This is a genomic window from uncultured Tenacibaculum sp. (genome assembly GCF_947499065.1).
Classification (GTDB): Bacteria; Bacteroidota; Bacteroidia; order Flavobacteriales; family Flavobacteriaceae; genus Polaribacter.
Genome location: NZ_CANMMT010000001.1, coordinates 461370 through 519040 on the forward strand (window position 1 = coordinate 461370; position 57671 = coordinate 519040).

The 57671-nt window shown below is 29.0% G+C and carries 53 protein-coding genes (2 of these 53 cut by a window edge); 31 read left to right on the forward strand and 22 right to left on the reverse strand.

Features of this window, described 5'->3' with window-relative positions; all coding sequences use genetic code 11:
* Positions 1-1224 carry the 5' portion of a ferrous iron transport protein B gene (gene feoB / locus Q0958_RS02085; protein ID WP_299118994.1) on the reverse strand. 882 nt of this gene lie to the left of the window's left edge, so only the first 1224 of its 2106 coding nucleotides appear in the window; it begins with the start codon at positions 1222-1224; the stop codon falls past the left edge of the window.
* Positions 1225-1227: 3 nt separating this feature from the next.
* Positions 1228-1452, reverse strand: a complete 225-nt coding sequence (locus Q0958_RS02090) for a FeoA family protein (protein ID WP_235274382.1) — start codon at positions 1450-1452, stop codon at positions 1228-1230.
* Positions 1453-1579: 127 nt separating this feature from the next.
* On the opposite strand from Q0958_RS02090, the gene Q0958_RS02095 reads away from it, so the two are divergent.
* The 6 genes from Q0958_RS02095 (at position 1580) to Q0958_RS02120 (ending at position 7795) form a co-directional block, all read left to right on the forward strand.
* Positions 1580-2731: a DNA polymerase III subunit delta' gene (locus tag Q0958_RS02095; RefSeq protein WP_299119973.1), complete on the forward strand. Its 1152-nt coding sequence runs from the start codon at positions 1580-1582 to the stop codon at positions 2729-2731.
* A 3-nt stretch (positions 2732-2734) separates the two neighbouring features.
* The gene (locus tag Q0958_RS02100) at positions 2735-3202 is read left to right on the forward strand and encodes a hypothetical protein (protein ID WP_299118998.1); all 468 of its coding nucleotides are present in this window, start codon (positions 2735-2737) and stop codon (positions 3200-3202) included.
* Positions 3203-3252: 50 nt separating this feature from the next.
* Positions 3253-4665 (forward strand): ATP-binding protein, encoded by a 1413-nt coding sequence (locus Q0958_RS02105; RefSeq protein WP_299118999.1) that lies wholly within the window; start codon positions 3253-3255, stop codon positions 4663-4665.
* A 4-nt stretch (positions 4666-4669) separates the two neighbouring features.
* Entirely contained in the window at positions 4670-5452 is a 783-nt protein-coding gene (locus tag Q0958_RS02110; protein WP_299119001.1) for an enoyl-CoA hydratase-related protein, read from the forward strand.
* A gap of 3 nt (positions 5453-5455) precedes the next feature.
* Complete coding sequence (locus Q0958_RS02115; RefSeq protein ID WP_299119003.1) at positions 5456-7177, forward strand: helix-turn-helix domain-containing protein; 1722 nt, start codon at positions 5456-5458, stop codon at positions 7175-7177.
* Between the two features lie 228 nt (positions 7178-7405).
* Positions 7406-7795: a hypothetical protein gene (locus Q0958_RS02120; protein WP_299119006.1), complete on the forward strand. Its 390-nt coding sequence runs from the start codon at positions 7406-7408 to the stop codon at positions 7793-7795.
* 120 nt (positions 7796-7915) lie between these two features.
* Here the strand turns inward: Q0958_RS02120 and Q0958_RS02125 are convergent, their stop codons facing one another.
* The 3 genes from Q0958_RS02125 to Q0958_RS02135 form a co-directional block, all read right to left on the reverse strand.
* Positions 7916-8569: an HD domain-containing protein gene (locus Q0958_RS02125; protein WP_299119008.1), complete on the reverse strand. Its 654-nt coding sequence runs from the start codon at positions 8567-8569 to the stop codon at positions 7916-7918.
* A gap of 67 nt (positions 8570-8636) precedes the next feature.
* Positions 8637-9644, reverse strand: a complete 1008-nt coding sequence (locus tag Q0958_RS02130; protein ID WP_299119011.1) for an aspartate-semialdehyde dehydrogenase — start codon at positions 9642-9644, stop codon at positions 8637-8639.
* Positions 9645-10139: a GNAT family N-acetyltransferase gene (locus Q0958_RS02135; protein WP_299119013.1), complete on the reverse strand. Its 495-nt coding sequence runs from the start codon at positions 10137-10139 to the stop codon at positions 9645-9647. It abuts the gene before it with no gap.
* 200 nt (positions 10140-10339) lie between these two features.
* On the opposite strand from Q0958_RS02135, the gene Q0958_RS02140 reads away from it, so the two are divergent.
* The 5 genes from Q0958_RS02140 (at position 10340) to dinB (ending at position 14430) form a co-directional block, all read left to right on the forward strand.
* Positions 10340-11371, forward strand: coding sequence for a rhodanese-related sulfurtransferase (locus Q0958_RS02140; RefSeq protein WP_299119015.1), 1032 nt, complete (start codon positions 10340-10342; stop codon positions 11369-11371).
* A 10-nt stretch (positions 11372-11381) separates the two neighbouring features.
* Entirely contained in the window at positions 11382-12629 is a 1248-nt protein-coding gene (locus tag Q0958_RS02145; RefSeq protein ID WP_150898209.1) for a peptidase U32 family protein, read from the forward strand.
* Positions 12629-12859, forward strand: a complete 231-nt coding sequence (locus Q0958_RS02150; protein WP_150898208.1) for a ferredoxin — start codon at positions 12629-12631, stop codon at positions 12857-12859. Before Q0958_RS02145 ends, Q0958_RS02150 begins: the two co-directional genes overlap by 1 nt.
* An 80-nt stretch (positions 12860-12939) precedes the next feature.
* The gene (locus Q0958_RS02155; protein ID WP_299119021.1) at positions 12940-13338 is read left to right on the forward strand and encodes an ACT domain-containing protein; all 399 of its coding nucleotides are present in this window, start codon (positions 12940-12942) and stop codon (positions 13336-13338) included.
* A 9-nt stretch (positions 13339-13347) separates the two neighbouring features.
* Positions 13348-14430: a DNA polymerase IV gene (gene dinB, locus Q0958_RS02160; RefSeq protein ID WP_299119023.1), complete on the forward strand. Its 1083-nt coding sequence runs from the start codon at positions 13348-13350 to the stop codon at positions 14428-14430.
* Here dinB and Q0958_RS02165 read toward each other — a convergent pair.
* The 4 genes from Q0958_RS02165 to rplU form a co-directional block, all read right to left on the reverse strand.
* Entirely contained in the window at positions 14427-16340 is a 1914-nt protein-coding gene (locus Q0958_RS02165) for a tetratricopeptide repeat protein (RefSeq protein WP_299119025.1), read from the reverse strand. The two genes, dinB and Q0958_RS02165, sit on opposite strands and share 4 nt — an antisense overlap.
* Before the next feature lies 1 nt (position 16341).
* Positions 16342-17079: a LytTR family DNA-binding domain-containing protein gene (locus Q0958_RS02170; protein ID WP_235274396.1), complete on the reverse strand. Its 738-nt coding sequence runs from the start codon at positions 17077-17079 to the stop codon at positions 16342-16344.
* A 363-nt stretch (positions 17080-17442) separates the two neighbouring features.
* A complete protein-coding gene (gene rpmA / locus Q0958_RS02175; protein ID WP_150898203.1) occupies positions 17443-17703 on the reverse strand; it encodes a 50S ribosomal protein L27 in 261 nt (86 codons plus the stop codon).
* 22 nt (positions 17704-17725) lie between these two features.
* Positions 17726-18211, reverse strand: coding sequence for a 50S ribosomal protein L21 (gene rplU, locus Q0958_RS02180; protein WP_150898202.1), 486 nt, complete (start codon positions 18209-18211; stop codon positions 17726-17728).
* Positions 18212-18420: 209 nt separating this feature from the next.
* Here rplU and Q0958_RS02185 point away from each other — a divergent pair, with 209 nt between their 5' ends.
* Both Q0958_RS02185 and Q0958_RS02190 read left to right on the forward strand, forming a co-directional pair.
* Positions 18421-19737 carry a pitrilysin family protein gene (locus Q0958_RS02185; RefSeq protein WP_299119030.1) on the forward strand — a complete coding sequence of 439 codons (1317 nt, stop codon included), beginning with the start codon at positions 18421-18423 and terminating at the stop codon, positions 19735-19737.
* Positions 19738-19762: 25 nt separating this feature from the next.
* A complete protein-coding gene (locus tag Q0958_RS02190) occupies positions 19763-21811 on the forward strand; it encodes a pitrilysin family protein (RefSeq protein ID WP_299119033.1) in 2049 nt (682 codons plus the stop codon).
* A 73-nt stretch (positions 21812-21884) separates the two neighbouring features.
* Here Q0958_RS02190 and Q0958_RS02195 read toward each other — a convergent pair whose 3' ends face one another.
* Entirely contained in the window at positions 21885-22757 is an 873-nt protein-coding gene (locus Q0958_RS02195) for an EamA family transporter (protein WP_299119035.1), read from the reverse strand.
* Between the two features lie 89 nt (positions 22758-22846).
* Between Q0958_RS02195 and Q0958_RS02200 the strand changes: the two genes are divergently transcribed.
* The 3 genes from Q0958_RS02200 to Q0958_RS02210 all read left to right on the forward strand — a co-directional run bounded on the left by Q0958_RS02200 (position 22847) and on the right by Q0958_RS02210 (position 24675).
* The gene (locus Q0958_RS02200) at positions 22847-23302 is read left to right on the forward strand and encodes a heavy metal-associated domain-containing protein (protein WP_299119038.1); all 456 of its coding nucleotides are present in this window, start codon (positions 22847-22849) and stop codon (positions 23300-23302) included.
* Between the two features lie 86 nt (positions 23303-23388).
* Positions 23389-24405 carry a COX15/CtaA family protein gene (locus Q0958_RS02205; RefSeq protein ID WP_299119041.1) on the forward strand — a complete coding sequence of 339 codons (1017 nt, stop codon included), beginning with the start codon at positions 23389-23391 and terminating at the stop codon, positions 24403-24405.
* A 3-nt stretch (positions 24406-24408) separates the two neighbouring features.
* Positions 24409-24675 carry a hypothetical protein gene (locus Q0958_RS02210; protein ID WP_299119044.1) on the forward strand — a complete coding sequence of 89 codons (267 nt, stop codon included), beginning with the start codon at positions 24409-24411 and terminating at the stop codon, positions 24673-24675.
* Here the strand turns inward: Q0958_RS02210 and gldD are convergent.
* Genes gldD through mutY form a run of 4 tightly spaced genes read right to left on the reverse strand, consistent with a single transcriptional unit; the run spans position 24672 to position 28063 of the window.
* Positions 24672-25226 (reverse strand): gliding motility lipoprotein GldD, encoded by a 555-nt coding sequence (gene gldD / locus Q0958_RS02215; RefSeq protein ID WP_299119046.1) that lies wholly within the window; start codon positions 25224-25226, stop codon positions 24672-24674. The two genes, Q0958_RS02210 and gldD, sit on opposite strands and share 4 nt — an antisense overlap.
* Entirely contained in the window at positions 25219-26520 is a 1302-nt protein-coding gene (gldE, locus tag Q0958_RS02220; protein ID WP_299119049.1) for a gliding motility-associated protein GldE, read from the reverse strand. Before gldE ends, gldD begins: the two co-directional genes overlap by 8 nt.
* Positions 26521-26539: 19 nt before the next feature.
* Positions 26540-26980, reverse strand: a complete 441-nt coding sequence (ssb, locus tag Q0958_RS02225) for a single-stranded DNA-binding protein (RefSeq protein WP_150898195.1) — start codon at positions 26978-26980, stop codon at positions 26540-26542.
* A gap of 36 nt (positions 26981-27016) precedes the next feature.
* Complete coding sequence (mutY, locus tag Q0958_RS02230) at positions 27017-28063, reverse strand: A/G-specific adenine glycosylase (RefSeq protein ID WP_299119052.1); 1047 nt, start codon at positions 28061-28063, stop codon at positions 27017-27019.
* Positions 28064-28192: 129 nt separating this feature from the next.
* Here mutY and Q0958_RS02235 point away from each other — a divergent pair, with 129 nt between their 5' ends.
* Both Q0958_RS02235 and Q0958_RS02240 read left to right on the forward strand, forming a co-directional pair.
* Positions 28193-28483: an HU family DNA-binding protein gene (locus Q0958_RS02235; RefSeq protein ID WP_068702156.1), complete on the forward strand. Its 291-nt coding sequence runs from the start codon at positions 28193-28195 to the stop codon at positions 28481-28483.
* A 285-nt stretch (positions 28484-28768) separates the two neighbouring features.
* Positions 28769-30313, forward strand: coding sequence for a ribonuclease E/G (locus Q0958_RS02240; protein ID WP_150898193.1), 1545 nt, complete (start codon positions 28769-28771; stop codon positions 30311-30313).
* Positions 30314-30373: 60 nt separating this feature from the next.
* On the opposite strand, the gene Q0958_RS02245 is transcribed toward Q0958_RS02240, so the two are convergent.
* Both Q0958_RS02245 and uvrC read right to left on the reverse strand, forming a co-directional pair.
* Entirely contained in the window at positions 30374-32569 is a 2196-nt protein-coding gene (locus Q0958_RS02245; protein WP_299119057.1) for a patatin-like phospholipase family protein, read from the reverse strand.
* Positions 32566-34368, reverse strand: coding sequence for an excinuclease ABC subunit UvrC (gene uvrC, locus Q0958_RS02250; RefSeq protein ID WP_299119060.1), 1803 nt, complete (start codon positions 34366-34368; stop codon positions 32566-32568). The genes Q0958_RS02245 and uvrC overlap by 4 nt, the downstream gene beginning before the upstream one ends.
* 75 nt (positions 34369-34443) lie before the next feature.
* Between uvrC and Q0958_RS02255 the strand changes: the two genes are divergently transcribed.
* From Q0958_RS02255 to Q0958_RS02290, 8 genes are all read left to right on the forward strand, one after another.
* Positions 34444-36213, forward strand: coding sequence for a DNA mismatch repair protein MutS (locus Q0958_RS02255; RefSeq protein WP_299119063.1), 1770 nt, complete (start codon positions 34444-34446; stop codon positions 36211-36213).
* Positions 36214-36296: 83 nt separating this feature from the next.
* Positions 36297-37289 (forward strand): GTP 3',8-cyclase MoaA, encoded by a 993-nt coding sequence (moaA, locus tag Q0958_RS02260; protein WP_299119066.1) that lies wholly within the window; start codon positions 36297-36299, stop codon positions 37287-37289.
* An 11-nt stretch (positions 37290-37300) separates the two neighbouring features.
* The gene (locus tag Q0958_RS02265) at positions 37301-37765 is read left to right on the forward strand and encodes a hypothetical protein (RefSeq protein WP_299119070.1); all 465 of its coding nucleotides are present in this window, start codon (positions 37301-37303) and stop codon (positions 37763-37765) included.
* Between the two features lie 7 nt (positions 37766-37772).
* Complete coding sequence (locus tag Q0958_RS02270) at positions 37773-39020, forward strand: molybdopterin molybdotransferase MoeA (RefSeq protein WP_299119074.1); 1248 nt, start codon at positions 37773-37775, stop codon at positions 39018-39020.
* Positions 39021-39055: 35 nt separating this feature from the next.
* Positions 39056-39412 carry a four helix bundle protein gene (locus Q0958_RS02275; protein ID WP_299119077.1) on the forward strand — a complete coding sequence of 119 codons (357 nt, stop codon included), beginning with the start codon at positions 39056-39058 and terminating at the stop codon, positions 39410-39412.
* Between the two features lie 32 nt (positions 39413-39444).
* Positions 39445-39921, forward strand: coding sequence for a cyclic pyranopterin monophosphate synthase MoaC (gene moaC, locus Q0958_RS02280; RefSeq protein WP_299119080.1), 477 nt, complete (start codon positions 39445-39447; stop codon positions 39919-39921).
* Positions 39914-41023, forward strand: a complete 1110-nt coding sequence (locus Q0958_RS02285) for an NTP transferase domain-containing protein (RefSeq protein WP_299119083.1) — start codon at positions 39914-39916, stop codon at positions 41021-41023. The genes moaC and Q0958_RS02285 overlap by 8 nt, the downstream gene beginning before the upstream one ends.
* Entirely contained in the window at positions 41016-41594 is a 579-nt protein-coding gene (locus Q0958_RS02290; RefSeq protein WP_299119086.1) for a DUF1835 domain-containing protein, read from the forward strand. Before Q0958_RS02285 ends, Q0958_RS02290 begins: the two co-directional genes overlap by 8 nt.
* Before the next feature lie 4 nt (positions 41595-41598).
* Here Q0958_RS02290 and Q0958_RS02295 read toward each other — a convergent pair whose 3' ends face one another.
* Positions 41599-42669: a helix-turn-helix domain-containing protein gene (locus Q0958_RS02295; RefSeq protein WP_299119089.1), complete on the reverse strand. Its 1071-nt coding sequence runs from the start codon at positions 42667-42669 to the stop codon at positions 41599-41601.
* Between the two features lie 338 nt (positions 42670-43007).
* Here Q0958_RS02295 and Q0958_RS02300 point away from each other — a divergent pair, with 338 nt between their 5' ends.
* The 4 genes from Q0958_RS02300 to Q0958_RS02315 are packed head-to-tail and all read left to right on the forward strand — an operon-like array spanning position 43008 to position 50312.
* Positions 43008-45341, forward strand: a complete 2334-nt coding sequence (locus Q0958_RS02300; RefSeq protein WP_299119091.1) for a TolC family protein — start codon at positions 43008-43010, stop codon at positions 45339-45341.
* A gap of 27 nt (positions 45342-45368) precedes the next feature.
* Complete coding sequence (locus Q0958_RS02305) at positions 45369-46457, forward strand: efflux RND transporter periplasmic adaptor subunit (RefSeq protein ID WP_299119093.1); 1089 nt, start codon at positions 45369-45371, stop codon at positions 46455-46457.
* A 56-nt stretch (positions 46458-46513) separates the two neighbouring features.
* Complete coding sequence (locus Q0958_RS02310; RefSeq protein WP_299119095.1) at positions 46514-49627, forward strand: efflux RND transporter permease subunit; 3114 nt, start codon at positions 46514-46516, stop codon at positions 49625-49627.
* Between the two features lie 7 nt (positions 49628-49634).
* Entirely contained in the window at positions 49635-50312 is a 678-nt protein-coding gene (locus Q0958_RS02315) for an ion channel (RefSeq protein ID WP_299119096.1), read from the forward strand.
* 259 nt (positions 50313-50571) lie between these two features.
* On the opposite strand, the gene Q0958_RS02320 is transcribed toward Q0958_RS02315, so the two are convergent.
* The 5 genes from Q0958_RS02320 to Q0958_RS02340 all read right to left on the reverse strand — a co-directional run bounded on the left by Q0958_RS02320 (position 50572) and on the right by Q0958_RS02340 (position 57107).
* Positions 50572-52224, reverse strand: a complete 1653-nt coding sequence (locus Q0958_RS02320; protein WP_299119098.1) for a S8 family serine peptidase — start codon at positions 52222-52224, stop codon at positions 50572-50574.
* 40 nt (positions 52225-52264) lie between these two features.
* Positions 52265-52456, reverse strand: a complete 192-nt coding sequence (locus tag Q0958_RS02325; RefSeq protein WP_299119100.1) for a class I lanthipeptide — start codon at positions 52454-52456, stop codon at positions 52265-52267.
* 95 nt (positions 52457-52551) lie between these two features.
* Positions 52552-54234, reverse strand: a complete 1683-nt coding sequence (locus tag Q0958_RS02330; protein WP_299119102.1) for a helix-turn-helix domain-containing protein — start codon at positions 54232-54234, stop codon at positions 52552-52554.
* Positions 54218-55042, reverse strand: a complete 825-nt coding sequence (locus tag Q0958_RS02335) for a thiopeptide-type bacteriocin biosynthesis protein (protein WP_299119104.1) — start codon at positions 55040-55042, stop codon at positions 54218-54220. Before Q0958_RS02335 ends, Q0958_RS02330 begins: the two co-directional genes overlap by 17 nt.
* Positions 55032-57107 (reverse strand): lantibiotic dehydratase family protein, encoded by a 2076-nt coding sequence (locus tag Q0958_RS02340; protein ID WP_299119106.1) that lies wholly within the window; start codon positions 57105-57107, stop codon positions 55032-55034. Before Q0958_RS02340 ends, Q0958_RS02335 begins: the two co-directional genes overlap by 11 nt.
* Positions 57108-57520: 413 nt before the next feature.
* Between Q0958_RS02340 and Q0958_RS02345 the strand changes: the two genes are divergently transcribed.
* Positions 57521-57671, forward strand: the beginning of a protein-coding gene (locus Q0958_RS02345; protein ID WP_299119108.1) for an HlyD family efflux transporter periplasmic adaptor subunit. The gene runs 1010 nt beyond the window's last position; 151 of the gene's 1161 nt are visible here — the first part of the coding sequence; the start codon lies at positions 57521-57523; the stop codon falls past the right edge of the window.

The following is a 57671-nucleotide window of genomic DNA, read 5'->3' on the forward strand; positions in this document are numbered from 1 at the left end:
ACTAGAAATAGTACGTGTTGCCATTACTGCTGGTATTGCACATGCAGTTCCTGAAATTAAAGGAATTACACTTTTACCACTCATACCAAATCGTCTCATAATTTTATCCATTAAAAAGACAACTCTACTCATATATCCCGTTTCCTCTAAAAGAGCAATGAATAAAAACAAAATGGCTATTTGTGGAATAAAAATTACAACGCCTCCTATACCTGGAATAATTCCATCAGTTAGTAAATCAGTAAACATACCTTCTGGTAGTTTAGATTTAGTAAACTCTGCAATGTTAGCAAACAAGCCGTCTATAAAATCCATTGGAGCTGATGCCCATTCAAAAATCGATTGAAAAATCAATAACAGCAGTCCAAAGAAAATAACATATCCAAATATTTTATGAGTAAAAACACTATCTAATTTAGACCTTATATCAGTTCCTTTAGAACTATCTACCTCATAAGTTTTCTTTAAAATCGAATTGATTTTTTGGTATCTATAAATCGTTTCTTTATGCTGATACTTTTTCTGTTTAGACACATCATGACCAAACTGTTCTATTTCCTCTTCCTCTTTACTTGAAAGCAACGATGTATATTGCTTGGTATACATTAACCATAATTCGTAAATAGAAAATCTTTGACTTTTTTCTGATAACTCTTTAAAATAATCAGCATCAATTCTAGATGAAATTTCTTCAAAGTTTGAATATGGTGTTATCCCTTTATAATTTGCAATTTCTTCTTTTAAATCGTCAATTCCTTGATTGTTTCTTGCTGAAATTAAAACCACTCTTGTGTGTAATTCCTTTTCTAAACTATCAATATCAATTGAAATTCCTTTTCGTTCTAATTGATCAGCCATATTCAAAGCCAAAATTACTGGAATCTCTAAATCTTGAATTTGAGTAAACAATAGTAGGTTCCTTTTCAAATTCTCTACATCAGCAACCACTACAATTACTTCTGGCTTATCATCTTCATTAGAAGTTAATAAGTTTTTTAAAACAATACTTTCATCAATCGAAGTTGGATTAATACTATAAGTACCAGGCAAATCGGTAATTATAGCCGATTGTTTATTTGGTAATTTACATACACCTTGTTTTTTATCAACAGTAACTCCTGGATAATTCCCAACTTTTTGGTTTAAACCGGTTAACTGATTAAATAATGATGTTTTTCCTGTATTAGGATTACCTATTAATGCTACTTTAATACGTTTACTCATCAGTTAAATTTTAGTAACTATAATTTTACTAGCTGTTTCTTTTCTTATTGCTAAATGACTACCATTTACACAAATGTAAATTGGGTCTTTTAAAGGGGCTATTTGTAATAGTTCCACTTCCGTACCTGGTAAACATCCCATTTCTAATAATTTTAACGGTATAACATCTAGGCTTTCTTCAGATATAATTCCTCTTTCTCCGATTTGTAAAGTTGCAATTGAATTCAAACGACATGTATAAATTAACCTACAAATATATTAAAATAGAACAATTCTAAACAACAAGCTTTGTTAATTATAAGCTCAAGCTTCATTTATTAATTGTCCTATGTATATGAAACCTTATATTTGTGCTATGACTTTCGACCAAATCATCGGACAAGAACATATTAAAAAGCATTTACAACAATCTGTTAAAAACAACAGAATACCTCATGCTCAACTTTTTGTTGGTAAAGAAGGTTCTGGTACTTTAGCTACTGCCATTGCATATGCTCAATATTTATTATGTAGTTCCTCTGCAAATGCCGAGGCTTGTAATTTAAAATGTAGTAAACTACAGCACCCTGATTTACATTTTGCTTTTCCAGTAACTACAAATGATTCTGTAAAGAAACATCCAGTAAGTAATTTATTTTTAAACGATTGGAGAGACTTTATTGAAAAACAACCTTATGGAAGTTTATTTAATTGGTTGCAACATATTGGGGTTGAAAATAAGCAAGGACAAATTGGAGTAGATGAAGCTGAAGATATTGTAAAAAAATTACAACTAAAATCATACGAAGGAGGTTTTAAAGTAATGATAATTTGGATGGCTGAAAAAATGAATGTAGCTGCCTCCAATAAATTATTAAAACTTATTGAAGAACCACCTAGTCAAACTATCTTTTTATTAGTTACTGAAGATGAAGGACAAATTATCAATACTATCAAATCTAGATGTCAAGCATTGCATTTCCCTTCATTAAGTAGTGCTGATATAGCAAATACTTTAATTCAACAGGAAAACGTTTCTGAAAATGAAGCAACAAAAATAGCTTATCAAGCAGAAGGTAATTACAACAAAGCACTTCAGTTATTAAACAATAATTCTAACGATTTAATTTTTGAAGAATGGTTTATAACTTGGATTCGAGCAGCTTTTAAAGCTAAAGGTAATGCGGCTGTAATTCAAGACTTAATAGGCTGGTCGGAAACCATTGCAAAATCGGGAAGAGAAACACAAAAACAATTCTTACAATATTGTTTACAATTCTTTAGACAAGCCTTATTATTAAATTATGGCACCCCTGATTTAGTTTTTTTAGAAACAAAAACGAATAACTTCAAATTAGAAAAATTTGCTCCTTTTATAAATAGTGCAAATATCTTAACTATAGAGAAAGAAGTTAGCGATGCTTTATATCATATTGAACGAAATGGAAATGCAAAAATTATTTTATTAGATTTATCAATCAAATTAACTCGTCTTTTGCATACCAAAGAAGAAAAAATTAATGCTTAAAACATGAGAACATCTTATATAATTACGGTTATTATTTTCGGAATACTTTTTGCTGCATGTAAACAGGAAAAAAAAGCTGCTTTAAACGATTATATGGTTGGAAGTTGGCAAACTGAATATCTCAAAATTGAAATGCCAACAATTAATAAAACTGACAGCACCTCTGTTTTTGAAGATAATTTTATCAACCCTAATACCGGTAGAGCTCAATCTACTTATAAAAAAGACGGGACTTTTAAAGCTTGGTTTCAACAACCTAACGGTGAAAAAAAAGGAGAAACTAATGGTAAATGGAAAACAAAAAATGATAGTTTGTATGTAGACTATCCTTATTTAGGAAAACAAGTTCAAGCTTGGTATAAAATAACTAAAACAAAAGAAGGTTTTGAAGGTAAAGCAGTGTACGATTGGGATAATGATGGTGAATTTGACGATACTTTAATTATGAAAACTAAAAGAATAAAAGAATAAAATTGCTAAACGTTAACAACATATCCTTACGTATCCGAATATTTTTGTCAATGATACTTCTTGTATTATTGGCTTCTGTTTTAATTGTATTAGTAACTGTTTATCAATATGGTGAGCAAACCAAAGATTATAACACTCATCGTTTCGGAAGAAAAGAAACCACTATAAAACAAGCTATTGAAATTGAATTAAAACGTAGAACAACATATCCAGTTACTACGGAGAATTTATCTAAAATTTTTCAGGATAGAATTTATGAAATGGCTGCTGTTCATAAACTTACAATTACAATGTATGGTATGGATGGGAGGTTTTTAAAATCGTCAAAACCTTATAATTTTGAAAAAGTAGAAGATAAGCCTCTTTCTAGTGAAATAACTATGGAATTAGCTAATAATTCTGATCATAAAATTTTAAAAAGCCGAAGTAAAAACGGAATTACATACCAATCTTCCTATACGTATATAAACGATTTACGCTTTAAACGTATTGGAATACTTGAAATACAAATAGCGCAAAATAACGAAGAACAAAAAAAGGAGTTACAAGAATTTATTTCTCGTTTATCACTTGTATACATCCTTATGTTCTTAGTAGCAATTGCATTAGCATACTTTTTATCAAGTTATATTACGCGATCAATTCAAACAATTTCAGAAAAAATTAAAGAGACTCGTTTAAACAAACGAAACGAAAAAATCACTTTAAACTCTGCTAGTTCGGAAATCAATTCTTTGGTTGATTCTTATAATAACATGATTGACCAACTAGAAGAAAGTGCTGTAAAATTAGCTATGAGCGAGCGTGAACAAGCATGGAGAGAAATGGCAAAACAGGTTGCTCATGAAATTAAAAATCCATTGACTCCTATGCGACTTTCTGTTCAAAGTTTTGAAAGAAAGTTCAATCCAGACGACCCTAAAATTAAAGAAAAAATGTCTGAATATAGTGAAACACTTATTCAGCAAATAGATGTAATGAGTTCTATTGCCTCTGCATTCTCTGATTTTGCTAAAATGCCTACACAACGACGTGAAAAATTGGATGTAGTAGATGTTGTAAAACACTCGTTAGACATATTTACAGAAGGATATATACATTACATTCCACAAGAAACAGAGTTATTTGCCAATCTAGATAAAACACAATTGATTAGAATAGTAACCAACCTAGTAAAAAATGCAACACAGGCAATAAAAGAAAACGAACAAAATCCTAGAGTTGAAGTAAAAGTCACCTCAGAAGGTAATAACGTTAAAATTTCTGTTTCTGATAATGGAAAAGGTATTACTGAAAAAAATAAAGAATTAATTTTTGAACCTAAGTTTACTACTAAAACTAGTGGAATGGGATTAGGTTTACCAATGATAAAAAATATAATTGAAGCATATGACGGTTCTATTACTTTTACCTCAACTGAGGGTATAGGAACTGTTTTTAATGTAATTTTACCCAAAACATAATCAAATGAATTTCGAAAACATCTTAGTTGATACTTCTAACGGATTAGCTACAATAACTATTAATCGTCCAAAAAAATTAAATGCTTTAAACAAAGCAACTATTGAGGAATTACATACAGCTTTTGACAGCTTAAATAATGATTCTTCAATAAAAGCAATCATTATTACAGGTAGTGGAGAAAAAGCTTTTGTTGCCGGTGCAGACATTTCTGAATTTGCTGATTTCTCAGTAGCAGAAGGTGCTGAATTAGCCAGAAAAGGACAAGAAACTTTATTTGATTTTGTAGAAAATTTATCTACTCCAGTAATCGCTGCTGTTAATGGATTTGCATTAGGTGGTGGATTAGAACTAGCAATGTCGTGTCATTTCAGAGTTGCTTCTGACAATGCTAAAATGGGATTACCAGAAGTATCATTAGGTGTAATACCAGGCTATGGAGGTACACAGCGTTTACCACAGCTTGTAGGTAAAGGAAAAGCTATGGAAATGGTAATGACAGCTGGAATGATTTCTGCCGAGGAAGCTAAAAATTCTGGATTAGTAAATCACGTTACAACACAAGAAGAATTAATTCCATTAGCTGAGAAATTAGCTAGCAAAATAATGAGAAATTCATCTGTTGCGATTAGTGCTGCTATTAAAGCTGTAAACGATAATTTTAAAGACGGTATTAATGGTTTCGAAACAGAAATTACTGAATTTGGAAAATGTTTTGGTACAGAAGATTTTAAAGAAGGGACTACTGCCTTTTTAGAAAAAAGAAAACCTAATTTTCCTGGAGCATAACATATGACAGTAAAGAAAACTCTTTTTCTAATTCTTTTTCTCTTTAGCTATAGTTTTTTTGCACAAAAAACTATTGATAGTCTCTATGTAAAAAGTCTAAAAACACTTTCTGATTCTTTAAGAGTAGAGGAAGGGAGTAGAGAAAGAGTTCTTTTAATGAACAAAATGTTAGTTCTTGCCGAAGAACAAAAAGATACCTTTAGAACAATTCTTCTATTACACAGAATTGCTAGACAAAGTCAATTCATTAATGAACATTACACATCTATTAAATCTTATAAAAAAGAATTAGATTTATACAACAGGTATCAATTTAGCAAGAAAGAAAAAAAAGCCATACTCTTAGCTAAAATAACTCCTATAGAAATACAAGTACAACTTGGAAACAGCTATGCTGCCATAGGAGAAACTAAAATAGGGTTGAATTATTATTCTATTGGTGAAGCCATTGCTGAAAAAGAAGACTTAGGTTTTTATAAAGCTGTAATACCAGTTTTAATTGGCGGAATGAATAATACTGCAGGAGAATATGAAGAAGCCATAAAACAATATAAAAAAGGCTTACAACTTTTAGAATCTGCAAAAGATATAGATGAAATAAATAGAAAGTTCAATAGCTCACTCACTATTGCAAGCATCAGTGACTCTTATCTTAAACTAAAAAAATTAGATTCAGCTAACTTTTATTTAAATAAAGGAATTGAAAAACACTTAGATACCATTAATGATGTTATTCGATTAAACTACTTGTCTCAAAAAAGTAAAATCTTAATTGCTGAAAATAAAAACGAAGAAGCTTTAATTGTATTAGAAAAATTAAAAGATTTAAGTCATAAATACGATACAAATTCAGGGGAAACGTACTACTATAAAGAATTAGCAGAAGCCAATAGTAATTTAAAAAACTATGATAAAGCAATAGCTATAATGCTTAAAGGTATTGACAAAATAAAAAACAAAACCAAAGAATTCAATTTAGTAGAAGACTATAAAAAGCTTGCTAAAATTTATAAAAAAGCTGGAAACATTGAAAAATCAAATGAGTATTTTGAAAAATATGTTTTAAATCAAACTGCATTAGAAAAAAACAGAAAACATATTGTAGACTCTTTTCATAAAAAGAAAATTTCTGATTTAGAAACAGCTAAACAAAAGCAACAAAATAAAACTTCTCTTTTACTTATAGGAGGCTCTTTTGTCATTGCACTTTTGCTACTTTTCTTGTTTATTACATCAAAAAGAAGAGCAAAAACTACCAAGAGGTTTAATGAATTATTGACTAAAATAGAATCTTTAGAAAAACAACAAACTCTTGTAGACACTAAAGACATTTCATTAGAAGAAAAGAATACTACTTCAGATATTAATCAAGAAACTTTTAATGAGATTTTAGCTGGCTTACTAAAAATAGAAGAACAGCATTATTATTTAAAACAAGAATGTAATTCATATAACGTAGCAAAGAAAATAAAAACAAATACTTCGTATTTATCGAAAGTAATCAATGCGCATTATCAGAAAAACTTTAATACATACATAAACGATTTAAGAATTAATTACATCATTTTAAAATTAAAAGAAAGTAGCAAATTTAGATCCTATTCTATTCAATCAATTTCAGAAGAAATAGGTTATAAAAGTCCAGATTCTTTTACCAAATACTTTAAAAAAAGAACTGGTTTATTACCTTCTGTTTATATCAAAAAATTGAATTCTATTTCTTAAATCAACATTAAAAAGACGTTACAAAAGCCCTAAATTTATAAATTTGGGGCTTTTTCATTTTTGATATCTTTCTTTCACAAAAAACAAGCCAATCAACTGTAAAACAACAGTTTAAACCACAAAAACACAACCCTATTTTCCTAAAACTGGGTATACTTTACTTGGAATGGCTCTTTTAAAGTAGAATCTTTGTATCAGCAATTAAGCTTATATAAAATTTATTGAGAAATGAAAAAATCAACAAAAACTTTAATTATTATCATCTTATTCTTTTTACTTGGAGGACTATTTGGTTACACAGTAGTTTCTTCTATAAAAAGTTCTAATAAGTCTGATAAAATTTTCCATACGTTAAAAGAAAATTGCGATTGTAAAGAGGTTAACCAAATCATTTATGCAAAAGGAATTCAATTTGGGGAAAATGGTCTTTCAACCGAAAAAGGAGAATACCAATTAGTTGACTGCAATTTTGAGTCAATAGAAGCTGAAGCTAAAAGAATTCAATCTTTATTAGAATCTGAAATAAAAGATTTTAAAGAAATAGACTTATTAGAGTTAGAATTTATTAACCAAAACGAAAGTAAAGTAGTCTTAATAAAAAAAGGAATCATTAAATAAAACCAAACATCATGATAATTATAATAACAACCATCATTTTAGAAATAGCACAATTACTATTAAATTTAGTATTAGCGATATTTTAAATACAGGATTATTCGATACTATCTTAAAAGTTAATTAAACAGTTCCGTCCCATTCATTATAGAACTGTTGTAAAAATTGCTCCATAAACTCATGTCTTTTTGCTGCAATACTTTTACCTGTAGCTGTATTCATTTTATCTTTTAACAACAATAGTTTTTCATAAAAGTGATTTATCGTTGGTGCTGTAGACTTTTTATATTCTTCTTTGGTCATGTTTAGATTTGGAAGAATACTCGGATTATATAACTCTCTATTTTTATAACCTCCATAGTTAAAACAACGAGCTATTCCTATGGCGCCTATCGCATCTAATCTATCAGCATCTTGAATAACTTCTAATTCTGGTGATGTGAACTTTTGTTCGAAATTACCTCCTTTAAAAGATATATTTTGAATAATCTTTTCAACATGAACAATTATTTCTTCACTTACATTTTGAGACTCTAAAAATACTCGTGCCTTTTTAGGGCCAACAGTTTCATCCCCATTATAAAACTTACTATCGGCAATATCATGTAATAAAGCACCTAAAGCCACTATGAATTCATCTACTTTTTCTGTCTTTGCAATTAATAATGCATTTTTATATACTCGTTCTACATGAAAATAATCATGTCCTCCCTCTGCTCCTTTCAAAGTTTCTTTTACAAACTCAATAGTATCCTGTATAACTTGCGTTCTATTCATAGGTTCAAAAATAAAAAACCTGCATTTAAATAAATACAGGTTTTGAAAAATTATGTTCAAATTACTTTTAAGCTGTAACTTCTTTTCCTATTAAGTTATTAGCTACTAAATATTCAGCTATTTGAATTGTATTTGTAGCTGCCCCTTTTCGTAAGTTATCAGAAACAATCCACATATTTAAACTATTTGGTTGCGATAAATCTCTTCTAATTCTACCTACAAAAACTTCATCTTTTCCTTCAGAATAGAATGGCATAGGATATACATTATTCTCAATATCATCTTGTACAACAACTCCATCTGTTTCCGATAAAATTTTGCGAATATCCTCTACCTCAAAATGATTATCAAATTCAATATTTACAGCCTCACTATGGCCACCTACAACAGGTATTCTTACTGATGTAGCTGTAATACCAATACTAGGGTCGTTTAAAATCTTATGAGTTTCTCTTACCAATTTCAATTCCTCTTTAGTATAACCTGCTTCCTCAAAAACATCACAATGAGGCAAAGCATTTTTATGAATTTGATATGGATATGCTGTTTCTCCCTCTATTCCTTTAGATTCATTTTCTAATTGTTGTACAGCTTTAACTCCTGTTCCTGTAATTGATTGATATGTAGAAATTACCAAACGTTTGATACCATATTTTTTATGTAATGGAGCCAAAGCTAAAACCATTTGAATTGTAGAACAATTTGGATTTGCTATAATTTTATCATTCTCCGTTAATTCAGAAGCATTAATTTCTGGTACTACTAGTTTTTTGGTAGTATCCATTCTCCATGCCGAAGAATTATCAATTACAGTTGTTCCAGCCTCTGCAAATTTAGGAGCCCATTCTAAAGATGTACTTCCTCCTGCAGAAAACAACGCTACATCTGGTTTCATAGAAACAGCGGTTTCTAATCCAACAATGGTATAATTTGTTCCTTTAAATTCAATTTGTTTTCCAACTGAACGTTCTGATGCTACAGGAATTAATTCTGTTACAGGAAAGTTACGTTCTGCTAACACTTGTAACATTACATTACCTACCATTCCGGTAGCTCCTACTACTGCTACTCTCATTTATTTATTATTATTTACGGTAAGTTGCCAATAACCAACATCTACCCATTTATTAAACTTATATCCAACTTCTTTAAAGTGTGCTACTTTGGTAAAACCAAACTTTTCATGCAAAGCAACACTTGCTTTATTAGGCAATGATATTCCGCCTATTAACACATGAAATCCTTTTTCAATTAACACTCTAATTAAACTATTGTACAACTGAGAACCTATTCCTTTACCTCCAACATTAACATCTAAATAAATAGAAACTTCAGCTGTTTTACCATATGCACTTCTTGTATTCCAAAAATTTCCATGTGCATAGCCTACAATTCTATTATCTTCTTCAAAAACAAACCAAGGAAAGTCCTTTGTTATTTTTTCTATTTTATTTTTAAAGTAAGTTACAGAAACAGGCTCCTCTACAAACGTAGCAATATGACTTACAACATAGTAATTGTAAATGTTAGTTATAGCTTCAGCATCATTTATAGTTACGCTTCGTATCATTTCTTTGAAATACTAGTACAAAGGTTCAAAAAAATGAGATTAGTTGTATCTGTTTTACCACTAAATTTTCCGAAAAATTTGAATTCCTATCAATTTGATACTAAATGTATTATTTTAAACATAAAAAATAAAAATTATGTACTTTTGCAGCGATTTTGTATAAAATCATAACATATTTTGTTTAACTAAAAAAGTATAGCATGCAACTGTACAACAAGTTAAGCGCAAGTGAACGCGCTGCATTAATAGACGAAGCGGGAAAAGACCGTTTAACAATTTCATTCTATCAATATTTTAAGATAGAAAATCCAACCTTATTTAGAAACAAATTATTCCTAGAATGGAACGAGTTAGATGTATTAGGAAGAACCTATGTTGCTAATGAAGGAATTAACGCACAAATTTCTGTTCCTGCAGAAAACTTTTTAGCATTAAAAGAGCAATTAGATGCTATTTCGTTTTTAAAGGATATTCGTTTAAATGTTGCCGTTGAACAAGACAATAAATCATTTTTAAAACTAAAAGTAAAAGTTCGTAATAAAATTGTTGCTGATGGATTAAATGATGACTCTTTTGATGTAACTGATAAAGGAGTTCACTTATCAGCAAAGGATTTTAATGAAATGTTAGCAGATCCAAACACTGTTTGTGTAGATATGCGTAATCATTATGAAAGTGAAATAGGACATTTCGAAGGAGCTGTAACTCCAGATGTAGATACATTCAGAGACTCTTTAGATATTATTGAAGAAGATTTAAAAGATAACAAAGAAGATAAAAACCTACTAATGTATTGTACTGGTGGAATCCGTTGCGAGAAAGCATCAGCTTACTACAAGCATAAAGGTTTTAAAAATGTATTCCAATTAGAAGGTGGAATTATAGAATATACACGTCAAGTAAAAGCTGAAGGAATTGAAAATAAATTCTTAGGAAAGAATTTCGTTTTCGATCATAGACGTGCTGAACGTATTTCAGATGATGTAATTTCTAATTGTCATCAATGTGGCGAACCATGTGACGAGCATGTAAACTGTGAAAATCAAGCTTGTCATTTATTATTCATCCAATGCGCTTCTTGTAGAGAAAAAATGAACACATGTTGTTCAGATGAATGTAAAGAAGTAGCTGCATTACCTTACGAAGAACAAAAAGAACTACGAAGAGGTAAAGGCAACAGCAACAAGATTTTTAAAAAGGGCCGATCTGAAGCATTAAAGTTTAAAAAATAGATAAATACAAATGCAAAAGATAGAATTGATGGCGCCTGCTGGTAACTTTGAATCGTTACAAGCAGCGTTAGACAATGGATGTGACTCTGTGTATTTTGGTGTTGAACAATTAAATATGCGTGCTAGAGCGTCTATTAATTTTACTCTTGACGATTTAGAAGAAATCTCACAAAGATGTAAAGAGAAAAATGTTCGTACTTATCTAACCTTAAACACCATTGTTTACGATCATGATTTATCAATTGTAAAAACATTGATAAAAAGAGCAAAAGAGGCAGATATTACTGCGGTAATCGCTATGGACCAAGCGGTAATTGCTATGGCAAGAGCTGAAGGAATGGAAGTTCATATTTCTACACAAATAAATATTACAAATATTGAAACTGTAAAGTTTTATGCAATGTTTGCTGATACAGTTGTATTGAGTAGAGAACTTAGTTTACGTCAGGTAAAAAAGATTACCGAACAAATAGAAAAAGAAGAAATTAAAGGGCCATCAGGTCGTTTACTTGAAATAGAAATTTTTGGACATGGTGCATTATGCATGGCTGTTTCAGGTAAATGCTATATGAGTTTACACTCTCACAATTCTTCAGCAAACAGAGGTGCTTGCAAGCAAAACTGCCGTAAAAAATATACGGTAATTGATCAAGAATCAGGATTTGAAATGGAACTAGATAACGAGTATATCATGTCTCCAAAAGATTTATGTACAATTGATTTCTTAGATCAGGTTGCCGATGCTGGTATTAAAGTATTAAAAATTGAAGGTAGAGGAAGAGCTCCTGAATATGTTGCTAAAGTAATTAAATGTTATCGTGATGCTATTGATAGCTTATCCAATGGTACTTATGATAAAGAGAAAGTGATTAGCTGGATGCAAGAACTAGAAAAAGTATATAATCGCGGTTTTTGGAATGGATATTATTTAGGACAAAAATTAGGAGAGTGGAGTAAAGAACCAGGTTCTCATGCTACTCAAAAGAAAGTATACTTAGGTAAAGGAGTTCATTATTTCCAAAAAGCTCAAGTTGGTGAATTTAAAATTGAAGCTTATGATGTAAATGTAGGTGATACAATTTTAATTACAGGTCCAACTACAGGAGCTAAGGAAATGGAGCTAAAACAAATGTTTGTAAATGATGCTCCTGCTGAAAAAGCTACCAAAGGTGATGAAGTAACAATGAAATTAGATTTTAAAATTCGCTCTTCAGATAAGTTATATAAAATTGTAAAAACCGAATTTGCACAAGCCTAATGGTAGTAGTTACTTTACAAAGAAAGAAATGTATTGGTTGTAATTATTGTGTAGAGGTAGCTCCAGCACAATTTCAGATGTCGAAAAAAGACGGAAAATCAGTTCTTTTACATTCTTCTGAAAAAAAAGGTTTTTTCACAATAAAAACTCACGATGATTCTATTTACGAAGCATCATATGAAGCCAAAAAGGCTTGTCCAGTTAAAATTATAGAAGTAAAACAACTCTAAATACTTATTACTATATATCAAAGCTCTCTTCTGAGAGCTTTTTTATTTTAAATAATGTAATTTTATACTAAATAATTTAAATGTCTGGAGAAAATAATTTAACTACCTTAATTAAAGAAATGAAACCTTTTGTTAATAAAGGAGAATTTGTTTTTACTTCTGTTTCAAACATTTCTAATATTAACAAAGAAGAAATTATTAGTCTTTTTAAAGAGCAAGAAGGTATAACACTTGTTTTAAAAAAGTCTGTTGCCGACAATTTAAATCTACCATATAGCTTTATAGCTTCTTGGATTACTTTAAAAATACATTCTGCATTAGATGCTGTAGGACTCACAGCTGCTTTTTCAACAGAACTTGCAAAAAACAACATTAGCTGCAATGTTGTTGCCGGCTATTATCACGATCATATTTTTGTGGCAAAAAAAGATGAAGCTAAAACCATCGAAGTATTAACAAATCTTTCTAATAGTTTTTAGTTTTGTAAAATGGAATTACAACCACCATATCGTAAAATTATTCATGTAGATATGGATGCTTTTTATGCATCGGTAGAGCAACTAGATAATCCTGATTTAAGGAATAAACCTGTTGCTGTTGGTGGAAGTGAAATTAGAGGAGTGGTTTCTGCTGCTAGCTACGAAGCCAGAAAATACGGTGTCCGTTCTGCTATGAGTGGAGTACTTGCTAAAAGAAAATGCCCACACATAATCTTTGTGCATCCTAGGTTTGACAGATACAAAGAAATTTCTTCTAAGATTAGAAAAATATTTTATGATTATACTGATTTAGTAGAGCCTCTTTCTCTTGACGAAGCTTACTTAGATGTTACTGAAAATAAAAAAGGAATTTTATCTGCCAGTTTAATTGCAGAAGAAATAAGAAAACGCATTTGGGATGAACTAGAATTAAGAGCTTCTGCTGGCATCTCTATAAATAAATTTATAGCAAAAGTCGCTTCAGACATTAACAAGCCAAATGGTCAAAAAACCATAAATCCGGAAGAAGTAATTAGTTTTTTAGAAGAATTACCTATCAATAAATTTTACGGCGTTGGAAGAGTAACTGCTGCTAAAATGCATAATCTAGGAATTTTCACAGGTTTAGATTTAAAGAAAAAATCAATAGAAGAGCTTTCTAAATTATTTGGAAAGTCTGGCTTACATTATTATAATATCGTTAGAGGGATTCACAATAGCCAAGTAAAACCTAATAGAATAAGAAAATCAATAGCAGCCGAACGTACTTTTAATGAAAATTTATCTTCTGAAGTGTTTATGCTAGAACGTTTAGATAAAATTGCTGATGAATTAGAACGCAGAATGAAAAAGTCGAACACTAAAGGTAAAACCATTACTTTAAAAATAAAATATAGCGACTTTACTCAACAAACTCGAAGCAAAACCACCAACCATTATATTTATCAAAAAAGAGACTTTTACCCTATAATTAAGGAATTATTATTTCAGGAAGCTTTAAAAAACTCTGTTCGCTTATTAGGAATTTCTTTTAGTAATTTAAATACCGAAAAGAAAGAGCCAATTTGGGTACAACTAAAATTTAATTTTTAGATTATTGGAAGCCTTAAAGTAACTCTTGTTCCAATAGATTTGCCTTTTTCATCAACCAAATCTATGTAAACTAAGGAAAAATCATTTTGATACTGATTAGCGAAGTTTTTCAACCTTTCCGTAGTTAATTCTATCCCTATAGAATCTCTATTCAAGGATTTATTCTTTTTAATTTTTAAAGCAGCATCTCTTCCTATTCCATTATCTGATATATCAATTTGAATAAACTCATCCGAAATTTTTTCTACAGATAACTCTACTTTTTTACTTCCTTTTTTTGAAGACAATCCATGCCAAATAGAATTCTCTAAAAACGGCTGTAATATTAATGGTGGTATTTTTATTCTCTCTAATTCTAAATTCGAACTAATATTTTCCTCATATTCTATTTCATTTGAAAACCTAATATTTTCAATACTCATATACAAATTCATGGTTTTCAACTCTTCTCCCAATGTTACCTCTTTCACTCTAGAAGAATCTAAAATGCTACGAATTAACTTTGAAAACTTATTTAAATAATAAACCGCATTCTTTTGCTCATTATTTATAATATAAAGCTTAATAGAATTCAAGGCATTGAATACAAAATGTGGATTCATTTGAATTCTTAATGCCTCTTGCTCTAAAAGTAAAATTTGTTTATCGTTTTTTAACAAACGTTGTCTATATATTGAATACAATAAAACACCAAATAAAGCTATAGAAACCAAAGCTATAATTAGAATATTACGATTTCTAGTAAGTTTTAACTTACCTATTTCATTTTGCTTTGCAAGATCTTTGATTTTATTACTCTTAACTTCATTATCGTATTTGCTAATTAAGCTATTTACATAACGAATATTTTTAGCATTGAATGTCTTTTTTTCTAATTCAATTGCCATTTTGTAATACTCTAAAGACTTCTTGTATTTCTTTTGTTTTTGATATAGTTCAGATAAATGATCATAAGACACCGTTAAACTCGAAGGAATATTATTCTTCAAAGATATTCTTAGTGCTTTATTGATGTAAATTTTAGCCTCATTTAGTCTATTCAATTTTAAAAGAGCACACCCTAAAGTATTGTACACTTCAGATAAATAATACCTGTTTCCTATAGATTCAGCAAGTTCAACAACTTCTTTTATATACTTATGAGCTTCCTCATATTTAGATTGTTTAATTAAAATACCACTTATACTATTATGACAAATTACTTTTCCTAACTGATCTTTATTTAGGTTATTATATTTTAATGATTTTTGATAGTTGTCTAAAGCTTGATTTAGGTCTCCGATGTTTTTATAAGCATAACCAATATTTTGATGATTAATAGCCAAACCTCTTTTATCATCTAAATCTTTTTGAATAGCAATAGACTTACTAAATTTCTCTAGTGCTTTTTCATATTGCTTTAAGGCTAAATAGATATTTCCTAAGCTATTAATTGAAATACTATGACTAATTTTAATATCCTTATTAGGCTTATCTATTTTTGAAATAATTTCTAAAGCAGATTGATGGTAATTCAGAGCCATCCTTATTTTATCTTGCCTTCTATAAACAACACCTAGTTGGTTTAATGTTACAACTTCTGCCTCAACACTTTTAATCTCTTTGGCTAACTCTAAAGCTTCTTTATATTTTTTTATTGCTTTATTATATTCTGTAACATTTCTATGAGATCGTCCTTGAACATTTTTGGCAAAAATCTGGCCTAAGACATAATCGTTTTTTTTACTTTCATTTAAAAGCAAATTTAATTCTTCACTAGTAAATCGAATTCTTTTGAAATGCTTTTGAAGTTCAAAATAATTAGTTTCTTTTATTTCAATAGCTTTAACTATTAAACTATCAACATTTTTTTGAGATAAACATATAATGCTGAACAAAAAGAACAATACTAATGTGAAGATTTTTTTCATCCTAAAACTTTTCTAACAGATCCGATTTTCGTTGTCTTGACACAGGGATTTTATGATTATTTTCAATAATTACATATCCATCTGACTTTAAAAACTCTTTAATTTTATTTAAGTTTATGATGTAGGAATTATGAATTCTAAAAAAATGTTCTTCAGGTAACAATAGGTTAATTTCTTTCAATTTTTTAGTAACTACTATTTTCTTATTATTTGTAGTATGAATTGAGCAATAATTACCATCAGATTCAACAAATAATATTTCAAATTGCTCTAAAAAAATAAGTTTACCATCTGTATTTATTGTTATTTTTCTTCTATTGAATTTTTTATTGAAGCTTGAAAGTATTTTTTCAAACTTATCATCGTAGCTATTGTTTTTTGAATAATGCTTTTTTATTCTGTTCAATGTTTCTTCCAAATCATCAGTATCTATAGGTTTTAGTAAATAATCTATAGCCTGATTTTTTAATGCTTTAATAGCATACTCATTATAAGCGGTAGTTATGACAACAGCAAAATCTGTTTTTTCTAATTTTTCAAGCAGCTGAAAACCATCCATTGTAGGCATTTCAATATCTAAAAAAAGACAATCAATAGTGTTTTCGTTTATATATTTTATAGCCTTGTCGGCTTCTGTAAATGTTTGTATGATTTCTAAATCATCATTAAAATTCGATAACTCCCACAAAAGACTCTTAATAGCTTTTGGTTCATCGTCGACAATAACTGCTTTTAACATAAAGTGGGATTTGCAACCAAATGTAACTTTTATAATTGTAAAATTAAAATCAAGATAAACCATTTATACAGGAAAAAAGACTTCTTTTTCACCTAAAAAAACCAAAGACCAACCATTTACACACAATTTCCTACTATTTATACATATGTTATCGAAAAAAATATATTTTCGTCTCATATTTGCATCATAATACACAAGGGGAATCATTATGATAAATTAGGGGATTAATCAATAATGATATTAAACTAAAAAGCATCACTTTAATAAAGAGATGCTTTTTTATTTGAAATAAGTTTAGTTTATATATAAAAAAAAGCTCAAACAAAATTGTTTGAGCTTTTTCTTATTTAATCAAGTAGTTTCTTAAGCCTCGAAAGGAACTATAGAAACATAAGACTTGTTGTCTCTTTTCTTTCTGAATTCAACTACACCGTCAACTTTAGCATGTAAAGTATGATCTTTACCCATGTAAACGTTTTCACCTGGATTGTGAGTTGTTCCTCTTTGACGAACAATAATGTTACCTGCAATAGCAGCTTGTCCTCCAAAAATCTTTACTCCTAGTCGTTTCGATTCTGATTCTCTACCATTCTTCGAACTACCAACACCTTTTTTATGAGCCATTTCTGTAAGTTTTTAAAGTTAATTATTTACTTAATGCTTCAATTAATTCAGCTTTCTTTAAAGAAGTGTATCCAGAAATACCTTTTTCTTTAGCTAAAGCTTTTAATTCTGCAACAGTCATTGAACTAATATCCTTAGATTCAGCTTTAACTTCTGCCTTAGGAGCTTCTTTCTTAGCAGCCGCCTTTTTTACACCAGAAGCAGAAATACCTTCGATTTGAATCTCAGTTAAAGACTGTCTGTGTCCATTTTTCTTTTTGTAACCTTTTCTTCTTTTCTTTTTGAAAACGATTACTTTATCACCTTTTAAGTGACCTAATACCTTAGCAGTTACTCCTGCTCCTTCTATAGCTGGGGCGCCAATAGTTACGTTACCTTTATCTTCAATAAGCATTACATTATCAAAAGTTACTTTTGATCCTTCAGCCTCTTGTAAACGGTGTACGTATACTTTTTGGTCTTTTGCTACTTTAAATTGCTGCCCTGCTATCTCTACGATTGCGTACATACTTTTTGTTTTGCGTTATACTTTTATGCATCTTCTTAATGAAAATGCGGGTGCAAATATACGTTTTTTAGCACAGAAAACAATCTATAACACAGAAAATTAATCTTTTAATACTTAATGAGTTAAAAAATATTTCCCTCACTATGTAACAAATACCTTAAATTCACGTCACATATGTCAAAATCAGTCAAGAACTAATAAATTAATTAATGAAAAAAAGTATTTTATCTCTTGCTTCAGCTATGTTATTTGTATTCGCTACAAATGCACAAAAAGTGGAGTTTGAAGAGTACGATTTAAGTAACGGGATGCATGTTATTTTGCATAAAGACAACTCTGCTCCTGTTGTTACAACAGCTGTTATGTACCATGTAGGCGCAAAAGATGAACAACCTGATCGTACAGGTATGGCTCATTTTTTTGAACACTTATTGTTTGAAGGAACTAAGAATATTAAAAAAGGTGATTGGTTTAAAATTGTTTCTTCTAATGGAGGAAAAAATAATGCTAATACTACTGACGATAGAACATATTACTATGAAATATTTCCATCAAATAATTTGGAGTTAGGACTATGGATGGAATCTGAAAGGTTATTACATCCAATTATTGGACAAGAAGGTGTAGATACTCAAAATGAGGTTGTAAAAGAGGAAAAACGTTTACGTGTAGACAATCAACCATATTCTCGTTTTTTAGAAAACGTAAAAAAGAATATGTTTAAAAAGCACCCATATAAAGGGACTACAATCGGAAAAATGAAGCATTTAGACGATGCTACTTTAGAAGAGTTTATTGCTTTTAACAAAAAGTTTTATGTTCCTAATAATGCAACATTAGTAGTTGCTGGAGATATTGATGTAAAACAAGCTAAGAAATGGATAAAGGAATATTTTGAAAGAATTCCTAGAGGAAAAGATATTGAAAGAAATTTCCCTAAAGAAGATCCAATTACCACTCAAATAGAAGCTAAAGCTTACGATCCAAATATTCAGATTCCTGCAATTATGGAAGCTTATAGAACACCATCTATGAAAACACGTGATTCTAGAGTATTAGACATGATATCTTCATATTTAAGCAGTGGAAAAAGTTCAGTTTTATATAAAAAATTAGTTGACAAAAAGAAAATGGCTTTACAAGCAGGAGCTATAAATTTAAGTCAAGAAGACTACGGAACATATATTATTTATGCACTTCCTTTAGGTAAAACTTCGTTAAGCGATTTAGTAAAAGAAATTGATGAAGAAGTTGTAAAACTTCAAACAAATTTAATTTCCGAAAAAGATTATCAAAAACTACAAAATAAGTTTGAAAATCAATTTGTAAACTCAAACTCTAGTGTAGAAGGAATTGCAAATTCATTAGCTCGTTATAATGTATTATACGGTGACACAAACCTAATTAACACAGAAATTGATATTTATCGTTCAATTACACGAGAAGAAATTAGAGATGTAGCTAAAAAGTACTTACAAACAAACAAGCGTTTGTTAATGGAATATTTACCAGAAAGTAAAAAGTAACATCAAAAGACAATATAAAAGAATTATGAAGACAAAAATTTTATCATTAGTCGCGATTTTAGCAATGTCTTTTGCTGTAAATGCACAACGCGATTTAAATAAACAACCAAAACCAGGGCCTGCTCCTAAAGTTCAACTGGGAAAAGCCGAGAAATTTAAATTACCTAACGGTTTACAAGTAATTATGGTTGAAAATCATAAATTACCTAGAGCCTCAGCTAGTTTAACTATTGATAATAAACCTGTAGCTGAAGGTTCTAAAGCTGGATTAGCAGATTTAATGGGTGGTTTACTAGGAAATGGAACTACTTCTATTTCTAAAGATGATTTCAACGAAAAAGTAGATTATTTAGGAGCTTTTGTAAGCTATAGTAAAGATGGAGCATATGCATCATCATTAAAAAAATACTTTTCTGAAGTATTAGGATTAATGGCTGACGGAGTTAAAAACCCTGTTTTTACGCAAGAAGAATTCGATAAAGCTGTAGCTCGTACTTTAGATGGATTAAAATCTAATGAGAAAAGCGTATCTGCTATTGCTTCTAGAGTTCAAGACGTTTTAACCTACGGTAAAAATCATCCATATGGAGAATTTACAACACCTGAAAGTATCAAAAGTGTTACTTTAGCTGATGTAAAAAACAATTACAACACATACTATCGCCCTAACAATTCTTATTTAGTAATTGTTGGAGATATTAATCCTGCTAAAACAAAAAAATTAGTTACTAAATTATTTAGCGGATGGAAAGCTGGAAATGTACCTTCAGCTACTTTACCAAAACCAACAAACCCTGCTACTACTGAAATCGATTTTATCGATATGCCAAATGCTGTACAGTCTGAAATTGCAGTAATTAACAATATTGATTTAGTATTAGGTGATAAAGATTATTACGCAGCATTATTAGCAAATAACATTTTAGGTGGAGGTGGAACTGCACGTTTATTCATGAATTTACGTGAAGATAAAGGATACACATATGGTTCTTACTCTAGTGTAAGACAAAGCAGAAATGCTGCTACTTTTAGAGCTACAGCTGCTGTTAGAAATATGGTAACAGATAGTTCTGTAGTAGAATTACAGAAAGAAATTAATAAAATTCGCTATCAAAAAGTTAGTCCAGAAGAGCTTAAGAATGCTAAAGCAAAATATATTGGTAATTTTGTAATGGATGTTCAAAAACCTAGAACAGCAGCTAGATATGCCTTAAATATTGCTCGATATAATTTACCTGCCGATTTTTACGAAAATTACTTAGCTAATATTAATGCTGTTACATTAGAGGATGTTCAAAATGCAGCTATTAAGTATTTTAGAGGAGATAAAGCACGTATTATCATTACAGGTAAAGGAATTGATGTTTTAAAGAATTTAGAAAAGAATTCTGACTATAAAATCAATTATTTCGACAAGAAAGGTAACCCTACTACAAAGCCAGAAATGAGCTTACCTATTCCTGCAGGTGTTACAGCAACTACAGTTATAGATAATTACTTTAAAGCTATTGGAGGTAAAAACAAAGTAGGAAATGTAAAATCTACTATGATTTCTTCTAATGCTAAACTTCAAGGAATGCAGTTAAGTTTAGTTCAAAAAAATGCAGCGCCTAACAAATCATCTGTAGTAGTTTCTGTTATGGGGAATGTTATGCAGAAAATAGTTTTCGACGGAACTAAAGGATATCAAGAAGCCCGTGGACAAAAAAAGGAGCTTGAAGGTAAAGAACTTGAAAAAGTTAAGGGAGAATCTGCTCCTTTTGCAGATAGCGCATATAAAAAAGGAAAATTAGAAAGAATCGAACCTGTTGAAGGAAAGAGTGCATATGTTATTAAGTACGGTGATAGTGAAATATTTTACGATACTACTTCTGGTTTAAAAATTAAAGAAATAGAAACCATTAAAACTCCTCAAGGAGAAATAAAATCTCCAACTCTATTTTTGGATTATAAGGAAGTAAATGGAATCAAATTTCCTCATAAAGTTACTAGGTCATTTGGACCACAAAAAGTTGACTTTATAACTACAGAAGTAAAAATAAACGAAGGTGTTTCTGACGCTGATTTTAAATAAAATTTTACTTAAGTAAAATTAAAAAGAGCCAAAACAAATTGTTTTGGCTCTTTCATTTTATATCTAAAATATACTATTTAGCTTTATTTACTAACCAAACTCCAAACAGAATAACTCCTCCTGCTAACAGTTGAATTAAGCTTAATTTTTCTCCATCAATAATTCCCCACATTACTGCTACAATTGGTATTAAATAGGTTACCGATGAAGCAAAAATAGGTGACGATAAATGCACCATTTTATTAAACAATACTTTTGCTATTCCAGTACCAACTACCGATAAAATTGTTATATATCCTAACGCGCTTGTAGTTTCTTGATTTACTTCAAAAGAAGAGAAAAAACCTGAAAATAATAACACCAAAAAGGCTGGAACAATTAGCAACAAGAAGTTTCCTGTTGTAATAGCCAAAGCATCTAAATCATGTAAATACTTTTTTACAATATTTACATTAAAAGCATATCCTATAGAAGAAATTATAACTAATAAAGCATACCAATAATTCTGATTTGGATTTAATTCAGCTCCTTTTAAAATTAAAATCAGCGTTCCAATAAGCCCAATTAAAATACCTATAAACTGTTTTCTTTTAAAAGAAAATCCAAAAACTAATGCTCCAAAAATAAAAGTATTAAATGGAGTCAAAGAGTTTAAAATTGCCGAAATTGAACTATCTATTCCCTGTATTGCAAAAGCAAATAAAAAGGCTGGAAAAAATGTTCCTAATAATGCTGTATACAAGATATAAATCCAATGCTTTTTTTGAATCTTTTTGATACTTTTAAAACCTATCAATAATAAAAATACGGCAGTAATTAACATTCGTAGAGCACCTAATTGTATTGGAGTTAAACCAATTAATGCTTTCTTTATCAAAATAAAAGAGCTTCCCCAAACTAGCGAAAGCACTATTAAATACAACCATTTTTGTTGTTGATTACTCATTTTCAATTCATTTAACGACAAAAATCGACTATTTTCATTTAAAAATTTGATTTTATTAATAACTTTGTCAAATAAACCAATAAATAGAAATGATGAAAATTCAAAAAATACTTTTAGCCTTAACTTTAGTTAGCTTTTTAGCTGTAGGATGTAAAAACGAAGCAAAAAAAGAAGACACTAACAAAGCTCCTAAAACTGTAGTTGCAGCAGATGCTAAAGAACTTTCTTTAAACATTTCTGGAATGACTTGCGAAATAGGTTGTGCAAAAAAGATAGCTTCTGATTTATCTAAAAAAGAAGGTGTATTAGAAGCAAAAGTTATATTTAAAGATAGTATTGCTACTGTAAAATACGACGCTAATATTACTAACAAAGAAGACTTAATTTCTTTTGTAGAAGGAATTGGAAGTGGAGATATGTACAAAGCTTCAGAAGCAGCAAAAAAAGAAACAAAAGAAGGTGATTCAGATAAAAAAGAAAGCAACAAACAAGCTTGCGCTACAGATTGTAAAAAAGAATGCTGTAGTGAAACTGAAAAAGCATAGTTCTACTTTAAATTAATAAAATCAAGCTTCTCATTTGAGAAGCTTTTTTTGTGTTTTACCTTATCTTTGCAAAAACATTTCTTGTAATGAAAAAACACTTTCCTCTCCTAGTAAAAATATCATTAATATCGGTATATCTTATTTTTTTAGCAGGTTCTGTTGTTCGTATGACAGGCTCTGGAATGGGATGTCCAGATTGGCCAAAGTGTTTTGGTTATTATATCCCTCCAACCTCTGAAGAACAAATTACTTGGCAACCTAATACCTCCTATGAAAAAGGCATGATTATTATAAAAGATGAAGCCTTATTTGTTGCTGAAAGTGATTTAACAACTTCTAGTGAATTTAATAACAGTAATTGGTCTAAATACACTAAACACAGCTACGCTAAGTTTAATAAGTACCATACTTGGACTGAATACATTAACCGATTATCTTCAGCGCTTGCAGGTATTCCTTTTCTATTCTTAATTTTTACTTCTGTTTCATTTTGGAAAGAGAAAAAACAAATTACACTACTAGCTTTTGGCGCATTCTTTTTAATGCTTTTTGAGGCTTGGTTGGGAAAAACTGTTGTAGATACTCATTTAAAACCAACTATCATTACCATTCATATGGTAGCTGGCTTACTTATAATTGCGCTATTACTTTGGTTATTGCACATAGTTTCCGATCGTAAAAAAACAACTTTTAAATACAATTCTTTATTTAACAAATTGGTAATTGCTTCAGCAGTATTTTCGTTAATTCAAATTGCCATGGGAACGCAAGTACGTCAATTTATAGATGAGCAAGTAAAATTGTATGGTTTTGAAAACAAACAGTATAGTTTATTAGAACCTAATTTTAAATTTTATTTCCACCGATCATTTACCATTGCTATTGTGTTGGTAAACTTAGGAATGTTTTATCTAAATCAAATTAAAGACTTAGGTTTTAAACTTGTGAATTGGATTGTTTTCTTAATCTTTTTAGAAACTATTACAGGTATTTTAATGTATTATGCTGAGTTTCCATTAGGAACACAAGCAGTACACTTATTATCCGGAGCTATTTTATTTGGATTGCAGTTTTATTTATGGGTTCAAAGTAGAAGAATTTAATTCATGACTGAAGAAGAAAAAAATAGAGAAATTAGAAGAACAACACCCTTAACTACCGAAGAATGGTTAGGTTTTTTCTTTGTTCCTGTTAACCTATCAAAATCAAAAGGAAAAATAAACATGTTTGCTACTGATGATTTTAATGATACTGAAGAGGAAAGGTTTAAAAGATTTAACTTTGATAAAAAACTAAAACAATCCTATACAGCAAGAGCTTTAGGTGTTCTTTTTTACTTTATTACTTTTATAATTTTAAGCTACTTCTTTTAATTATTCCACTCTAATGTTTCCATCATATGAATCATATCATTCTTAATATATTCAACTGCTGGTAAGATAGAATCATAATTAGGTTTGGTATAAAAAAACAAAGACCCTTTTAAAAAGTGTTTACTACTATCAGTAGCATGGAACTGTACTTGAGAAGCTGCATTTCCTAATATTTGATACACACTTCCGTAAACTTTTTTATTAGGGTTAGAATACTCTACTGGTGCGGTAATCTGATCGGCTTTAATAGCATGTTCAAAAACTAGCTTTTCAGACTCCATTAACAATTCTCTTAAGTTGTTTTGTATTGGACGATATGTAATATCAACTGAAGCTTTCAACTTAGGATACTGAACTTTAATCCAATTTTGAGGTAAATTTTTAATTGTTGTGTTTTTAGCAACATCAAAACGATAAGGTCTATTATCATTTAACTTATTATACCCTAATTGTGGGTACTCCAAACTTAAATATCCTTTTGGTTTTGGTAACGTTTCATTACCACAGCTTACTAATAACATTGCTAAAATTAGTAATAATAATTTATGCATTTCGTGTTGCTTTTACTTGTTTTATACGTTTTTTATCAATTACCTCTATAGTAAACGTATACTTACTAAAATTTATTTTCTCTCCTTTCTTAGGAAACTTACCTGATATTTCTAGAATAAAACCAGCTATTGTTTCACTTTCTCCTTTTGCTTCTTCAAACTTATCTACATCATCATCTTCTAAAACTCTACAAAAATCTTTAATCGTTATTTTCCCTTCAAAAACATAATTATCTTCATCTAGTTTAGAATAGGTTAAATCATCATCATCAAACTCATCATTTATATCTCCAACTATTTCTTCAATAACATCTTCTAAAGTAACTATCCCACTTGTTCCTCCATATTCATCAACAACAATAGCTAAGTGTTTTTTCTGTTCTTGAAATTCGCTTAACAAATCATCAAGTTTTTTATTTTCTGGAACAAAAAATGGGTCTCTAATTAATTTTTGCCATTTGAATGTTTTCTTATTCAGATGCTCTAATAAATCTTTTGCATATAAAACCCCTCTAATATTATCTATGTTTTCATTATACACAGGGTTTCTGGAGTAACCATTCTGCAAAATAGTTTTTAAAACTTCTTCGTATGACGCATCATCAGCAATAGCACAAACATCTGTTCTTGGCTTCATAATTTGTACAGTTTCAGTATTACCAAAACTTACAATTCCTTCTAGTATCTTTTGTTCATCTTTTGTTGTTGCTCCTTCAGAGGTTAACTCTAATGCTTGTGATAAGCGTTCTACAGATAAATTATTATTTTTATTACCTAACTTATTTTCAACAATACTAGTAAGCTTAATTAAAGGCGTACTTAAAGGTGTTAAAATAACATTTAAAAACTGCAATGGCCTTGCCATAAAACTAGCAAACTGTAACGATTTTCTACTCGCATATACCTTAGGCAATACTTCTCCAAATAGTAAAATTAAAAACGTTACAAAAACCACTTCAACAAAAAACTTAACCCAGCCTGTAAGTCCTTTGAAAAACACTTCCCCTAAAGACGCAAAAATTAAAACAATAAGAATATTAATAAAGTTGTTCGTTATTAAAATAGTTCCTAATAACTTCTTAGGTTTATTTAATAGTTTTACAACAATATTTTCTCCTTTTGAACTAGATTTTAAGTCATCCAATTCCGTTTGAGATATTGAAAAAAAGGCTATTTCTGTACCAGACACTAAGGCCGAACAAATTAACAATGAGAGTAACAGTAAACAGTTAAGAGTTGTTAATAAGTCGATACTTGATAATGCTAAAAATAAAGATTCGGGTTCTGGGTCCAATTTTTAAATTTTAATTAAACTAAAATGGTAAATCATCGTCTTCTTGTGGAGCTACATTAGGAGTTGGTTTACTACTTTCTTGAGTTGGTGTAGGATTCATATTTGAAGGTACACTATTAGGGTCTTTTTTAGTTGATAAAAAAGTCATGTCTTGCACCTGAATCTCTGTAGTATATCTTTTTTGACCATCTACTTCGTACTGACGTGTTTTAATTCGTCCTTCACAATATACACGGTCTCCTTTTGTTAAATATTTCTCACAAATTTCAGCTAATTTATTACGTACTACAATATTATGCCATTCTACATTTGTTATTCTTTCTCCTGTTTGTCTATTGGTATATGTTTCATTTGTAGCTAAAGGAAAACGCCCTACAGAATTACCTCCTTCGAAATAATGCATTTTTACTTCATCTCCTAAATGACCTATTAAAATTACCTTATTAATTGTTCCTGCCATAGCTAAAAAATTAGTGTAAAATCAAATATACAAAAATTACAATGCCTCACTTAAATATTCATTTAAAAACTTATCTATTAATATAGGTGTAGGATATTTTTTCACCTGATTCCAATTTACTGTTTCTCCTTCTACTTTCTTTGTTTTTACAATCCAAAACTTAGTAAACAAATGTTGATGCGACAGTTTATGCACTATATCTTCTCTATTAAATAAAGACATTGTTGTTTTATTAGGAAATAATTCTAAAAACTGTTTATGTTCTATTAGTTCTTCTTCTGAAATAGACATTTTAGTTTCTAAAAGAGGAAACTCATATAAACCTTGCCAAATACCTTTACCAATTCTTTCATTAAATACGGTTTTATTATCATCAGTAACTACTACTAAATAATTAAAATAACGCTTTTTAACTTTAATTTTCTTCTCTTTAACAGGCAACTCTTTAATCAAGTTTTTTCCAAACGCTACACAACTTTCTGATACTGGACACTCATTACATAATGGATTTTGTGGTTTACAATGTAGGGCACCAAAATCCATAATTGCCTGATTATAGGTTCCTGGCTGAGTTACATCAATTAATGTCCCTGCTAATTCCTTAAATTCCTTTATTCCTTTAGTAGAATTAATAGGTGTACTTATCCCAAAAAAACGAGACAAAACTCTATATACATTACCATCAACTACAGCTACTGGTTCATCATAACAAATAGACGCAATAGCAGATGCAGTATAATCACCTACACCTTTTAATTTTAGTAACTCCTTATAATTATTTGGAAAAACTCCTTTCAATTCATTACTTATATATTTAGAGGTAAAATGTAGATTTCTTGCTCTTGAATAATACCCCAATCCTTGCCATAATTTAAGCACTGTACTTTCATCTGATTTAGCTAAATCAAACACTGTTGGAAATGCTTCGGTAAATTTTAAAAAATACGGTAAACCTTGAGCAACTCGAGTTTGCTGAAGCATAATTTCACTCAACCAAACCTTATAAGGGTCCTTTGTTTTACGCCAAGGCAAGTCTCTTTTATTTTGTAAATACCAGTAAATTAGTTGTTTAGGTAAAATCATTTATGTAAATTGGGTAAGCGAAAATAGTGCATTTTATTTAGATTTTTTTATTCTTATTTTTTTCGGAATAGATTAATTATCATATATTTGCACCCTCATTTTTAAAAATAAATTCAAAATATATATAGAATGACAAAAGCAGATATCGTATCTAAGATTTCAGATAAGAGTGGAATTGAAAAAGCAGATGTTTTAGCAACTGTTGAAGCATTTATGGACGAAGTAAAAGATGCACTTGAGAGTGGAGATAATGTATATTTAAGAGGTTTTGGTAGCTTTATCATCAAGACTAGAGCAGAAAAGACTGGTAGAAACATCTCTAAGAATACTACTATCAAAATACCTGCACACAACATTCCTGCTTTTAAACCTTCAAAAGTGTTTACAGAGGGTGTTAAGACTAAAGTATCTGTAAAATAATAAAACAATATTAACCAAAACCTTTATTTAAAGGTTTTACAAAACATTTCAATTATGCCAAGTGGTAAAAAAAGAAAGAGAGCAAAGATCTCTACTCACAAAAGAAAGAAAAGAGCAAGAGCAAATCGTCATAAGAAAAAGTAAGCTAACGCTTACTTTTTCGTTGCTTTTATAGCTTACGTTCATTGACATTAAGGTTTTAACACCTTAAAATGGTATATAATTTATACCTGTTTACAAATTAACCCGTCTACGATTAATCGTTGGCACAAAACCAAATTCAGAATGAAAACAGAATTAATAATTCGTTCAAATTCTTCTGATATTGATTTCGCCTTATTAAGAGATGGTAGACTTACTGAATTAAATAAAGAAACAAGCGATAATAAATTTTCAGTCGGAGATATTTTTCTTGCTAAGATAGGAAAGGTAATGACTGGTCTTAACGCTTCTTTTGTAAATGTTGGATATCCTAAAGATGGTTTTTTACACTACCACGATTTAGGTCCACAAGTACAATCTTTAAACAAATTCATTAAGAAAGTAAGCACAGGTAATTATAAAGAATTCACTTTAAAAAACTTTCGCTTTGAAGATGATATCAACAAAGATGGAAGTATTAATGATGTACTAAAATCAGGTCAAAATTTATTAGTACAAATTGTAAAAGAACCTATTTCTACCAAAGGTCCGAGAATTAGTTCGGAACTATCAATAGCTGGTAGATTTTTAGTTTTAGTTCCTTTTTCAAACAGAGTATCAGTATCGCAAAAAATAGCTGATCCAAAAGAAAAAGAACGTTTAAAAAAATTAGCAAAAAGTATCAAACCAAAAGGGTTTGGACTTATTTTACGTACTGTTGCCCAAGGAAAGAAGGTAGCAGAACTGGATAAAGATTTACAGAATTCACTTGACCGTTGGAAAACAATGTGCAATAGTATTGCAAACCAAAATACTCCAACAAAAATACTAAGTGAATTAAACAGAGCATCTTCTATTTTAAGAGATGTAATGAATGATTCTTTTACAAGTATTATCACCAATGATGAAGCCCTAAAGGTTGAAATTAAAGAATATTTACAAGAAATATCACCTGACAAGGAAAACATTGTGAAACTACACAAATCTGACACACCAATTTTTGAGAAATATGGTATCGAACGTCAAATAAAAACATCATTTGGAAAAACAGTTTCCATGAGTAAGGGAGCTTATTTAGTTATAGAACATACTGAAGCACTACATGTTATTGATGTAAATAGTGGAAATCGTTCTAACAAAGCTTTAAGCCAAGAAGAAACTGCATTAGAAGTCAATTTAATAGCCGCTAGCGAAATAGCTCGTCAGTTACAGTTACGAGATATGGGTGGAATTATAGTTGTTGACTTTATTGATATGAAAACTGCCGAAAACAGACAGAAATTATATCAACATTTAAAAGAAGCTATGTCTTTAGATCGTACAAAACACAAAATTTTACCTCCGAGTAAATTTGGTTTAGTACAAATTACAAGACAACGTGTACGACCTGAATTACACATAAAAACACGTGAACCAAATCCTAACAAAAACGGTGAAGTTGAAGCTCCTATTGTTTTAGTAGATAAAATAGAAGCTGAATTAGAACGCATAATTAATAGCGGTAAAAAGTACAAGGAAATTACTTTAAATGTACATCCTTTTATAGCTGCGTATTTAACAAAAGGCGTTAATTCTATTCGTTTTAAATGGTTTGTTCAACACAAAAAGTGGATTAAAATATTACCGAGAGACGCTTATCAATACCTACAATATAAATTCTTTTTAAAGAAGAAAAAGAAAAGTAAGTAAGGCAATCTTATTATGAAATAAAACCTCATTTTATTAGTTAAAATGAGGTTTTTTTATGTCTTAAAACCAGAAACCTAAATTGAATAACCAGTATTTCTCTCTATGATCTGGCGACCAACTGTACTTTAACTCTATAGGGCCTATAAGTGTTTCTACACTATAACCTACTGCATAACCTGACTTGGTGTTATCGAACAAACTAGCTCCTTTAAATACATTTTCTTCAACACGAGCATAGTTAGCTATAAGGACAGCATAATGTTTATAGTTATTAAAAATCTGATACCTAAGATTAAATTCAGACCTTAAAAATGATTGATCATTTAACATCCCTGTATCATAACCATAGAAAGGTGTGAAATTATTAATGTAATTTTGATTGTAACCCCCTAATCGGAAATCAAACATTTGAGAAGATTTTTTCCCAAGTGTAAGACCTGCTTCTGAAATATATTGAAAGGTTAATTTATCATAGAAAGTAGTTGCAAAACCTAAGGTTCCTTTTATTTGTGAAAACTGTCTAAAAGGGTCACTTCCTTGCGCAAATCTAGAAAGCCTACTATTTCTATCTGACCATACAAACCATTTAAATCCTATATCAGCATAGAAACCTTCTGTAGGAAACATTGCTTTATTATAAGTATCTAATTTTAAAAAAGCATACCCATTTACATAATTACTATAATCAAATATTGTTTCTTGTCCATTTGTTAGAACATTCTCAGAACTTACTTTTATGTTTTTATGTTCTACTCCAACACCAATAGCAAACTTTTTATCCATTGTTGTTTGCAAATAAATTTTATTACTAAAATCTCTATATCTAATATTAATTAAGTTATTATTAAATAAAAAGTCACTAGTGAAATTGTTATACCTAGATTTAAATCCATAACTTGGAATCAAACCATTATCAACAAAATACTCAAAATCATACCTAATTTTATCTCCAATACCAATATCTAACGATAATTCATCATTTTGAAGAAATAACTTTTTATAATTATAATTTAGCAATACAGCAGATTTATAAAGCAAATCGTAATGAACTCCAAAACGTAAATAAGATTGTATTTTTTCCTCTTTTACAGTTAAAACAAGCTTCTTTCCTTTAAAAGATTTTTCAAAGTGATAATCTATCCTTTTAAAGTTTTTTGAGGCTGTTAATGTATTTATTTTCTTAGAAATATCTTTATACGAAACACTATCACCTTCTCTTAGTTGCATTTTTCCTAAGATGTGATTATTCGTGTAATTTTTATTCCCTTCAATAACAACTTTATCTATTAAAAATTTTTCCTTAGTTAATTTAAGTAAAGGTCTTTTCTTTTTATACGCTTGTAATTTTGCAATACTATCGAAAACAACTTTATAAGATTTTGCTTTTTCAATTCCTTTCTCTATAATTTCTCCTTTTTGATCAAAAGAAATTACACTATACTCTAAAATATCAGGACGTATATAAACATTCAATAATCGTGTTTGTTCATCAGATTTCTTATACATCTGAAAATTTACAATTTGCATCAATAAAGATGCTATTGAAGACAATTCTTCTCTTTTTAACAATTGTCCTTGCACACTAACTCCAATAACAAGGTCTAAACCTTTTTTCCTCATTACATCAACAGGAAAATTATTTACCACTCCTCCATCAACCAACAATTTCCCATCAATTTCTACTGGGTTAAGTAAAGAAGGAAAAGCTGCACTAGCTCTTAAAGCCAAAGGCAAAGAACCTTTTTCTAAAACCTCTTCCTCACCTGATTCTATATTTGTAGCAATACAATAAAATGGAATTGGAAGCTTAGAAAAATCATTAATTTCATCTACTGGGGCTAATAATTCTGTTAAGTAATTAAGTACATTTTGCCCTTTCGACAAACCTAATGGCAACCCAATACTACCTCCTTTAATTGGCAATGTAATCGCATACTTTTCTCCATGCTCTTTATTAAAAAGAGATTTTTCTCTTCTTGAAATTTTATCTTGAAGTAATGTTATAAAATCAGTATCTAAAACTATTTTTTCTATTTGACTTGCCGAGTAACCAGAAGCGTACAATCCTCCAACTATTGATCCCATACTAGTTCCTCCAATATAATCTAAGTGTAATCCAGATTTTTCTATTTCTTTTAATATTCCAATATGTGCAAATCCTTTTGCCCCACCTCCACTTAACACTAAACCAACCTTAGGTTGATTTTGCCCTAGCATAAACATTGGAAAAAATAATAACAGCAATAATTTTCTCATCCTTTTTCTTTCTCTTTTTGATAGTATTGATAAATCTTTTGTGCTCTCGATAAACCAACTACTTCTTTTAAATCATCTAAGGTAGCTTCTTTTACTCTTTTGGCTGATTTAAATTTACGTAAAAGATTCGTTATCGTTTGTTTACCTATATCTGGAATTTGTTCTAATTCCGACTGAATAGCACTTTTACTTCTTTTATTTCTATGAAAAGTAATTCCAAACCTGTGGGCTTCATTACGCAAGTATTGAATTATTTTTAGACTCTCTGACTTTTTATCTAAATATAGTGGAACACTATCTCCTGGATAATAAATTTCCTCCAATCTTTTAGCAATTCCTATAATAGCTATTTTCCCTCTTAATCCTAATGCATCTAAACTCTTTAATGCAGATGATAATTGCCCTTTTCCACCATCTATTACAATTAATTGAGGTAAGGATTGATTTTCATCTAACAATCGTTTATATCTACGATAAACAACTTCTTCCATAGAAGCAAAATCGTCTGGCCCTTCAACTGTTTTAATATTGAAATGACGGTAATCTTTTTTGCTTGGCTTACCATCTTTAAAAACAACACAAGCTGCTACCGGATTCGTTCCTTGAATGTTTGAATTATCAAAACACTCAATATGTCTTGGCTCTACATGCAAACGTAAATCCTTTTGCATTTGAGCCATAATTCGTTTTACATGACGATCAGGGTCTACAATCTTTATTTGTTTAAATTGTTCTTGTCTATAATATTTTGCATTGCGTTCAGACAATTCAACAATTCGTTTTTTATCCCCTAACTTAGGTACCGTAACTTTTATTTTCTCACCTAAATCTACTTTAAAAGGCACAAATACTTCTCTTGATAAAGAATTGAATCGATTACGTGTTTCAACAATAAACAATTCTAACAACTCCTTATCAGTTTCATCTAATTTCTTTTTGATTTCAGTTGTATAGGATTGAACTATAGAACCATTCATTACCTTAAAGAAATTTGCATACCCGTGAGTTTCATCAGAAATAATTGAGAACACATCTACATTATTTATTGATGGATTTACAATTGTTGACTTTGCTTGATAGTTTTGTAATGAAGCTAATTTATCTTTAATTTTTTGCGCCTCTTCAAATTTCATTTCAGAAGCAAAATCGAACATAATATTTTGTAATCGCTCTAAACTTTCTTTAAAGTTTCCTTTAATAATGTTTCTAATACCTCTAATATCATCCATGTAAGCATCTTCATGTTGATACCCTTCACAAGCACCTTTACAATTACCTAAGTGATACTCTAAACAAACCTTATACTTACCTGAATCTATTTTCTCTTGATGTAAATCGTAATTACAAGTTCTTAGAGGATACAATTCCTTAATTAAATCTAACAGAGCATGTACAGTTCTCATATTGGTATAGGGACCAAAATATTCAGAACCATCTTTAATAACTCTTCTAGTTGAAAACACTCTAGGAAAACGTTCTTTCTTAATACAAATCCATGGATATGATTTATCGTCTTTTAGCAAAACGTTATATCTAGGTTTGTATTTTTTTATTAAGTTATTTTCAAGCAACAAAGCATCTGTCTCAGTATCAACAACAACATGCTCTATTCGTACAATTTTTTTAACTAAAACTCTCGTTTTACCATTTTCATGATTCTTTGTAAAATATGATGAAACACGCTTTTTTAAATTTTTTGCTTTACCCACATAAATAATTACATCATCCTTATCAAAATATTGATAAACTCCTGGAGATGTAGGCAGCGTTTTTACTTGAAGTTCTAATGAAGTTGGCATACAACGAAAATACGATTTTATACAGATATTTACGTTGCTATACGTACTTTTACACCAATTTTCATTCACAAAACAATGCAACAACCTATTTCATTTTATAAAGAAGAAATAAATAGCTTAAATACAGCACTTGCCAAACTTAAAAAACAGTTGTTTTACACCCGTATTTTAAGACTTATTACTTTTCTATTTATTGCTTTTTCTATCTATTTTGCATTAACAGGATTAAAAATGCTTTTTATTGGTAGTTTTTTGGCTATAATTTGCTTTGTTTTTTTAATTCTTAAACACAATCAATTAAAAGAAAATATTAGACTTACGGAATCTAAACTTAAAATCAACCAAAATGAAATTGATGTTTTAGATGGCAATTACTATGATTTATATGAAGGATATGAATTTACAAATCCCGAACATTATTTTAGTAATGATATTGACTTATTTGGAGATGGTTCTTTTTTTCAATACCTCAACAGAACTGCAACACTAGAAGGAAAAAAATTACTAGCAACTACTTTAACAAGTAATGATATTTCTAATATTGAAGAGAAACAGCAAATAATAAAAGAGCTATCATTAAAAGCAAAATGGCGTCAACATTTTACAGCCCTTGCTAGCTTAATTCAAACAAAAACCTCAACATCTGCAATTGTAAACTGGATACACAACTACGAACAAAAACTTCCATCTTTTTTAAAAGTTTCATCGTACGTATTTTCATTTACATCACTTGTTTTAATTGGTTTATTAAGTTTTAGCTTCATTCCATTTTCTGTTCTTTTGATTTGGTTTTTTATTGGTTTATCAGTTACCGTTTCTTTTATTAAAAACACTCAACAATTATCAATAGAAACAGGAAAAGCAAAAGAGACATTTAATCAATATTATCAACTCCTAGAACAAATAGAAAATGAACAATTTTCTAATATAACACTAAAGGAAAAACAAGAAAAAATTCGATTAAAAGACAAGAAAGCTTCAGCTATTTTTAAAGAGTTTTCTAAAAAGTTAGATGCCTTTGACCAACGAAATAATATTATAATTGCTCTAATAGGTAACGGTTTGTTTTTATGGGATATTCGTAATTCTATTCAAATAGAAAAATGGATTTCCACCTATAAAAACACTGTTGAAGAATGGTTTAGTGTAGTTTCTTTTTTTGATGCACAAAACTCATTAGCAAATTTTACTTTTAATAAATACGATTATGTATTCCCAAGTATTAAAAAAGAAAAAAACGTTATAAACGCTAAAAGCCTAGGACATCCATTATTAGATTCTTCTAAAAGGGTTGATAATAACTTCACCATAGATAAAGAACAATTTTTTATTGTTACTGGAGCAAATATGGCTGGTAAAAGTACTTTTTTAAGAACAGTTTCTTTATCTATAGTTATGGCTAATTGCGGTCTCCCTGTTTGTGCTAGTGAATTTAATTATAATCCTATAAAACTAATTACTAGCATGCGAACTTCAGATTCATTAAGTGAAGATGAATCATATTTTTATGCTGAATTGAAACGCTTAAAATTTATAGTAAACGAAATCAAAAACGAAAACTATTTTATCATTTTAGATGAAATTTTAAAAGGAACTAATAGTAAAGATAAAGCCATAGGATCTAAAAAATTTGTTGAAAAACTAAACAATTCAAATTCAACTGGAATTATAGCAACACATGATGTGAGTTTATGCGAATTAGCTAGTGAATATAAAACTATTGAGAACTATTATTTTGATGCTGAAATTTTAAATAACGAACTTCATTTTGATTATAAAATGAAAGATGGGGTTTGTAAAAATATGAATGCTTCTTTTTTACTCAACAAAATGGAAATCATATAACATCGCTATATCATAAGTTAATTTTTATATAACTATGATAAATGACAGCAAATAATTGACTCATTAATCCATATCTTTACAGTATGAGTAAACTTATTGACAATTTTGGAAGACAAATTAGTTATGTTCGATTGGCTGTAACCGATCGTTGTAACCTTCGTTGCCAATATTGTATGCCTGCTCATGGAATAGATATTGTTCCTAGAAAAGAGCTTTTGAGCTATAAAGAAATGTACCGAATTATTCGTGTACTTACTGAATTAGGCGTTAATAAAGTAAGATTAACAGGAGGAGAACCATTTGCTCGCAAAGACTTCATGTCTTTCTTAGAAATGTTATCTTATAACGATTTGTTAGATGCTATTAACATTACTACAAACGGAGCTTTAGTTTCAAAACACATTCCTACCTTAGAAAAACTTGAAAAAATTAAGAATATCAATTTAAGTATTGATAGTTTACATTCTGATAAATTTGCTAAGATTACGCGTCGTGATGTATTTCCTGAAGTATATAAAACTTTTGAACTATTAGAAAAAAGTTCGTTGAATTTAAAACTAAATGTAGTAGTACAATCAGGATTTAATACTGATGAGATTAATGATTTTGTTGCTTTAACTAAAGACAGAAATATAGCTGTTCGTTTTATTGAAGAAATGCCTTTTAACGGAAAAGGGCAACGCGACACTCAAGAAAACTGGAATTACACTAAGATTTTAAACGAAATACAGTCGGCATACGATGTAAAAGCAGTTCTTTCAGAAAAATCATCAACATCACGTAATTTTTCTATTGAAAATCACCAAGGGACAGTAGGAATTATTCCTGCTTTTACACGAATAATTTGCAACGATTGCAACCGAATAAGAATTACTTCAACAGGAACTTTTAAAAATTGTTTGTTTGACGATGGTGTTTTTAATCTGCGCGATTTTATTAGAAATGGTGCTAGTAATGAAGATTTAAAAGAATTGTTTTTATCCTTAATTAAAGAAAAGCCAGAAAACGGTTTTGTTGCCGAAGCCAATCGTAAAAAAGGAAATGTAAGCGAAAGTATGAGTACTATTGGTGGGTAACTTGAAAAAACATGGATGAAAAAAGCAGATCAGGAAAAGTAACAATAGAAAAAGGAAATATCATATGGAGATTTGAAGACAATGAAGTTGTAAAAGTCCCGTATGAGAAAATTAAATTAATTGGAGAGTTTACAAATGCTAATGGCCCTTTAATGGATGATTGGTTTTTGGTTATTTACAATGACGATTTAGAATATTATGAAATTTCTATGTATGCTAACAATATCACAGAGTCTTTGGCTGAACTTGGAGAATTAATGGGGTTTGAGCTTTATGGGACTTTATTTACTTCTATAGAATGGAAGTCTAATATATTATATCCAACAAAATTTAAAGGAAATGAAATATGGGATATTGTTAAACCAGAACCAAAATCGTTTTTAGATAAATTAAAATCTCTTCTCGGATTTAATAATGAACAATTAAAATTAACTAAAGTTGCTGAAAACATAGTTAATCAAAATACAATATCATAACTTACAAATGATAACAACACAAGAAGCAAAACATATCATATTAGAAAACACTCAGAATTTTGGTATTGAAGAAATTCCTTTTATGCAATCTGCTGGTCGTGTTTTAAAAGAAAATATTGTTGCCGATAGAGACTTCCCTCCTTTCAATCGTGTTGCTATGGATGGAATTGCAATTAATTATTCCTTTTTTAAAAACGGACAAAGAAACTTTAAAGTTGAAGGAATACAGCCTGCTGGCAGTAAACAATTATCCATGCAACAAGATAATAACTGTATAGAAGTTATGACTGGAGCTGTTTTACCTAACAATTGTGACACTGTAATTCGTTATGAAGATGTTGATATAGTAGATGGAATTGCAACCATTAATGTGGATACAATAAACAGTCAGCAAAACATTCATCAAAAAGGAAAAGACAAAAAACAAGGAGCAATTTTGGTTTCTGAAAACACTATTATTTCTCCTGCGGAAATTGGAGTAATTGCAACTGTGGGAAAAGCTAATGTAAAAGTTGCCAAACAACCCAAAGTACTTATTATTTCTACTGGTGACGAACTAGTTGATGTACACGAAACTCCTTTAGATTATCAAATAAGAAGATCAAATGTTTATACCTTAGTATCTTTATTAAGTAATCTGAATATTCCTTCAGAAACCAAACACTTAACAGATAACAAACAGGTTTTAAAGGAAAAGATTTATAGCTACCTACAAGAATACGATGTACTATTATTTAGCGGAGCTGTAAGTAAAGGAAAGTTTGATTTTTTACCAGAAGTATTATCAGAGTTAAAAGTAGAAAAGCTATTTCATAAGGTGGCTCAACGACCAGGAAAACCATTTTGGTTTGGCTTTGCAGATGCTTTAGATATGGGAGAGAAAAATGTTTATCAAAACTCAGAAAACAAAAAAAATACAGTTGTTTTTGCTTTCCCGGGAAATCCAGTATCTACCTTTGTAAACTGTATGGTTTATTTTTATCCATGGTATAAAAAATCGGTAGCCATAGAAGATAACATACAAGAAGCAATACTACCTGAAGATGTAACTTTTAAACCAAATCTGACATATTATTTACAAGTCAAATTAGAAAACAAAAACGGAACATTATTCGCTAAGCCTATAAAAGGGAATGGTTCTGGTGATTTAGCTAGTTTGGTTGCTGCAGATGGTTTTATAGAACTTCCTAAAACCGAAGAGGTAATATTTAAGAAAGGGAGCGTTTTTCCGATAATTACCTATCGATGTTTTTAATTATTAATGTTTAGTTTTGAGTTAAAAAATCAGAAATGAAAGAAAGCATTGTTCAAAATAAGAGTTTTCAGTTTTCTTTAAAAGTTATTTCACTGTACAAAAAATTACAGCAAGAAAAAGAATTTATAATTTCAAAACAATTATTGAGAAGTGGAACTTCGATTGGAGCAAACATTGAAGAAGCTTTAGCTGGTCAGAGTAAACGTGACTTTATTGCTAAAATGTCTATTTCATCTAAAGAAGCTAGAGAAACTAAATATTGGTTGCGTTTATTAAAAGAAAGTGATTTAACAAATATTAATGTCAATGATTTACTTTCAGATGCTCATGAATTAATAAGGTTACTAACAGCTATAGTAAAAACATCTCAACAAAACACAACTAAAAACTAATAACTCAACACTAAAAATTTTAATTTTACAAAGTGAACAACTTTACCCATATAAACGAACAAAATCAGCCTAAAATGGTCAACGTTTCTGATAAAAAAATCACGAAACGAACTGCTATTGCAAAAGCAACTATGTATTTAGGCTCCGAAATAATTTCTCATTTTAACAATGAAGAATTAATTACTAAAAAAGGGCCAGTTTTTCAAACAGCTATTATTGCTGGTATACAAGCGGTAAAAAAAACATCAGATATCATTCCTATGTGCCATCCATTATTAATCAATGGAGTTGATATTAATATTAATATAACCGATACAGAACATATTGAAGTGCTTTGTAAAGTTACTATTGAAGGGAAAACAGGTGTAGAAATGGAAGCATTAACTGGAGCTTCTGCAACTTGTTTAACAATTTACGATATGTGTAAAGCCATTAATCAAGAAATGGTGATTAAAGAAGTGAAACTATTAGAAAAAACTGGGGGTAAATCTGATATTAAAAATGGATAAAAAACATCAAAAACACGCAAATATTACCAAAAAGTATAATGACACTTTTGCTACCAATGAAGTTGCAATTTTAGGAGCTAAATGTGGTATAATTGCCGATTTAGTATATAAAGTTTCTGAAAATTTAGCTACTTATAACTTAGCTTATTTTGATGCTTCACACGCTAAAGATGTATCATTAAATATTTTATCAGAATATACCTTTCATCATGAGGGAAATTTACAGTTGAATACTGTATCTAGCATTAATAAATTTGAACAACGATTACAGTTTATAAATCACGACTTTGTTTTCATAAATGGTAATCACTATCAAGGATCAAAACAAATATTAATTTTAGATAGAGAAAAAGAGGCTTCTATAAAAAAGCGAATGGATCAAATAACAAACATTCAATTTGTTATAAAATTGAATCCAGATACTCCTTATTTCGATTGTTTAAAAGAAAAGTTTCCTCATATAGAAAACATTACAAGTTATTCAATTGATGAAGTAGATAAAATTACAAAACACATTCATAATTTAATTAAAGAGAATATTGCTCCTGTTAAAGGATTGGTATTAACGGGTGGTAAAAGTACTCGTATGGGCACAGATAAATCTGAGTTAAATTATTATGGCAAACCTCAAAAACAGTTTGCTAAAGAATTATTAGAATCTAATAGTTTAGAAACCTATTTTTCAGTTAGAACAAATTCTGAACACACTGATGAAATCCATGATACCTTTTTAAATCTAGGCCCTTTTGGTGGTATTTGTTCAGCATTTCAAAAAGATCCAAATTCAGCTTGGTTGGTTTTAGCTACCGATCTTCCTTTTGTAAATAACACATTAATTCAGTTATTGTTAGAAAAAAGAAATCCTAGCAAATTAGCAACAGCTATAAAAGGAAAGGATAAGGAATTTCCTGAGCCATTAATTACCATATACGAACCAAAAGCCTATAGTAAATTATTACAATATTTAGCTCAAGGTTATTCATGCCCTCGTAAAATGTTGATCAATTCTGAAGTAGAAATTATTGAAGTAGATGACAATCTAATTAGAAATATTAATACTCCAGAAGAATTTGAACTTGCTAAAAAAGAGATTAATGGGTAAAGCATTACATGTATTTAGTTCTGAAGAAGCCTTAACTATTTTTAAAGAATCGTCTATTAATGGGGATACCTTGTTTTTTAATGAAAAACTTACTGAAGGCCCTCTAACAAAAGATATTTTTTCAGATGAATTTTGGTCTGAACGCTATTCATTTTTTGAAAACACGTATGAAACTCCAAGAATAGCATATTTTGATGCTACCATAAAACCCATATTACAATTAGAAGATGTAAACGAATACTCTGAAGTTGTATTATGGTTAGACTACACTAAGGCTTCTCAAATTAACTTAGTAGCTTTGGGAAGTTTCTTAGCTCAAAATTTTTCAAAAAACACGCAATACTTCTTAGTTTGCTCAGGAAAACATAAAGGAAAGTCAACACTTCAAAAACTAACTAATTATACCTCATCAGAATTTCCTATTCTATACAACTATAAAGTAAAAATTACTTTACCAAACTTAGAATACTTACAAAAGTGCTGGGAAGCTTATGCTACAAAAAATAGCCTTTTCAAATATGATGAGTTTACTAACAAATTCAGATACTTAAAAGACGCTTTAACCAATTAAAAAATTACGCTACCATATCTTTTACATGATGTTTTCTAAACTCAGTAGGTGTGGTATTCGTTAATTTTTTAAATGCATGATAAAAAGTAGCTTTACTGTTAAAACCAACATCAATTGCAATAGCAAAAATGGTGTCTGGTTTTTTAACTAGCAATCTCTTTTTTGCCTCATCAATTCTGAAACCGTTAATATAATCGGAGAAACTAATATTTTTATTCTCATTAATTGCTTGAGAAATATGTGGTACAGAGGTTTCTAGCCTCTCTGATAGTGTATTTATCTTTAATTCAGGTGACAAGAACATTTTTTCTTCGGTAACTAACATATCAACCTTTTGAAACAGCTCTTCAGAATTACTTAATGAAGAATTCCTGTATTTTTCCTTAACGTTTTTAGGTAAGTCATTATAATCACCAGTAAAAGCAAATACTGGAAAATACATCAGAGAATACACAAACACAAAGAAATAGACAGTATAAACAATAGGCTCTATCATAAAAATAATATCCAAGCTACCTATATCAAATAATACCAATATAGCTTGAATCATTAAAAACAAGATTACCGCAAAGTTGATAAAAAACAACAGATTAATCCATTTAAAATAAACCTCTCGTTTGGTATTTAATGATACAATAAGTGGAGTTGTTTTAAACAAAACAAATGCTCGGTAGATAAAAAATATGTTTAATAAACAAGAAGCTATATAATCGTAAATAGCATAGATTATAATAGGTGTATAAGGCTTCTTTAATAACAAATCCATCGCTTCTCGATTACCAACCACTTTTACTATATAAAGAAAAAACCAAGTTTTAAAAATACCATAAACAAGTACTAATAATACAATAGGTTTAAATCTTATTTTTCTATCAATAACCGACGCACAGAAATAATAAAATGAGATTCCAACAAAAGTAAAAGAGATGAAAGAAATAAAACTTATATATAATGGAGCCTCATAATGATTTGTATCAATATAGTTTCCAATAGAAATCATAGTATAAAGAAATACAACTAAGGCTAAACTATATTTTGCTACATTATTTTTCCCAAAACTATTTTTAGTTTGCACTATAAAGAAAGTTAAAAAACACCCTAAAAGGGCACTTATAATGGGAAAGGCTTTTATTATACTCATAGACTCATTAAATTCATTTACAAAAATACACTTCTAAATATAATTTTATCTATTATTATAAAATTACACACCAAAAACACATTAACCATTAACTACCAGGTACTTACATAAAACTCAATTTTATCTAATATTATAAAGTTAAACTTCAAACTCGTTACAAAGTCCTAGTTTTGCCCCTAAGTTTTTTATTATTATATTTATAATTGAACACTTACAATATTTCTCCCCTCTTATCTCCCTGTTGAATAAAAATCAATTAAAAAAAACTAAAAATGAGAAAATTTTTTCTTTTTCTATTATTTTTAAGTGTAACATTTTCCTACGCTCAAAAAAAGAAAAACTACAACATTGGTATCTTATTGGATAATGCAACCACTGAGTTAGAACCTCTGCTACAAAAATTAAAAACCCAAATTAAAACAGTAGTAGGGGAAGATGCTACAATTACATTCCCAACAAATTGCTTACTAGTTAACGATTACAATTTAGAAAAAGCTAAACAAAACTACAACACGCTACTAAACAACACTACTGATATTATTTTAGCATTTGGTGTTGTAAATAGTAAAATAATTGAAGCACAAACTGCATACAAAAAACCAACTATTTTATTTGGTGCTATTAATAAAGATTTTAATTCAATAGATGTTACAAAGGTTACTTCTGGAGTTAAGAATTTTACCTATTTAATAAACTCGCAATCCTATTTAGACGATTTAAAAAAGTTAAAACAACTTACTGATTTTAAAAAGGTAGGTATTGTTGTAGAAGCTCCTTTTGCTAATCTTCTTCCTTTAAAAGAAACTTTTGATAGAGAACTAAAAGAAGTTGGAGCTACTTACAAACTAATTCCTTTTAAAACGGTAAATGATATTACTTCTAACCTTGATGATGTAGATGCTGTATATATCGCTGGTGGATTTTTCTTAACTGAAAACGAAACAAAACAAATAGCAAATGCATTAATTGATAAAAAACTACCATCATTTACCATAAACAGCATAAACGATGTTGAAAATGGTATTATGGCAACAAATCAATCAGAAGATAATTCTGATCAATTCTTCAGGCGTGTATCATTAACAATAGAAAGTTATATAAATGGTACACCTTTAGCTGACATGCCTGTTTATATAGAGTTTAGTCCAAGGTTAACGATTAATTTCAATACTGTAAGTGCTATTGGTATTCCTATAAAATACAGTTTATTAAACGATACTGATTTTGTTGGAGAGTTTAACGACATTAATGCTGAAAGAAACTACAACTTACTTTCTGTAATGAAACAAGTTTTAGGTGATAACTTAACATTACAAGCAACTAAAAAGAATATTGATTTAAGCGAACAAAAAGTAAAAACCGCTAAAAGCAATTATTTACCAAATGTAACGGCTACAGCAACTGGAACTTATATTGACCCTAAAATCGCTTCAAACGGAAACCCTGAGTTTTCAACTGGGGGAAATGTTACATTACAACAAACTATTTTTTCTCCAGCTGCTAGTGCAAACATCACTATACAAAAGAATCTTAAAAAAGCAGAAGAAGAAAATTATAATGCCGAACAGTTAAATACAATTTTCAATGCTTCGAATGCATATTTCAATGCTTTGATACTAAAAACAAATGTGCAAATTAGAATGCGTAATTTGGATTTAACAAAGAAAAACTTACAAATAGCTAAAGAAAATTTTGAGGCTGGACAATCAGATAAATCAGATGTATTACGTTTCCGTAGTGAGTTAGCACAAAACACACAAGCTATGATACAAGCTATAAATCAATTAGAGCAAGGATTTATAGGTTTAAATCAGTTACTAAACAATCCTTTAGAAATGCGAATTGAAATAGATGACGCTGAATTAGATAAAGGATTATACAAAGATTATAAATACACACAACTTACAGAATTGTTAGATAACTCTACAACTCGTGAACCGTTTATTTCTTTCTTAGTAGAAGAAGCTAAGAAAAATGCTCCAGAGTTAAAATCGTTAGACTATAACTTAAAAGCAACAGAACGCAACATCAAATTAAGCGGAAGTAATCGATTTTTACCAACTGTAGCTTTGCAAGGGCAATACAACCGTACATTTAACAGAAGTGGTGTTGGAAGTACACTTCCTGGTGGTGCTTCATTTATTAATGGAAATTACAATGCAGGAGTTAATTTGACCATTCCTATTTTTAATCAAAACCAAAACAACATTAACAAACAAACAGCAATAATTCAAAAAGATCAAATAGAGGTCAATCGTCAAAACAGTGAATTAAATATTGCTGCCAATGTAAGAAATGGAGTGTTGAATTTAGTGAATCAAATTTCGAATATTGAATTATCTAAAGTATCAGAAGAAACTGCAAAAGAGTCTTTAGAATTAATACAATCTTCATATCAAGAAGGAGCGGTAACATTTGTACAACTAATAGATGCGCAAAACAATTATTTAAACGCACAATTAGCAAAAGCAAATGCTGTATATAATTTCTTAATTAATGCAGTACAGTTAGAGCGTAACATTGGTTACTATTTCCTATTACACACTAAAGCCGAAAACGAAGATTTTACACAACGTTTTCAAAATTACTTATTAAACAAACAATAACAACTCAACCATAAAAACATCATCAAAATGAAATATAATATCAAATTTTTAACGTTCATCTTTTCAGTGGTACTGTTTATATCTTGTGGTGAAGAAAAAAAGGAAACTGTACAATTATTACGTCCAGTAAAGTATCAAACAGTTGGCTTTTTTGGTGGCGATAAAGTTCGTTCATTTAGTGGAACTTCGCGTACCGATAAAATTATAAAATTAAGTTTTAGAAGTTCTGGAATAATAACAAAGTTTAATATTAAGATAGGACAAAAAGTACGTAAAGGACAACAATTAGCTACTTTAGACAATGTACAAGCTCGTTTAAACTACCAAAGTGCTTTATCTTCATTAAACAGCTCAGAATCTGCAATGAATACTGCAAAGTTAAGTTTAGAAAGAACTCGTAAACTTTTTGAAAAAGGGTCTACTGCATTGAGTAATTATGAGTCCGCAAAAAACTCATACAACTCTGCTAAAAACTCTTATGATTCAGCAAAACAAAGTGTAGCCTTGCAGCAAGAGCAAATCCGTTTTGGGTATTTAGTTGTTCCTGAAAACGGAATTATTTCTTCAGTAGAAGCTGAAATTGATGAAAATGTAAGCCCTGGACAAACAATTGCTACATTAAATGCTGGTACCGATATGGAAATATTTCTAGGCTTACCAGAAAGCGTTATTAATGATGTGACTCAAAATATGCTTGTAGATGTTACATTCTCTTCTTTACAAGGCAAAGTTTTTAAAGGAAAAGTTACAGAAATATCACCAGCTTTAGATTCTAATACCGCTACCTATCCAATCCGTGTGGCATTAATAAACCCTTCTGATGAAGTAAAAAGTGGAATGACTGCAAACGTTATTTTTCATTTTGCAAGTGCTAAAAAAACTACAGCTAAAGAATTAGTAGTTCCTGCAAATGCAGTAGGAGAAGATAGTAGTGGAAAATTTGTGTTCTTAATTACTGAGGATGGTAAAAACGCTAAAGTGAATAAACAATTGGTTACTATAGGTGATTTAACTCCTGATGGTTTTATTATCAAATCTGGATTATCGGAAGGTCAAAAAATAGCTACTGCTGGTTTACAAACCTTACTTAACGGACAAGAAGTAAAACTTCAATAAGAAAATTCATATAAAATTAACCTTCCATTATAGGGAAAAGAAAAACTAATTAAACAATGAATTTAGCACAATTTTCTATAGATAAAAACCGAATTACTTTTATGGTATTAGCTACCATAATTTTAATGGGATTGGTAATGTATTCTGGGTTATCACGAGATAGTATGCCTCCATATACTGTAAGAGTAGCTACTGTGGTATCTACTTTTCCAGGAGCAAGTCCAGAACGTGTTGAGCAATTGGTAAGTGATAAAATTGAAAAAATCGCTCAAGAATTACCAGAACTTAAAGAGGTTACCAGTACTTCTAGAACAGGATTATCAGTAGTTTCTGTAACCTTAAAAGATGAAGTTAGTAAAACAAAAATGCAAGCAGTTTGGGATCGTTTACGAAGAAAACTAACAGCTATGCAAGGACTTCCTCAAGGAGTAACTCCAAATTTAAACGACGATGGTATTGGTGATGTATATGGTATTGTTGTTGGTTTAACTTCAGACGGATATAGTTATGCTGAAATGAAAGACTATGCTGATGATATTAAAGATGATTTAATAAAATTACCAGATGCAGCGAAAGTAACTTTAGGAGGTATACAAGAAGAACGTGTTTTTATCGAGTTTGATAATGCTCGATTAAAAAGCTACGGCTTATCATCATCAAAATTACAGCAGATAATTTCTACAACAAATATCTTAAGCTCTGGTGGACAAATAAATGTGGGAGATGAACGTATCATTTTAGAGCCTACAGGAAACTTTAACTCTGTTGAAGACATCAGAGAAATGTTAATTCCTGTTGGAACTAGCGGATCACAGTTAGTAAAATTAGGTGATATCACTACCATAAAGAAAGATTACATTGACCCACCAACACAAATTGTAAAAGTAGACGGGAAAAGTGCCGTTTCTCTTCACGTAAACCTCAAAAAAGGAGCGAATGTTATAAAATTAGGTAATGCCGTAAATACTATTGTAGCACAATGGAAGGCTAAACTACCTGTTGGATTAGAATTAACTCGAGTATCATCTTTGGACAATTATATTGATGATAAAATCAACAATTTTATCTCAAACTTATTACAATCAATAGGAATTGTATTAGTTGTAATGCTTGTCTTTCTTGGAATAAGAACAGGATTTGTAATTGCAAGTTTAATTCCTATAGTAACCATAATGACACTTATGATAATGGGAGTTATGGGAATGGGGCTTAATCAGGTTACATTAGCCGCATTAATTATGGCATTAGGAATGCTAGTAGATAATGCCATCGTGGTTGCCGAAACCATTATGGTAAAAATGGAACAAGGAGTTGATAAAAAGAAAGCTGCCGTAGATGCCTTTTCTGAACTATGGATGCCTTTATTAATTTCAACATTAACAACTTCAGCAGCCTTTTTAGCCTTCTATATGTCTCCAACAACCATGGGAGATATCGTAGGACCAATATTTGTGGTAATTACTATAGCCTTAATGTCATCATGGATTATTGCTTTAACCGTTATAACTATGTTTTGTTTCCTTTTCTTAAAGGTTGAACCAAAAGGAGAGAAAAAACCTAGTTTTATAGATCGAATTATAAACAAACTAAAATTCTATTATAAAGATTTAATTTTAATCGCTTTAAGTAACAAATGGAAAGTAATTATTGGAATATTTGTTGCCTTTTTTATCTCTCTTTATGGTTTTACTAAAGTAGATTTTGTTTTCTTCCCAGATAGTGATCGTAATATGATTACTGTCGATGTAAATCTGCCATTAGGAACTAAAATAGAGCGCACAAAAGAAGTAGTAGAGAAAATTGAACAATATATGCTCGATTCTTTAAAAACTTCAAAAGATAGAACTTTAGGAATTACTGATTGGTCGTCATATATTGGACAAGGGCCAGAATCGTATGATTTAGGATATTCACAAGACGAAGCAAATTCAAGTTATGCTCATATCTTAGTAAACACAAGTTCTTTCAACGAAAACAAATTAATGATTAAAAAATTAGATCGTTATACGTTTGAAAACTTCCCAAATGCTGATATCAAAGTAGGTGCTTTAGGTGCTGGTGGAGGAGGAACTCCGATTGAAATTAAAGTATCGGGACCTAATCCTGATGAGCTAGCTAAAATTTCAGAAACTATTAAAACAAAATTATCTAATACATCAGGAACAAAAAATGTAAAAGATGATTGGGGTCCAAAAAGTAAAAAGTTCTTAATAAAAATAGATCAAAATAGAGCGCAAACAGCTGGAGTTTCAAGTCAGGATATTGCTACTTCTTTACAAACAGTTTTAGACGGATTTAATACTGGTGAATATAGAGAAGATAATAAGTCAATTCCTATTTTAATGCGAAGTGGAGATAGCCAACAACAAACATTAGCTTCTTTAGAAACTTTAAATATTTTTGCTCAAAATTCTGGTAAAACTGTACCATTATTACAAGTAGCTAACATTATTCCACAATGGCAATATTCAAAAGTAAAACGTTTAGATTTAAGAAAAACTATTAATATTTCTTCTAAACTTAGAGCAGATGGTAACGCTACTACTGTAATGGCAGAAGTAACACCATGGTTAGATGAACAAGTTAAAAATTGGCCTCAAGGATATACTTACGAATTAGGTGGAGATGCAAAACAATCTGCAGAAAGTATGGGTTCAGTTATTTCTTACTTACCTCTTTCAGGGTTTATCATTGTTCTTTTATTAATTATTCAGTTCAATTCTTTTAGAAAAATGACAATGGTTGTTTTAACCATTCCTTTAGGGGTAATTGGAGTTGTTGTTGGATTATTAACTTTCCAAGAACCATTTGGTTTTATGCCTTTCTTAGGGGTAATATCTTTAGCGGGAATAGTAATTAATAATGCTATTGTACTTATAGACAGAATGGAAGTAGAGCAAGGCTTGGGTAAAAACGATCAAGATGCTGTTATTGCAGCTTGTTTACAACGATTTAGACCAATTTTATTAGCTACATTTACCACTGTACTAGGTTTAATACCATTATACCTTTCAGGAGGAGAAATGTGGGAAGGTATGGCTGTAAGTATTATGATTGGATTATTATTCGGAACCGTTATTACCTTATTATTTATTCCATCGTTATATAGTGCTTTATTCAAAGTAAATTACAAAAACTACGAGTTTAACGAAGCTTTATTAGAAGATTAAGAATAACATGAAAGATTTATATAAAACATTATACGAACATCGCTTTGAGACTTTCTTTTTTAGTCTGCTAGCTATTTTATTTGGTTCATTATTGTTTCCTGTTCAATTTTTTCAAGAAAAACTAATGCCTATTCTTTTTCTTATAAATATTGCAGCTGGTATTATATTAATCTCTAAAAAGAAAAAGCTTTTTTGGTTTTTTATTTCCCTTTTTACTCTGCTTCTTTTCGTTTTAGGATTAAGTATGATTCAGAATACAACAACAGATTCTTACATGTATGTTCGTTTAGGTTTCTACTTTTTGTTTTATACAACAGTAACCATAGCGATTATAAAACAGGTTTGGAATGCGAAAAAAGTAAACAAAAACGTAATTATAGGATTAATGAGCGGCTATATTTCCTTAGGATTAATAGCTTTTCTTATGTTTCTTACAGTAGAAATTAGCAATCCAGGATCGTTTGGAGGAATTTTGTTAGATGTAGTTTCTATAGATCAAAAAATAGATTCACTGTTATACTACGCATATATAACCCTCTTAACAATAGGATATGGAGAAATTATTCCATTAACACCTATTGCTCAAAAAGCATCAATATTAACAGGCTTAATGGGTCAATTCTATATAGTGATCATTACTGCTGTCGTAGTTGAAAAATACATTAGACATTCAGTAAAAAATTAAGTCTCCCCTTGTGCATATTTATGCAATTTAAAAAAGCCTCAACATAATACGTTGAGGCTTTTGTATTCTAGGTTGAGAAGTAAGTTAAAAAACCTAATTCTAAAATCTTTAAATTAATTAGTAAAAATGGTGCTAAAACTAGTATTAATAATAGCGATTACTTATTTAAAAATTAAGGATAATTTATAAACTTATAATGATGACTTATCTTATTAATAAAAGGCAAGTCATCATTATTTATATCTTCAAAAATAAAAATCTAATTTCTAGATATACTATCTGCCATAATTAAAGCATTATATGCATTTAATACTTTACCTGATTTAGATAACTTGCTAAAAATTGTAGTCTTGTTTTTATCTTTTTTTATCGGTGTAGAAACTTCAAAAGTATATTTTAAGCCTGAATCCATTAAAATATCTTTTACTTGACCAACAGATAAATTTGGATAATATGAATAAATTAGTGCTGCAACTTTACTGGTAATTGCTGAAGCTAAAGATGTTCCACTATCAAATTTATATTTGTTTTTTGGTAAAGTTGTATATATATATTCACCAGGGGCAAAAATATCCACATCTTCATTACTATAATTTGAGAAATATGATTTAAATGATTTATCTAATTTACTTGAAATAGAACCAACCAATAAAAAATTATTAACTATTTCTTTTCCATTATTAAGGTTATCATTAGGATAATAATTATTACTTATAGTTAAATCCACATTAGAGTTTCCAGCAGAAGAAACAATTAAAACATTATTCTCTTCAGCGTACTTAAAAGCATCAAAAACCCATTCTTTATGCAAAGAAAACATTTTCCCAAAGCTCATATTAATTACTTTCGCTCCATTATCAACGGCATATCTAATAGCCAAAGCAATATCTTTATCATGTTCTTCTCCATTAGAAGAAATCGCTAAAGGCATAATTTCAATATTATTATAAGTTTCATTATTTAACTTTGATGAAACTAGACCAGCAATTAAAGTACCATGATAAAATTCTGAAATATTTTTATTTACATAAGGATTTCCATACTTAATGAACCCTAAATTATCTGGTTGTTTATCGATATTTTCTTTATCAAAGAAGTTTAAATTAAGTGTCTTAGTTAATTTATTATCTATGTTTTTTTTATAATTATCAATCCATTCTTTAGATATATCATATTTTATACAATCAGATAAAAAATACGCATTTTTTGCTAGTTCTTTATTCTTTTTTTTGTTGCTACTATATATACTATCTAATTCTTTTTTTGTGTAATTTTCTTTAGGGAATAATTTCTTTAATGCTTTTTTAGCTTTTGGATAACCTTCATATAAAAACATAGCATATTCTTGATCATCTTTTGCTGCTTTTAAACTCTTTTTATAATATTCTTTTGCCTTTTGATATGTCTCAAACTCGTTCGTTTTTTTTAATAAAATTGAATCACTAAATTTTATTTTATTTTCATATTCTTGAATAACTCTTACACATTCTAAATTAGAATATAGAATATTTTCATTCTTTAAATTACCAATAAAATTCCACCCATTAACATCATCAATATACCCATTTCCATCGTCATCAATATTATTGTTGGGTACCTCATTATTATTAATCCAAATATTTTTTTCTAAATCATTATGCTTTATATCTATTTCAGTATCAATTATTGCTACTAATACCTTTTTTCCATTTTGATTTTGTAATAAATCATTATAAGCTCTTTCAAGACTAATACCTGGTATTGTGTCTAGATTAAGGTCTTTAACATACCAGTTTTCTAATTCTTCATTATTTAAAGGTATGTGTTTTTGAAGTAATTTTTTAGCAGTAACTGTAATTGGTTTAAACTTTTGTTTCGAACAATTAAAGAACAGAAACAAAATAGAAACTAATAGAATATTTATTTTTTTCATAATAATCAAAAATAAAAAGACAATTTAAATAAATTGCCTTTTATCTTGTTTTATAATTAAAATCTAGTTCAGTTGGTCTTGTTGGCGAATCTCCTCCAATAGTTTTTATAATGGTTTCACCTTGTCCTCCTCCATCTGTTCCTTTATTAAACCCTCCATTAATAGAAGAAAGGCTTTTTTTGTTTAATTTAGTAATCGTAAATTTTTCAAGTTTTAATTTTTTGCTTTTCATTATACTTTACTTTTTTGAATTTAAAATGAGTAGCAAACTTACTTCTTTTAGATATGTATAAACAACCTTTATAAGTCTGTATTTATAAATATAGACTAGTATACACCCTTCTTTTTCAATTGATTAATAAAATAAGATGGTTTAACGCCTTTTAACTTATAAAAAGCTTTAGAAAAAGATTCTGAATTACTAAAACCTACTTCGTTAGCAATGGCTTTAATAGTATACTTTAGATATAAACTTTCTTTCTTTTTTAATTCTTGAATTACATAATCAATTCGTAATCTATTTAAGTAATTTGAAAAAGATTCTCCTTTGCAATGATTTATAGTTTTTGAGAGATATGAAGTGTTAGTTTCTAATTTCTCTGCTAGAGAATTTAAAGTTATTTTCTTAACCAAAAAGCCATTTTCTTTTTCAAAATTATCCAGGCCTATTAATATATGTTCTAAAATATCTTTTGGTATTTTCAATTCTTCTTTCTTCGGTAATTGAACCTCAAAACTATCTTTTTTCTCTAACAGAATTTCTTTAAACTTTCTTTTATACTCGTTTTTTCTTTTAAAATGGTAAAAACTAAAAATAGAACTACTAATCAAAACTATTAGTAAAAAGATAATTAATTTTATACTTAAACCTGATCTTTCTTTTAATTTAGAAATTAACTCTTTTTGTTTATTTAATAATTTAGGAGTATCATAATTTTTTACAAAAAAATTATTTACTGAATTATAACTCTCGTTTAACTGCCTATCTATAATTAAAAGTTTTCTAATATAAAGTAGTTCGTTTTTTAAATCTCCTTCCTCTTTATAAAATTCAATAAGCAACTCATAACCAGACCTTAAATCTGGGTGAATATCTTTTGTAATTTGATATATACTATCAACCTTTTTGTATGATTCAATAGCATTATCTATTTTTCCTATAGCTTGAAATGATTTTCCTAAATAATAATTCGCATAAGAAACATTTGCTAAATCTTTATCTTTTATAATTATTGGTAAAGATTTTTTTAGACTGTCTATTGCTGTTTTATATTTTTTTTTATGAAATTCTATTAGTCCTTTTTCAAATCTAAAATAATTAACAAGACTTACATTTTTATTTTTTAAACTTTTATCATATCCCAATTTGCAATAATAACTAGCAGAATCAATTTTCTTATTCCTTAAATAAGAATCTGTTAAAGCAAAGACAATTGACAAATAATTAGCCGTACTATTCTTTTCATATCCTTTTTTTGAATAATAATTATAAACTTCTTTTAATAATAATAATGATTCCTCATCCTTACCATATCTCGATTTTAACAATGCTAACCGATGTTTTATATCATATAAATATGCGTTTTTAGGATGTTTTTCTGCTTCTAAATAATTTTCAAGAGATTTATAAAAAAATCTTTTTTGATAATAATAATCTCCTTTATTAAAATAGCCTATTACAGGATAAAACTCCGAATGAGAATTTTTCGTCAAAAAAATAATACTATCATTATATGATAAATATAATTTATCATTTTTCTTAAAAACATTTGTCAAGAAATAAAAACCATTAGCTATTTTTATGGTGTCCTCTTTTAACTTCGCTTTTTGTAAATATTTTTCTGCAACCTTTTTAGTTATTAAAGAATCTTTTTCATTATCATAATATAATTTAGCTAACTCCTTAAAACTTTTAAAATCTAGAGAATCTTTTTGCTGAGCATTACTATTAAATATTTGAAAAATTGTAAAGAAAAAACAAAAAGCAAATATTTTATTGAATAACTTCATTTCTTAAAATTTTCGATTTAAAATTAATGAAATAAAAATCATAAAAAACCATCTCATACATTCGTTGTTCACTATTAAAAACTCTGTTAAACGTCATATGTATAAAACTACTTAATAAACTTTCTAAAGATACTTCTAGTTCATTCATACTCTTTAATTTTAGAAACCAATTTACTATCTCTTTTTGGCTCTTAATTTCTTGTTTTTTTTCAATTTTTGAAGATTGAAATTTTAAATTTCGGTACAGCTTACTTAAAAACTTATTGGTATTTTTATCTGCATTAAACTCTCTCCTAAATTTTTCTTTATTGAATGATAAAAAATGTAACAATTCTTTTTCAGAAAACTCAAATAAGTTTATAATTAACTTGATATACTCTACAGTTTTAATAAATTTAACTTCATCGTTTTTTTCTTCTTTTATTATATTTAGAACCATTGTACTATCATTAAAAAAATAACTTTCAGCTTTTTCAATAGAGTTTAACCCATATCTTTCAATCTCTCTTTTATAACTATCTATCTGAATATTCCAAATTTGTTTAGATTCTATAAAAAAATGAAGCTTTTTTTGAATTTCAGTAATTATTAATCCTAAATCTCGAGTGTCTTTAAGTAAAAAACGAACTCTTAAGTGGTTTTCGGGATCAGAATATCTTATGAAAAACCATTTTGTTATAATATTCTTTTTAAAAAAAGAATTAACTAATGGTTTTATACAATTATTTAACACTGTATCAGTAGTTTCAACTCCACAATAAATTTTATAATAAAGCCATTCTTCTCCAGGTATAAAATTATGCTTCATATTTCGATTGCTTAACCTTGTTATAAAATAAAACAACAAACTCATTACAATATGATTTATCTCCTTTTTTTACAACTCCACTATCGGTAAATAAAAACTCTTCTACAGAAAAAAACTTGGCTTTTTTAACTGTTTCATACAGCATTATTATTGATGTTTTATTTTTTAAATAAATTAATAATTTATTATCACCATATATTAATTGAACATAATCAGGTAATCTTAAGTCTTTTTTCCATTTCTCTATCAAAAACATCATATCCTTTTCTTTTACCATATTCTTCAAAACTTCTGTTTTAATATTCCAACGAGCTTTTGAAAAAATAACATTTTGAAACTCAACTCTAGGTAAAAAAATGGACTTTGAAAAAATTGGGTTCCAACAGAATCCTATTCTATTTCTCTTTCCTTGAGTTTGTAAATCACATAAAAACTGATAAATAGGTAATGAACTATGCTCAAAATTATGAGCATTGCTTAATCTTGGTATAATTTCTTTTTTAAGTTTCTTTGAGTATAAAACAATTTCATCATTTCTTACCCTAATAAATATATCATCAATAGGTATTTGCTTTTCTTTATCTACGTTCGACTTTCCTAAATAGGGAATTTCATAATCATAAATTTCAGGCCTATGCAATACATTTCCAGTTCTTGCTTCTGGTAAATGGATAATTTCTGCTATTATTTTATCTTTATTAATTTGTTGTTCAACTTTCCCTATTTCTTTTAAAAATTTAGAAAAATCATTATTTTTATTTCCAAATCTTCCAAGTAAATTAGTAGCACTAGCCCCACCAATACTCTTTATAAAAAACGTATCATTACCATAAACTTCTATAATAGAAGAAAAAGTATCTGGAATATCATCCCATTTTATAGGTAAACCTTCAAAATCTTTTTTTGATAATTTAATTATTTTGTCATTATTTAAAAGAGCTGAGTTCAATTTTTCTTGTAAAATTCCATCTATATCTGACCAAATAATTTCTTCATAACGATTATAGTTTTTTCCTAAAGTAATACCATCTAATAATGATGTGTTACTAGTTTTTTTATTCCCATAACCTATTCCTACCTCGGTATCTAAAACAATATTTAAAGGAAGTAATTGACTTTCATACCTATTTAAAAACCTATTCTTAAAATTCTCTAATTTTGAGTTTGCAAAATCTATCGAAATTTTATTGTAAATTATTAGTGCTTCTGATAAATCTTTTTTACAGGAGTTGTTTAATCTGTTTTTACAACTACTTGAAAAGGAATCTACTTGAAATAAATATTTATGATTAAAGTTTGGTAATAAAAACTTCGCTTTATCTGTTATTTCATTGTATTTTTCAATAGAAGTACTAAATCTACAATCTAAAAATTCTAAAGAGTTCTTTATTTCTTGAAGTCGATAATTATACTTATCAGAAAGAGAATCTATTTTTTTAATTAACTTAGATAAATAATCACTTCCTGTAACTGTAATTTCTAATTCAGAAACTAAAATTTGATTTTCAATTAACTCATTTATAAACTCCTTTGCTTCAATAAATGTAACTTCCTCATCAATAATAAGTTCTACTAATTCACTAATTTTTTTTCCTCTCTTTGCTTCTTTTAAAATCAGCTCTATATATGTAGAATACTGAACTCCCTCTAATGAATATAATCTCTTTTCATTTTTAATTGTATACTCTACGTATCTATAATGGTCTCCAATTTTATAAATACTTGTATTCGGGTAAAACAAAATATTCTCTCTAATATTTTCTTCTTTTAAAAGCTGATGAAACAAACTATTTAAAAAAGTTGTATCAAATCGTGTAATTCTTTTATAATCATTTAAACTCCCTAGTTCAATTTCTGTCTTACTATCAAAACCACCTAGTTCACAAGAAGAAAATAATCCGAAAGGAGTACATCGAGTAGAAATTCTAGTATAATATTTTAAAATTGTTATTTGTAATCTTTTAATTTTTTGAGCATCATTTATATACCCCGCTTCCCATTTTTTAATCTGAACTAGTAATTCAGGAGAAGCTAAAAACAATGCTTCTCTAAAAATAGGGTCCATAAGAATTTGTTTAAAATCTTCTTCTAATATTTTATTTTTTTCTATTTGTTTTAAATAATTAGAAAAAGAAAAAAGTGGGGTTCTTAAGCAGTAATTATTGAATATTTGATATGGATTTTTCTCTTTCAACGTAATTTATTCATTTTTTGAAGATGCGAATATACTTAAAAACCAAAACTTACCAGCACCCACATAAACACCTAAAAACAAGATGTTTAATAAAAAAATAAATGCAAGATATTTATAAATATCGACTCGTTTTTCATGAATTTAGATTCTCTTTAATTGTTAACTGAATTTTTTCTGCGTTGATTTACACTGTATTTATAAGTAGGGAAAGTTCTACGTGAGAAAGAAAAATAACCTCTTTATTTTTTACTCTAAAAAGTAGAGAGGTTTTAAATTAAAAAAATATGGCTAAGCAAATATTTCCGAAAGAAATTATAGAAAACAGTGTTCAAGTACACCAATTCAAACATTCTAATAAAAGTAAAATTATATACAGTCTTATTTTACTTGCTTTAATTGTTGCTTTTGTTTCTCTTCCTTTTATTAAAATCACAA

Bases quoted from the DNA above. Each gene is read 5' to 3' on its own strand.
- Q0958_RS02320 (WP_299119098.1), bottom strand. From the start codon at position 52,224: ATGAAAAAAATAAATATTCTATTAGTTTCTATTTTGTTTCTGTTCTTT.
- Q0958_RS02165 (WP_299119025.1), bottom strand. From the start codon at position 16,340: ATGAAAAAAATCTTCACATTAGTATTGTTCTTTTTGTTCAGCATTATA.
- uvrC (WP_299119060.1), bottom strand. From the start codon at position 34,368: ATGCCAACTTCATTAGAACTTCAAGTAAAAACGCTGCCTACATCTCCA.
- Q0958_RS02240 (WP_150898193.1), top strand. From the start codon at position 28,769: ATGAAAACAGAATTAATAATTCGTTCAAATTCTTCTGATATTGATTTC.
- Q0958_RS02105 (WP_299118999.1), top strand. From the start codon at position 3,253: ATGATACTTCTTGTATTATTGGCTTCTGTTTTAATTGTATTAGTAACT.
- gldD (WP_299119046.1), bottom strand. From the start codon at position 25,226: ATGCATAAATTATTATTACTAATTTTAGCAATGTTATTAGTAAGCTGT.
- Q0958_RS02200 (WP_299119038.1), top strand. From the start codon at position 22,847: ATGATGAAAATTCAAAAAATACTTTTAGCCTTAACTTTAGTTAGCTTT.
- Q0958_RS02120 (WP_299119006.1), top strand. From the start codon at position 7,406: ATGAAAAAATCAACAAAAACTTTAATTATTATCATCTTATTCTTTTTA.
- Q0958_RS02245 (WP_299119057.1), bottom strand. From the start codon at position 32,569: ATGAGAAAATTATTGCTGTTATTATTTTTTCCAATGTTTATGCTAGGG.
- Q0958_RS02185 (WP_299119030.1), top strand. From the start codon at position 18,421: ATGAAAAAAAGTATTTTATCTCTTGCTTCAGCTATGTTATTTGTATTC.
- moaA (WP_299119066.1), top strand. From the start codon at position 36,297: ATGAGTAAACTTATTGACAATTTTGGAAGACAAATTAGTTATGTTCGA.
- Q0958_RS02150 (WP_150898208.1), top strand. From the start codon at position 12,629: ATGGTAGTAGTTACTTTACAAAGAAAGAAATGTATTGGTTGTAATTAT.
- Q0958_RS02255 (WP_299119063.1), top strand. From the start codon at position 34,444: ATGCAACAACCTATTTCATTTTATAAAGAAGAAATAAATAGCTTAAAT.
- Q0958_RS02270 (WP_299119074.1), top strand. From the start codon at position 37,773: ATGATAACAACACAAGAAGCAAAACATATCATATTAGAAAACACTCAG.
- Q0958_RS02325 (WP_299119100.1), bottom strand. From the start codon at position 52,456: ATGAAAAGCAAAAAATTAAAACTTGAAAAATTTACGATTACTAAATTA.
- Q0958_RS02285 (WP_299119083.1), top strand. From the start codon at position 39,914: ATGGATAAAAAACATCAAAAACACGCAAATATTACCAAAAAGTATAAT.
- Q0958_RS02140 (WP_299119015.1), top strand. From the start codon at position 10,340: ATGCAACTGTACAACAAGTTAAGCGCAAGTGAACGCGCTGCATTAATA.
- dinB (WP_299119023.1), top strand. From the start codon at position 13,348: ATGGAATTACAACCACCATATCGTAAAATTATTCATGTAGATATGGAT.
- Q0958_RS02095 (WP_299119973.1), top strand. From the start codon at position 1,580: ATGACTTTCGACCAAATCATCGGACAAGAACATATTAAAAAGCATTTA.
- Q0958_RS02190 (WP_299119033.1), top strand. From the start codon at position 19,763: ATGAAGACAAAAATTTTATCATTAGTCGCGATTTTAGCAATGTCTTTT.
- Q0958_RS02100 (WP_299118998.1), top strand. From the start codon at position 2,735: ATGAGAACATCTTATATAATTACGGTTATTATTTTCGGAATACTTTTT.
- Q0958_RS02310 (WP_299119095.1), top strand. From the start codon at position 46,514: ATGAATTTAGCACAATTTTCTATAGATAAAAACCGAATTACTTTTATG.
- Q0958_RS02130 (WP_299119011.1), bottom strand. From the start codon at position 9,644: ATGAGAGTAGCAGTAGTAGGAGCTACCGGAATGGTAGGTAATGTAATG.
- Q0958_RS02210 (WP_299119044.1), top strand. From the start codon at position 24,409: ATGACTGAAGAAGAAAAAAATAGAGAAATTAGAAGAACAACACCCTTA.
- Q0958_RS02290 (WP_299119086.1), top strand. From the start codon at position 41,016: ATGGGTAAAGCATTACATGTATTTAGTTCTGAAGAAGCCTTAACTATT.
- Q0958_RS02235 (WP_068702156.1), top strand. From the start codon at position 28,193: ATGACAAAAGCAGATATCGTATCTAAGATTTCAGATAAGAGTGGAATT.
- rpmA (WP_150898203.1), bottom strand. From the start codon at position 17,703: ATGGCTCATAAAAAAGGTGTTGGTAGTTCGAAGAATGGTAGAGAATCA.
- Q0958_RS02305 (WP_299119093.1), top strand. From the start codon at position 45,369: ATGAAATATAATATCAAATTTTTAACGTTCATCTTTTCAGTGGTACTG.
- Q0958_RS02315 (WP_299119096.1), top strand. From the start codon at position 49,635: ATGAAAGATTTATATAAAACATTATACGAACATCGCTTTGAGACTTTC.
- Q0958_RS02300 (WP_299119091.1), top strand. From the start codon at position 43,008: ATGAGAAAATTTTTTCTTTTTCTATTATTTTTAAGTGTAACATTTTCC.
- Q0958_RS02195 (WP_299119035.1), bottom strand. From the start codon at position 22,757: ATGAGTAATCAACAACAAAAATGGTTGTATTTAATAGTGCTTTCGCTA.
- Q0958_RS02340 (WP_299119106.1), bottom strand. From the start codon at position 57,107: ATGGACCCTATTTTTAGAGAAGCATTGTTTTTAGCTTCTCCTGAATTA.
- Q0958_RS02125 (WP_299119008.1), bottom strand. From the start codon at position 8,569: ATGAATAGAACGCAAGTTATACAGGATACTATTGAGTTTGTAAAAGAA.
- Q0958_RS02275 (WP_299119077.1), top strand. From the start codon at position 39,056: ATGAAAGAAAGCATTGTTCAAAATAAGAGTTTTCAGTTTTCTTTAAAA.
- ssb (WP_150898195.1), bottom strand. From the start codon at position 26,980: ATGGCAGGAACAATTAATAAGGTAATTTTAATAGGTCATTTAGGAGAT.
- Q0958_RS02335 (WP_299119104.1), bottom strand. From the start codon at position 55,042: ATGAAGCATAATTTTATACCTGGAGAAGAATGGCTTTATTATAAAATT.
- Q0958_RS02115 (WP_299119003.1), top strand. From the start codon at position 5,456: ATGACAGTAAAGAAAACTCTTTTTCTAATTCTTTTTCTCTTTAGCTAT.
- mutY (WP_299119052.1), bottom strand. From the start codon at position 28,063: ATGATTTTACCTAAACAACTAATTTACTGGTATTTACAAAATAAAAGA.
- Q0958_RS02330 (WP_299119102.1), bottom strand. From the start codon at position 54,234: ATGAAGTTATTCAATAAAATATTTGCTTTTTGTTTTTTCTTTACAATT.
- Q0958_RS02205 (WP_299119041.1), top strand. From the start codon at position 23,389: ATGAAAAAACACTTTCCTCTCCTAGTAAAAATATCATTAATATCGGTA.
- Q0958_RS02170 (WP_235274396.1), bottom strand. From the start codon at position 17,079: ATGTTAAAAGCAGTTATTGTCGACGATGAACCAAAAGCTATTAAGAGT.
- Q0958_RS02265 (WP_299119070.1), top strand. From the start codon at position 37,301: ATGGATGAAAAAAGCAGATCAGGAAAAGTAACAATAGAAAAAGGAAAT.
- Q0958_RS02155 (WP_299119021.1), top strand. From the start codon at position 12,940: ATGTCTGGAGAAAATAATTTAACTACCTTAATTAAAGAAATGAAACCT.
- Q0958_RS02145 (WP_150898209.1), top strand. From the start codon at position 11,382: ATGCAAAAGATAGAATTGATGGCGCCTGCTGGTAACTTTGAATCGTTA.
- rplU (WP_150898202.1), bottom strand. From the start codon at position 18,211: ATGTACGCAATCGTAGAGATAGCAGGGCAGCAATTTAAAGTAGCAAAA.
- Q0958_RS02110 (WP_299119001.1), top strand. From the start codon at position 4,670: ATGAATTTCGAAAACATCTTAGTTGATACTTCTAACGGATTAGCTACA.
- Q0958_RS02135 (WP_299119013.1), bottom strand. From the start codon at position 10,139: ATGATACGAAGCGTAACTATAAATGATGCTGAAGCTATAACTAACATT.